This is a genomic window from Ideonella azotifigens, assembly GCF_021043325.1.
Classification (GTDB): Bacteria; Pseudomonadota; Gammaproteobacteria; order Burkholderiales; family Burkholderiaceae_C; genus Ideonella; species Ideonella azotifigens.
Genome location: NZ_JAJNKD010000007.1, coordinates 224,676 through 282,091, shown reverse-complemented (window position 1 = coordinate 282,091; position 57,416 = coordinate 224,676). Strand labels below are relative to the sequence as shown.

Below are 57,416 nucleotides of genomic sequence, written 5' to 3'. Positions count from 1 at the left end.
GCTGCTGCTGCCTGGCATCGTGGCCCCGGCCATGGCCGAAACCGCGCCCGAGCAGGGTGTCATCGCGATCAAGCAGCTGTCCTACCAGGACTGGCAGCCCGGCCTGCAGCGGGTGCATGTGAACGCGCCGTCGATCTACGCGCTGGCGCCGCTGGACGCGCACTGGTCGCTGGAAGGCTCGTTCGTGCGCGATGGCGTGTCCGGCGCCTCGCCGCGCCACCACAGCGCCATCTCCAGTGCCTCGCACATGGACGACCAGCGCCATGCCGGCGACCTGAAGCTCACGCACTACGACGACCGCCAGGCCTGGGCCATCGGCGGCGCCTGGTCCAACGAGCACGACTACAAGTCGCGCACGCTCTCGGCCGAATGGCGGCTCTCCAGCGAGGACAACAACCGCACCTGGAACATCGGCCTGGCACGCAGCAACGACAGCATCGGCTCCAGCGACGACGACACGCTGCACGAGCACCGCGGCACCTGGCAGTTGCTCGCCGGCGTCACGCAGGCCGTCTCGGCGCTGGACCTGGTGCAGCTCAACCTCGGTGCCAACTGGGGCCGGGGGTATTTCTCGGACCCGTACAAGTTCCCCGACATCCGGCCGCGCTCGCGCAACCAGTACACCGCGCTGCTGCGCTGGAACCACCACATCGAACCGCTGCAGGCCACGCTGCGCACCAGCTGGCGCTTCTACGACGACAGCTTCGGCGTGCGCGCCCACACGCTGGAAGCCGCCTGGGTGCAGCCGCTGGGCGAGCGCTGGAGCGTCACGCCCACGCTGCGCTACACCACGCAGAGTGCCGCCAGGTTCTACAAGGATCCGGTGTATGACCCGGTGCTCGGCGAGCCCTTCCCACCGGGCTTCGACGGCCAGCACCCCACCTCGGCCGACCAGCGGCTCTCGGCCTTCGGCGCGTTGACCGGCGGGCTGCGCGTGGACTGGCGCGTGGACGCGCAATGGAAGCTGGACCTCAACTACGAGCGCTACGAGCAGCGCTCTGGCTGGCGTGCCGGTGGCAATGGGTCGCCCGGCCTGGCGACCTTCTCGGCACGCTGGTGGCAGTTCGGCCTCTCGCGCAGTTTTTAAGCGACTGAGGCCCCCCATGCTGCAGACCTGGCACGAACCCGCCGACGGCTGGCACCTCGCCTTCGAGGCCATGGCCTCGCGTTGCGAGATCGTGCTGGGCGGCGCCGGCACACCCGCCGGGCCCTCGCTGCGCCAGGCCGGCGAGGCGGCGATGGCCGAGGTCCGGCGCATCGAGGCCAAGTATTCCCGCTACCGGGCCGACAGCGTGGTCTCGCGCATCAACGCCGCAGCCGGCAGCGGCCAGCCCGTGCCCATCGACGAAGAAACCGCCGGCCTGCTGGCCTTTGGCGACCAGTTGCACCGGCTGAGCGAAGGCCGCTTCGACCTCACCAGCGGCGTGCTGCGCCAGGCCTGGGACTTCCGCGCCGCACGCGAGCCCAGCGCGGCGCAACTGGCCGAGGTGCTGCCGCTGATCGGCTGGCCGCGCGTGCAATGGAACATGCGCGAGGTGCTGCTGCCGCAGGCCGGCATGCAGCTGGACTTCGGCGGCATCGGCAAGGAATACGCCGCGGACCGGGCGCAGGCCGTGCTCGCGCAGGCTGGGCTGCGGCACGGTTTCGTGAACCTGGGCGGCGACCTGCGCGTGCTGGGCCCGCGCTCCGACGGCCGGCCCTGGGCCTTCGGCATCCAGCATCCGCGCGAACCCGGCGCGGTCTGCGCCACGCTGCAGCTGCGCGACGGCGCGCTGGCCACCAGCGGCGACTACGAACGCTTCTTCGTCACCCCCGACGGCCGCCGCTGCTGCCATCTGCTGGACCCGCGCAGCGGCCAGCCGGTCACACATTGGCAGTCCATCAGCGTGGCCGCGCCGGTGTGCGCCGCCGCCGGTGCGCTCAGCACGCTGGCCATGCTGATGGGCGTTGCGGGCGCTGACTTCCTGCGCCAGCAAGGCGTGGCCTTCCTGGCCATCGACGCGCAAGGCCAGGCCCACGCACACGAGCCCGCCTGGCCACCTTCTTCCGATGCAGCGCCCGCGCTGCCGGCCGAACCCCCTTCGCTCTTCCACTTCACCGCACCTCCCACACCATGAGCCTCCTCCCCTCCTTCCGGCCCTGGCGGGCTTTTGTTGCCGCCCTGGCTGCAGTGGCCCTGGCCGCTGCAGCCGGCCTGCCTGCGGCCCAGGCCGCAGGTGCCGAACCCGCAGCCTCATCAGCCCCTGCAGGCGACAGCTTCCTCGACCCCGCCGACGCCTTCCGTCCGCAGGTCGCGGTGGACGGCCAGGCGGTGCAGGTGACCCTGCAGGTCGCCCCTGGCTACCACCTCTACCGCGAGCGCTTCTCGCTGCAGGCCGAGGGCGGGGCGGCGCTGCCGGCGGCCACGCTGCCGCCCGGCCGCTCGTACTTCGACACCAATTTCAACCAGACCATGACGCTGTGGGAAGGCACGGTGCAGGTCCGCCAGCCGCTGCCGGCCGGCGAGCTGCCGCCTGCGCTGGCGATGAGCTACCAGGGCTGCGCCGACCGCGGCCTGTGCTACCCGCCGCAGCAGGGCACGGTGCACCTCTCGCGGGACGCGGGCGGTGCGCTGCAGGCCCGTTGGGAGCCGGCGGCCGACCTGTTCGGTACGCCACCGGCCGGTGACGCTGCGAAGGAAGCAGCACCAGCCGTGGCCACCGCAGCTGCAGCCGCACCAGCGGCGGACGACGCCGGCAACACGCTGGCGCTGTCCTCGGGCAGCCTGCTGAAGGTGGTGCCACTGTTCCTGCTGGGCGGACTGCTGCTGTCCTTCACGCCCTGCGTGCTGCCCATGGTGCCCATCCTCTCGTCCATCATCGTCGGCCAGGGCGCGCCGGTCTCGCGCTCGCGCGGCTTCACGCTGGCGCTGGCCTATTCGCTGGGCATGGCGCTGGTCTACACCGCCGCTGGCGTGGCCGCCGGCCTGCTCGGCTCCGGCTTTGCCGCAGCGTTGCAGAACCCCTGGGTGCTGGGCAGCTTCGCGCTGTTGCTGTCCGGGCTGTCGCTGTCGATGTTCGGCATGTTCGAGCTGCAGATGCCGTCCTTCATCCAGGCACGGGTGAACAATGCTTCCAACCAGCTGGGCGGCGGTCGCCACCTGGCGGTGTTCGGCATGGGCGGGCTCTCAGCGCTGTTGGTCGGGCCCTGCGTGGCCGCACCGCTGGCAGGGGCGCTGGTCTACATCAGCCAGACGCGTGACGTGCTGCTGGGCGGCGCAGCGCTGTTCGCGCTGGCCACGGGCATGAGCGTGCCGCTGCTGCTGCTGGGCCTGTCGGCCGGCAGCCTGCTGCCGCGCGCCGGCCGCTGGATGGAGCAGGTCAAGACCTTCTTCGGCCTGATGCTGCTGGCCACCGCGCTGTGGCTGGTCTCGCCGGTGCTGCCGGCCGGCGTGACGATGTTCGTGCTGGGCGCGGGCGTGATGGTCGCACTGATGGCGCTGGGCACCTTCAACACCGGCCGCTGGCCGCTGTGGCGCGGCATTGGCGGCGTGGCGGCGCTGTGGAGCATCGCGCTGATGGCCGGCGCGCTGTCCGGCGGCGAGAGCGTGCTGCAGCCATTGCGCCACCTGGCGCGCAACGGCGCCGGCGTGGCCGGGGCCACCACCACAGCCGTGGCGGACACGCCCAGCTTCCGCCGCATCACCTCGCTGCAGCAGCTGGACGACGCACTGCGCACGGCCGGCAAACCGGTGATGGTGGACGTGTACGCGGACTGGTGCGTCTCCTGCAAGGAAATGGAGCACCTGACCTTCCGCCACGCCAGCATCCAGCCACGGCTGTCGCGTGCACTGCTGCTGCAGGCCGACGTGACGGACAACACACCCGAGGCCAAGGCGCTGATGAAGCGCTTCAGCCTGTTCGGCCCGCCGGCCGTGCTGTTCTTCGACCCGCGCGGCACCGAGCTGGCCAGCGCCCGCACCATCGGCTTCGAGCCGGCCGAGGCCTTCGCCCGCCGGCTGGATGCCGCCCAGCTGTGACCCCGTGTCGGTTGCACACCAAGAGCACCCGATGAACACCCCATGAGCATCCAATGAGCATTCCCACCACCCACGCCCAGGTCCTGATTCTTGGCTCCGGCCCAGCCGGCTACTCGGCTGCGATCTACGCTGCGCGCGCCAACCTCAAGCCGCTGCTGGTCACCGGCATGGCCCAGGGCGGTCAGCTGATGACCACCACCGAGGTCGACAACTGGCCGGCCGACGTGATGGGCGTGCAGGGCCCCGAGCTGATGCAGCGCTTCCTCGAACACGCCGAGCGCTTCCAGACGCAGATCGTGTTCGACCACATCCACACCGTCGACTTCAGCGAACGGCCTTTCAAGCTCAAGGGCGACTCCGGCAACTACACCTGCGACGCGCTGGTGATCGCCACCGGCGCCTCGGCCAAGTACCTGGGCCTGGATTCGGAGAAGGCCTTCATGGGCCGCGGCGTGAGCGGCTGCGCCACTTGCGACGGTTTCTTCTACCGCAATGACGAAGTGGCCGTGGTCGGCGGCGGCAACACCGCGGTCGAGGAGGCGCTGTACCTGAGCAACATCGCCAGCACGGTGCACCTGGTGCACCGGCGCGACAAGTTCCGCGCCGAGGCCATCATGATCGACAAGCTGCACGAGAAGGTCGCGCAGGGCAAGATCAAGCTGCACCTGCACCAGACGCTGGACGAAGTGCTGGGCGACCAGAGCGGCGTGACCGGCGTGCGCCTGAAGAAGGTGGACGGCAGCGCGACGCAGGACATCGCGCTCAAGGGCTGCTTCATCGCCATCGGCCACCATCCGAACACCGACATCTTCCAGGGCCAGCTGGAGATGAAGGACGGCTACATCGTCACCAAGAGCGGCCAGAACGGCTTTGCGACCATGACCAGCGTGCCGGGCGTGTTCGCCGCCGGCGACGTGCAGGACCACGTCTACCGCCAGGCCATCACCTCGGCGGGCACCGGCTGCATGGCTGCGCTGGATGCGCAGCGTTTCCTGGAGCAGCAGGCCTCCTGACGCGGGCCGACGCGCCCGCCCTCCTGGGCAGAGGCGTTCGGACGGCTTGCTAGCGTTTGCCTAACGGTGGCCCGCGACGATGCGCCAGCTCGTCGCCAACGGCCCTGCCCGGGACTCCTTTCGCGGCGGCGAGCAGCTGTTCTGCTCGTTCATCCCTGGAGGAATTCCCATGTCCAAGACCCTGCGCGCACCCACTGCACACGCCGCCCTCGCCCTCACGCTGGCCCTGATCGCCGGAGGGGCCCATGCCCAGGTCGCCGGCACCTATGCCGGCACCACGTCCGACGGGCTCAGCATTGAAATCACGCTGGTCAACAGCGAGACCGACGGCCTCGTCTTCACCGGCAGCTCCACCCAGTGGAACGAGACCTGCAAGACCGGTGACGTCAAGTTCGCCTGGTGGGGCATTGGCGCCTACCTGCCGGTGACCGCCAAGAAGCTGTCCAGCGAGTACAAAGGCCAGTCGCTTTACCAGACGCTGACGATGAAGTTCGACGTCTCCGGCACCACGGTCACCGGCACGGTCAAGGCCGGCGAGGCCACCTACGTGGACGTCAACAGCTCGATCAAGCAGACGGAGCCCTGCAACTCAGGCCTGGTGACCTACACCGCCACGCTGCAGAGCCCGCTGATGGCCGCGCGCCACCACGGCATGCCGGCAGGCAGCGTGCAAGCGTTCACGCGCTGACACCCGCCGCCGGCAGCCGGCCTCGCGGCGAGCGACAGTTCAGCCCCTCGCGGGGCGGCTTTCCGCCGGGACCAGGTGCAGGAACAGCGACTCTGCACCACGCAGCACGCGCACCACGCAAACCTTGCCAATGCGCGAGCCGTCCAGCAGGCGTTGGAGATCGTCCACGGTGGCAGCCGGCAGGCCGTCGATCCCCAGCAGCAGGTCATCTGGCTTGACGCCACCGGCCTCAGCCGGCGAGTCGGGCTGCACCTCCGACACGCGCACCGCGCTCGCGTGGGCCACACCCAGGTAACGCGCCACGCGCCTGGACAGCGGCTCGGTGGTGCCGGACAGGCCGATGTAGGCCCTGCGCACGCGACCCTGCGCCAGCAGCTGCGGCACGACCCACTTGGCCGAATTCACCGCCACCGCGAAGCTGAGCGACTGCGCGCCCCGGATGATCGCGGTGTTGACGCCGATCACGCGGCCGTGCGAATCCAGCAACGGCCCGCCGGAGTTGCCGGGATTCAACGCAGCGTCGGTCTGCACGATGTTGTCCATCATCCGGCCGGTGGCCGAGCGCAGCGTTCGCCCGAGCGCGGAGACGATGCCGCTGGTCACGCTGTGCGTGAAGCCCAGCGGGCTGCCAATGGCGATCGCCACCTGCCCGACACGCAACTTCGAAGAGTCCCCCAGCTCAAGGTGAGGCAGGAAACGACTGGAGCCGATGCGCAGCACCGCGAGGTCCGAATCCGGATCGTCGCCCACCAGTTCGGCCTGGCCGCGCGTGCCGTCGGGCCGTGACACCTCCAGCGCCACGGCACCCCGCACCACGTGGCTGTTGGTCAGCACGTAGCCGTCCGGCGTGAACACGAAGCCGGAGCCGCTGCCTTGCTGCTGCCGGCCTGACACGGCCACGAACACGACCGCGTCGCGCGCGCGTTCGACGGTGGCAGCCACCGTTTCCGAATACGCATCCAGGATGTCGCCATCAGGACGTCCGTCCCAGGCCTCGGTCATCTGCTCTCTCGCACCCATCGCAGCTCTCCAACAAGCCCTGCAGATGGCGCCACTGCCGAAGAACTCAAGCCCCGGCGGTGCCCTGGAAATCAGCGCTCGGGCTTGCAGTCGAAAGCCAGCGTGCGCGTCGTCTGGCCCAGTTCCTGGTTCAGCATGCCTTCGGTTCCCTGGGTCTGCCAGATCAGGCCGGCAGAGGGCGAACCCGCCGGCGCCCCCGGCAGCGCGGCATAGCGCACGCCAGAGCCGCCCGGGCCGGCACGCAACACCTCCTGCCGACCTTGCCAGGACAGCACCGCGAACGACTCGCCGCCACGCAGGTTCAGGTACGCGGCAGACAGGCGCTTGCCGGTGGCGCAGCGGTAGTTGACGCTGCTGGTGCTGAACGGCGGCGTGAAGGCACGTTCGACGATCAGCCTGCGCACGGCCTCACCCGCGGGCAGGCCGGGCTGCAGCGGGTCGTAGTGGCCCACGCCGGGCAATGACAGCAACTCGACCTCGTCGCCCAGCGCGCGAGCCCTGGCCTGGTAGGCCTGCGCGGCTTCCGGCAAGAGCACCGCGGCAGACACCAGGTACTGCGGCACGCGCAACGGCAGCAGCGACTGTGGCGAGGCCTGGCGGTAGCGCTGGGGCTGGACGTCGGGCAGGCCGCCCATCAGCGGCGCCACGGCCGGTTCGCCGCAGGCCTGCTGGTCCGGCCCGATGAAGCTGGCCAGGTCAGCCGGGCCGTCGATGTCCACCGCAGCCAGCAGCGGCAGCGGATCGGCGCCGCGGATCTCGCTGTCGGCCGGCAACTGCGCCCGGCCGGCCAGCCACAACGCAGCGTGGCCACCTGCCGAGTGGCCGACCGCAACCACGCGGCTCAGGTCCAGCGGGTGCACGTATTGCAGCTGGCGCAACTGATCCAGCGCCGCGGCCCAGTCACGGTAGGTGCCGGGCCAACCGCCACCGGCGTCGCCACGCTGGCGGTATTCGATGTTCCAGCTGGCGATGCCAAAGCGTGTCAACTCGCTGGCCAGCGCGGCGGTGCTGCGCAGCGTCGCGAAACCGCTGGTCCAACAGCCGCCATGGATCAACACCGCGACCGGGAACGGCCCGTCACCCGGCGGCAACCGGAGTTCGCCGAACTGCAGCGGGCCGCTGCCGTAGGCAATGACGGCCTTGGGCGGCAGCACCGGCCCGGCAGGCGGCGGCGCGGCGGGTTTGGCCGTCACGGCAACAGGCGCCGAGGCCGTTGCGGCGGCCACCGGCGCGGCCACCTGAGTGACACGAACCGGCTTGGTGGCTGGCGCAGGCGACGCCAGCAAGTCAGGCAGGTTCAGCTCGGCACAACCGGCCAGCGCCACGGCCAATATCGCGGGCACCGGCCTGGTTTGCAAGCGCCACCGACAAGAAAGTCCACGCATCCAATCCACACATCGCTCCACGCATTGTTTGCGCCATTCTCGCGTGCGGCGACAGCGATCAGGCTGCCGTGAGGCGCTCCTGGGTGAGCATCGCGCGGTCCTGCAACCAGGGCTGGGCAGCGAAATGGCGCGCAGCAAAGGCTTCGATCTGCGTGGCGTGGGCCAGCGTGGCACCCACCATGTCCAGGCCCTGCAGCAGCATGCGCTGGTGGCGCGGCGACAGCGCGAACGGCGCCTCGATGGTGCCGCAGCGCACCTGCAGCGCGGGCAGGTCGATCTGCAGCGGCAACGGGCCCTCGCCTGCCACTGCGCAGGCCAGCGCCTGGTCCAGCAAGGCCTGGCCGTGCGCCGGCGAGACCATCACCGGCAGCAGGCGGTTGTTGACCGCGTTGGAATAGAAGATCTCGCCGAAGCTGGGCGCGATGACTGCGCGCACGCCGTACTGCAGCAAGCCCCACACCGCATGTTCGCGGCTGGAGCCGCAGCCGAAGTTCGGCCCGCCGATCAAGGCGTCCACGTCGGCGAACGCAGGCTGGTTCAGCACGCATTCGGGCCTGGGCTGGCCGTGGGCGTCGAAGCGCAGGTCGTACAGCAGGCCTCGGGCGAGGCCTGCCTTGTCGATGCCGCGCAGGAACTGCTTGGGCATGATCTGGTCGGTGTCGAGGTTGGCCAGAGGCAGCGGGGCGGCGCGGGTAATCCACGCGGTCGTTGAGGTCTCAGGCATGTCGCGTCTCCTGTGGGGCCAGGGGTGGCCACTGCAGCGGATCGGCCAGGTTGGTGATGCGGCCAGTGATGGCGGCGGCGGCAGCCATGGCCGGGCTCATCAGGTGGGTGATGGCGCCGCGGCCCTGGCGGCCCTCGAAATTGCGGTTGGTGGTGCTGGCGCAGCGCACGCCGTCGGCCAGCACGTCGTCGTTCATCGCCAGGCACATCGAGCAGCCGGGCTGGCGCCACTCGAAGCCGGCCGCCAGCAGCTGCGCGGCAATGCCTTCGGCCTCGGCCTGCGCGCGCACCGCGCCGGAGCCCGGCACGACCATGGCACGCACGCCGGGCGCCACATGATGCGAGCCGACCGTGGCTGCGACCTCGCGCAAGTCCTCGATGCGGCCGTTGGTGCAGGAGCCGATGAACACGTGCTGCACCGGCGTACCGGCGAGCGGCGCACCCGCGGACAGCCGGGTGTAGCGCAAGGCCTGCTCGGCACTGCTGCGCGCCACGGGGTCATCGAAGTCTTGCGGGCTGGGCACGGCGGCGTGCACCGGCAAGGCCTGGTCCGGGCTGGTGCCCCAGGTCACAAAGGGCGACAGCTGGGTTGCGTCGAAGCGATGCTCGACATCGAACACCGCGTCGGCGTCGCTGCGCAGCGTGGCCCAATGCGCCAGCGCGGCTTCGCGCCACGGGCCGTCTTCGGCGAGATCCGGCGCGTGCGCCAGCACGTAGTCCAGCGCTTTCTGGTCCGGCGCGACCAGCGCACCCCGAGCGCCGGCCTCGACCGCCATGTTGCACAGCGTGAAGCGGGCCTCGATCGACAGCGCATCGATGGCTTCGCCGCAGAACTCGACCACGTAGCCGCGCGCCCCTTGCGCGCCGATGCGGGCGATGATCGCCAGCACCAGGTCCTTGGCGCCGGTGCCCCGGGGCAGCCGGCCGTCGACCGTGATGCGCATGTCGCCCGCCAGCCGGTAGACCAGGGTCTGCGTGGCCAGCACATGCTCGACCTCGCTGGTGCCAATGCCAAAACCCAGTGCACCGAGCGCGCCATAGGTCGTCGTGTGGCTGTCGCCGCACAGCACCACCATGCCGGGCAGGATCAACCCATGCTCGGGTGCCACCACGTGTTCGATGCCTTGCAAAGGGTCCTGCGTGTCGAACAGTGCGATGCGGTGCTGCTCGCAGTTGCGGCGCAGGTTGCGCGCCTGCAGTGCCGACGGTGGATCCAGGATCACGCGTTGAGCCACTGGCGCAGCATGCGTCGGGATGATGTGACTGACCACCGCCACATGCTGACCCGGCATCGGGACCGGGCGCCCCTGCGCATGCAAGCCGGCAAAGGCCTGCGGGCTGGTGTACTCGTTCATCAGGTGCAGGTCGCAGAACAGCAGCACATTCTGCTCGTCGAGCAGGTCCACGGTGTGGCTGTCCACCAGCTTGCGGTAGAGCGTGCGGCCGGTCATGCGGCCCTGCCCTGCAGGAACGGCAGGGCTGCGGCCAGCAGCGATTCAGGCGCCTCTTCTGCGATGTAGTGGCCACAGGGGAGTGCGTGGCCACGCACGTCGGTTGCCACGCGCTGCCATTCGGCCAGCGGGTAGAAGCAACGCTGGACCACGCCTTCGGCGCCCCACAAGGCGAGCAACGGCTGGGTCAGGCGACGGCCGGCATCGCGGTCGGCGCGGTCGTGCAAGAGGTCGATGCCAGCGGAAGCGCGGTAGTCTTCGCACAGGCCGTGGGCAGTGCCAGGCAGCGCCGCGGTACGCACGTACTCGGCCAGCGCGCGCGGGTCGAATGGCGCCAGGCCGGCGCTGCGGCGGCCCATCACATCGCGGATGTAGGCGGCAGGGTCGGCGGTGATCAGGCGCTCGGGCAGCGGCGCGGGCTGGATCAGGAAGAACCAGTGCCAATAGGCACGGGCGAACAGCTCGCTGGTCTGCTCGTACATGGCGAGTGTGGGGGCAATGTCCAGCAGCACCAGGCGACTGACCGCATCTTCATGATCGGCTGCCAGCCGGTGCGCGACCCGCGCGCCGCGGTCATGTGCCAGCACCGCGAAGCGCTCGTGGCCCAGGGACTGCATCAACCGGCGCATGTCGCGCGCCATCGTGCGCTTGCTGTAGTTGGCGTGGTCGGCCTCGCCCGCGGGCTTGGACGAGTCGCCATAGCCGCGCAGGTCGGCCAGCACCAATGTGAAGTGACGCGCCAGCACCGGCGCCACGCGGTGCCAGATCGCGTGGGTCTGCGGGTGGCCATGCAGCAGCAGCAAGGGCGGGCCTTCGCCGCCGCTGCGGGCGCGGATGCTCACGCCCACATCGGTCTCGATGAAGTGGGACGCAAAGCCGGGGAACAGCACTTCACCCGGGTCGGCAGACGGTGACAGATTGGCAGGCATGGGGCGCATCGTAGGCTGCCCGCCAGGGAAAGTGTGATCGCAGAGCGCACATCATTGATGCCTGTGGCGACAGAATGGCAGGCATGGATGCCATCTCCGACCTCGGCTTTTTTGTGCTGCTGGCCCGCCAGGGCAGCCTCAGCGCCACCGCGCGCGAACTGGGCGTGACGCCGCCCACGATCAGCAAGCGGCTGGCAGCGCTGGAGCGGCGGCTGGGCGCGCGGCTGCTGCAGCGCACGACGCGCCGGGTCAGCCTGACCGCCGAAGGCGAGGCCTACCTGGCCGAGGGTTCGCGGCTGCTGGGCGAGCTGCAGACGCTGGAACAGACGGTGGGCGGCAGCCGGGCCACGCCTCGCGGGCTGCTGCGCGTGCATGCCACGCTGGGCTTCGGCCGGCGCCAGCTCGCGCCGGCCTTGTCGGCCTTTGCGCGGGCGCATCCGGAGGTCGAACTGCAACTTACGTTGAGCGACCGCCAGGTGAACCTGGTCGAACAGGGCCTGGACCTGGCGCTGCAGATCGGGCCCTTGCCGGATGCGCGCCTCAGCGCACGCCGGATCGCCGCGAATCACCGGGTGCTGTGCGCCTCGCCAAAGCTGCTGCGCACGCTGGGCGAGCCCGGCCGGCCGGCGGACCTGGCTCGCTGGCCGTGCATCCTGCTGCGCGAGAACGAGGAGGCGTTCAACACCTGGCAGTTCACGCCACGCGGCGATGGCCAGGGCAGCCGAACAGCGCCCCGGCAGGAAAGCGTGAAGGTGCGTGGCCGCATGTCGACCAACGACGGCGACACCGCCTTGCAATGGGCGCTGGACGGCCACGGCGCGCTGCTGCGCTCGGTGTGGGACGCCGCGCCTTACCTGCGTTCAGGCCGGCTGCGGGCGATGCTGCCCGACTGGCAACTGCCGCCGGCCGACGTGATGGCGCTGTACCCGACGCGCGAGCATCTTTCGGCCCGTACGCGGGCGGCGGTGGATTTCCTGGTGACCTGGTTTGAGCAGCATCCGCTGCCGAACTGGCCCTGAAGACCCGCAGCGCCGCGGGTCACATGGATCGTTCGACGACGGGAGTCGTCAGCCTTGCAGGCGACGGCGGCGGAACATCAGGCCCAGCGCACCCAGGCCTGCCAGCACCATGGCCGAGCCCGAAGGCTCGGGCACCTTGGCGGCGAACTGCAGGCCGTCGACCAGCAGCCGGGAACCCATGCTGCTGCGCAAGCTGTCATTCAACAGCGGCGTGCCAGCCATGAACGAGACTTTCGGCACCGTGCCGGTGGCGACAAGGCCGCTGCCGGCCACAGTGCCGAAACTCTGGCGCGACACGTTGCCATGGGTCACCATGACCAGGCTGCTTGCATCGGGCGCGGTGCGGCCCACGCCATCACCCAGGACCAGGCTTTCGAAACTGGCGTTCGGCAGGTTTTGGGCCGTGGCACCCGCGGAACCCAGCCCCAGGACGGAAGCCGCGAGCACAGAAGCGACGATTGATTTGTTCATGTTTCCTCCGCAAAGAAAGGGCCGGACCCAAACTGCACCCGGAGAGGCGCCCGATCCCGCAACAGAGAGATCAGCGCACGGGATAACCCTGAGCAAGATCCACGCCCGTTTACGGGTTTTCACGGTTGCACTTCACTGCCAGACGAAACGGCCGTAACAGCCCACCACAGTGGCGTCGTAAGGCGTGGTCAACTCCGCGCTGCCAGAGGTTTGGCGACGTTCCGGGGTGGCCTGGCAACCCAACGCCAAGCCGCGACTGGGCCGCCAATCCACCTTCAAGGTGATGCGGCGCTGCCTGTCCTTGGCGCTCAGCGCATCCGGCGTGCCCTGACCACGTTGCAAATCGCGCAGGCTCTGTTGATAGTTCAACGAGAACTGCAGCTTTTCCGACGCCTGCCAGCGGGAGGCGATGGAGAACTCGGTGCCGAGTTGAACGTCTCGGCTGGCCTGCCCCTCGCTGAGCGGCAGATTGCCGGTGTCGCTGTCGCGCAGAACCTGGGTGTCGAAGCTCAGCTTGCCGGTGGGCTGCCACTTCCAACTGAGCGAGCCCGACCACAGCTGCGCTCGCTGCAGTTCGCCCTGGTGATGATGCTCGTTGGAGTGTGCCAGCCGCAGGACCAGCGAACTGGCTCCGCTGGGGCGCAACTGCAGCGAGGCCTCCAGGTCGCGCCTGTCGTACCTGTCGGCCTCCCCATCGGCTTCGCCGTGGGGATATCGCCCATCGGTGTAGCGCAGCAAGGTCCGGAAGCTGAAGTCCGGGTGGGGCCGATATCGCACCCCCAGTTCGACAGCACGCCTGTCCAGTTCGCTGCTGGCGGAGGCATCAGCGGAATAGCGGCGCTGGAATGCAGTCAAGGCGCCTTCCACGGTCCAGGCCGTGACCAGCCCCAGATTGGCGCGGAAGAAGCCTTCGTCAATGCGCTCCAGGTTCTTCAGCAACTCGCTGCTGCCGTCTTCGGTCTCCCCCAGGAAATTGCGATAGAGCGACTGCTGGTGAAGCAGGCCGAGCTGGCCCTGCCAGCGCTCGGCCGTCGACCAATCCAGCTGTGCACGCAAGATCGGGCTCAGGTTGTTGAAAGCCTGGCTGTCCCGAAATCGCTGGTACTGCAGGTCCGCGCTGACATCCAGGCGCTGCCGCCCCAACCACTGGTCAAGCCCCAGCCGCAGATCCGTGTTGCTGACGATGTCGCTCACGACCCGTCCGGCAGGTGCATGCAGCACGTTGCTGTCGTGCTGCAGCGATTCGCTGATGGAAATCGAGTAGGGATTGGCTTCAATGCCGTCGGCAACGCCGTTGCCGCTGCCAACTTCCCCGGTCCCCGCCCCACTGCCCGCGCCGCCAGCCTCCTGCGCAACCGCCAGCGCAGTGGCGCCGCAAATCAGCACACCCACCACCCAGCGCGCAGGTGGCAGCTGCGCACCAGGCCCCTTCTTGCCAACCCGCTGCATTCAGTACGCGCCGCGATCAAAAAACATCATCTTGGCCGTGCGGAAGATGATGCTCAGGTCCAGACCCAGCGACCAGTGCCGCAGGTATTCCAGGTCGTACTCGACCCGGCGTGCCATTTTCTCGACCGTATCGGTCTCTCCACGCAAGCCGTTGACCTGGGCCCAGCCGGTGATGCCGGGCTTGACCTTGTGGCGGGCCATGTAGGCCTTGACGATCTTGCGGTACTGCTCGTTGTGGGCGACCGCGTGAGGCCGCGGCCCGACGATGCTCATGCGGCCCTGCAGCACGTTGATGAACTGCGGCAACTCGTCCAGCGATGTGCGGCGGATGAAGGCACCGAACGGCGTGATGCGCGGGTCGCCGCGCGTGGCCTGAACGACCACCGGGCCGTTGTCCTCGGTGGTCATCGAGCGGAATTTGTAGACCTCGATGATCTCGCCGTCCAGCCCGGTGCGGCGCTGCTTGAAGATCACAGGCCCCGGCGAACTGCGCTTCACGCCGATCGCCAGCAGGACCAGGATGGGCGAGATCGCCAGCAGGATCAGCGAGGACAGCAGCAGGTCGCTGGTGCGCTTGAGCAGCCAATTCACGCCGGTGAACGGCGAGCCCAGCAGGCCGACCACCGGCACGCCACCCATGTCCTCCAGCCGGCCCTGGATGATGCTGAAACCGTGCACGTCCGGCACGAAGTGAAGCGACGCCGTCGTGTTCTGCAGCGACTCCATCAGCCCCAGGATGCGCGGCTGCGAGGTCAGCGGCAGCGTGATGAAGACGTCTTTCACGCCATGTGCGTCGATATAGGCCGGCAACTCGGCCAGCGTGCCGCGTAAGGCCACGTGCGGCGGCAGGTCCACGCGGGTGTGCTCCCGGTCATCGAACACACCCAGCAGCTCGCGGCCCTGGTCGCGCCGCAGCGACAGCATGTCGGCCACGCGCAGGCTCATGCCATTGGCACCGACGATCACCGCCGGCCGCTGCGCCTGCGGCTGCGCAGCGTGGCGACGCATCCACTGCCCGCCCGCAGCCACGCAGGCCCACTGCACCAGCGGCACCGCCACGGCCCAGGCCGACAGCATGCGGCGGTCAAATTCGCGCAAGCTGTCGGTGGCGTAGCCCAGCAATGCCAGCACCGCAAGGATGCCGCTCCAGGTCAGCACGATGTCAAGCCCGACGCCGATGCCCCGCCGCCCGAAGCGATTCACGCCAGGGAACATCATCACCAGCAACAGCAACACCAAAGCCTTGGCCGGGCCGTCAAAAGGCTCGGCGAAAACGTCATGCGCAATCACCAGGCCCAGCGCGGCGATGCCGGGCTCCAGCACGGCGGCGATCAGCGCCGAAACCGACGGCGGCGAGTTCAGGAACAGCCGCGTGGCACTGCGGTCGTCCATCATGTCGACCGTCCTCCGTGCCAACCCAAGAAAACAGAAAAACTGACTCGTGTCATCGAGATGTCCTCCCGCGACATTCGGCGCCTTGCGGGCCGCTGTCGCTGTTGTCCGCCATCCAATGAGCCCAGGATCCACCTGAACACCGAGGGCCGCCCCACAGGCGCGCGACCCTCTCCCAACGCACTCTTATGATGGCTTTCAGGCCATGGCGAGATCCGCGGTCATGCCGCCGCTCGGCAGGTCCTGCGCCTGGCCGTTGGCAGCTTCGGACTTGCGACGCCCCGCCCATCCGAGCACCCCCAGGCCCAGGCCCAGCAACACCAAGGGCGTGGGTTCCGGTACCGGCGCTGCTGCAGCGATCAGCGCATAGCTGCCACCAAACAAGCCGGTGCCAGTGCCCGTGACATTCAGGTAGTAGTTCTGGCCAGCCGTCAGGCCCACGTTGCTGAGGTGGGTGGAACCTCCTGTGACATAGCCACTGCCGATGGCGGTGTAGACGCCCAGCGACAGGCCGGCGATGTCAAAAAGCGTTCCACCCAGGGTGATGGACGTGGTGGCGAACGAGGCGAAGCTGGTGCTTGTGGGCAGGCTGAACGACCACCAGTCGCTGAAGGAGCCGGGAGAAACGACGGCGCCCGCGATCGCCGGCTTGGCCGGCGCTATTGGCAGGACGCCCAATGAATAGGTTGTCGCTTGGCTGGCCAGGCTCGCGCCCGCCAAAGCCAGCGACGCGAGCAGCGGTTTCAGTTTCATGTGAAATCCTCGGTTGAATATTGGAAAGGAAAAGACTCGTACTGCACTTCTGAACTGAAGACGTTCTGAGGCCTTCTATGCTTCCGTCGCCCGAGGTTTGATCCCCGTCCCAACTGGCTTCTCACCTGAGACCAGACCCACCGCGGCAATGCAAAAGACAACAAGCATGCGAATGCGGCGGGGCGGCACAGTCTGAGTTGCGCCAGCGCGCCTGACCGCGCGCCGGTGCACCAATGGCGACACATGAGCGGCAAAGCTGTTGGGTTTCACACACCACATCGAACATGCCGGCCTCTGAACAACCCATGCCGCTGGAACTGCGGGAAAACCATGCAAGAGTCAGACCCGCCCAGACCACAGCCCGCGTGTGGTGAAGCCTTGATCGCAACTGCATCCGCAAGCATGAGGACGCCCTCGCATGGCATGTCGTTTGCTCGTCTCAGAGGCAGGAGATGCAGGGCCATGGCACCGCCTGGGCTTGTCCAGACACCGAGGCCGAGGCAATCAACTGCACGTTTGCTCACACTTCCAGATCCACGGGGCGGATATCAGCGAACCACGACACCGAAGACGCGACGTGCTTGCCAGCTTGGGCGGAGCAGGCTTGGGCGCGCTGATCGGCGTGCAGAGTCCACAGGCAAATGCTCAGGCCCAAGCCAAAGCAGCCGATCCGCTGTGGGCGCCGGAAGCGCTGGGTGAGCGCGTGTGGCTGGACTGGCGGGCGGAAGATCTGGCCGAAGGTCCGGTGGCCGAATGGAAAGACCGTGTGGCCGGGCTGGCAGCCACCCAAAGCGACGCTGCCCAGCAACCGCTGCGCACCCCGGATGGCGTGCTGTTCAAAAGCGGCGGAAGGCGGCTGACGCTTGCCGCACTCTCCAGGGCGTACATCGCCCACCGCGCGATGCTGATGATCTTCCGCGCGGATTTCGCGGACGCTGCCTCCGCAAGCGGCAGTTTTGTGTCGTTCAACGGTTACGACGAGGCCCCCACCTCCCGGCAGCCAGGCGTGTTTTACGCAGCCAGCGGCAGCACCCGTTCCGTGCTGCCACAGTGGCGGGATCCGCGCGGGCACTGGGCGGGCAACCACGCGTTGACCAGTGATGCCTCCCGTTGGCACGTGGTGCTGACCCGACGCGTCAACGGCACGGCTTACAGCTCGCTCGATGGCGGCCCGGAGCAGACCTCGGCCGGAGGGATGTTGTGCCTGCCGCGCGGGGTGACCGGCACACCCGGCCTGATCGGCGACCACGGCAACCAGGGCCCGAGCTGGATGCTGGACTGCCTCCTGGTGCTGCAGGACGAACTTTCGGAAGCAGACGCCCAGCGCCTGATCGCCTGGGGCATGTGGCGCAAGGGTGTTCAGACATCCCTGCCCGCAGACCACCGCTACGCCGACGCGGCGCCCAAGCTCTCGCAGTTCACGCCGGAGCCCGCCTTTCGAGAGACCAGCAACAGCGACTGGCTGACCATGAAGGCCTACTGGGAGCACAAGAATCCGGCTCAGACGCTGGAACAAGCTTACCGATCCGAACTGGATCTGTCTGGCCACCGGCTGGTGTTCGAGGACCACTTCACCCGGCTGAGCATCACGGACGAAGTCAGCGGGGCCGGGCCCTGGTGGTCGCCGGTGCATCCCGCCGCCACCGGGAAGGCCAGAACCGCCCGGGTTGCCGAGCAACCAGCGACCTTTGTGCAGTCCGGCAGCGAGCTGACAATCCGCATGCAGTCCGGCCCCAAAGGGTGGCGTTCGGGCGTCTTCACCTCGGTCAACCTGAACGGCCATGGCAATGCCTGGAAGTTCGGCTATTTCGAGTTCAGGGCCAAGGTCAGCCGGGGCAATGGCTTCGGCGCCTGGCCAGCGTTCTGGCTCAAGTCTGTCAACGAGTTCTTCAGGCTCACCGAGTCCAGACTGGAACTGGACCTCTACGAAGGCTATTGCTCAGACCCCAAAGGGCACCACCAAGCCATGCACCAATGGCCCGCGGCCCGCTTGGTGGAAGGACGCATCAGCAAACGCCGCAGCGTCGGCAACTACACCGGCCTGAAGGCTTCGCGGTGGGGCGAACACACCGTCGACCTGTTCGACGACGCCTACCACCTGTACGGCATGATGCTCGATGAGCAGTGGACCCGCTTCTACTTCGACGGCCTGGAACTGGCGCGCTTTCCAACGCCCATTGAAGCCAAGCAGCCACTCTTCATACTTGTTGACCTTGCGCTGCTGCCGCAGCAGGCAGACAAAGCCAGCGGCAGCTACGAGCTGACACTCGACTACATCCGGGTCTATCAATCGAGCAAACCGGGCTGAATCGCAGCGAGAGGGCCAGGCGCGCAAGCACTGGCAGCCGGGCCCAGGGCACAGGCGATGCGCTCGCTCAGGCTGCGTGCCACAAGCTCACTGCCTGCGGCAGTCAGATGCCCATCATCCCAATACAGGCTCTGCCCGTTGACGGCAATCCGGCACTGCTCGCCCACGCACAACCGGTCGCGCACCGAAAACCAACTCGCCAGGCGCGCGGCAGCCGTGTGACGAAGGACCGGCTCAGCCTTGAAGTCAGATGCGGGGCGGAAGAAATCGTCCGGCAACCCTCGCACGCGCAAGATGTCCCGGATCACCGGCACCTCTGCGCTGTACGTCGGGCTCTCGCCCAGCACCAGCACCGGTATTCCCAGCCGCGCAAGCTCCGTCAACGAACGCCGCAAGGAGCCCTCGAGCGAGGCCATGTCGCGGTAGCGGTTCCAACGCGCACCGATCAGCACCAGATCAGGCTTCAGCTCGGCAATCCGAGCCAGCGCAAACTGGTTGAAAGCCGCGCAGTCCTTCCTGTCTCCAACAGGCGCAGGCATCAAGGGCCCGCAGCCCGCGTAGGTCACCTGCGTCAACCGGAAGGTCGTCAACCGCAATGCCTCCAACCCCGGCACATAGTGGGCTGCGTAGCTGTCTCCCCAGATCAGCACGCGCTTGGCCGCCGGCGAAGCCTGGCCGAACGTGCATGCCCGCTCAGACCAGTTGCCCGCCACAAAGCCACTGACGAAAAAACAAGTCTCGGGGTGATAGAGCGCCTCCCCCGGGAACGTTTCGCCGCGCGCCTCGAACCTTTCGGGCAAGCCCTTGCTCCAGTGCAATCCGTAGCCTGCACCGAACACCAGCATCAATCCCGTCATGGCGGCCGCCGAAACCCGGAGGCCGCTCAACCGCGCATGGCGGGCAGGCTGCTCGACGAAGCGATACGACAAGACGGCCAGGCCCAGCGCACCTGCACCGAGAAACCCCCTGGCAAGCCCATCCGGCGGCTGCAGAAAATGCAACTCGTAGAACACGATCAAAGGCCAGTGCCACAGGTACAGCGAATAGGACCAGCGGCCCAGCGTCACGGGCACGCGGGAGGCGAGCACACGGCTGACCCAGATCCCCTCCGTCAGCCCGGACTGCAGCACGAGCACCGCACCGGCCACCGGCATCAAGGCGGCGTATCCGGGAAAGCGTGTCTCGGCTGAAAACCGGCAGGCGGAAAACAGGATCAGCGCGAGACCCAAGGCCGAACCGGGCCCCGCCCACCTGGCCGGCAAAGTGCGCCGCGAAGTGGCCGCCAGCGCGCCGGCCAACAGTTCCCAAGCTCTGAATGGCAACAGGAAATAACCTGCGTCAGGCCAGCGGTACGCCGCGACCACGCATGCGGCGAATGACGCCAACGCGAGCCCCGCAATCATCCAGAAGGGTCGCCAGCGGGCCTTCGCGCAAACCAGCCAAAGCAATGCTGGATACAGCAAATAAAACTGTTCTTCCACGGACAGCGACCAAGTGTGCAGCAAAGGCCGGTGGTGCGCATTGGCCGCGAAATAGCCCGCATCCAGCCAAAAGAACAGATTCGAAGACATCAGCGCCAACCCCGCGAGGCTGCGCCCCAAATCGCGCAAGTCTTTAGGGAAAAGCAAGCACGTGCCCGCAGCCACGACAGCCAAAACGACCACCAGCAGAGCGGGCAGAATTCGACGCATTCTGCGCACATAAAAAGCGCCGAGCGCAATGCCGCCGGTCTTCAATTCGGCCAGCAGCAGCGAGGTGATCAGGAAGCCGGAAATGACAAAGAAGACATCAACCCCAATGAACCCGCCCGGGAAACCTGGCACCTCCAAATGGTAAAGAAGAACAACCAATACTGCGACGGCTCGCAAGCCGTCAATATCGCCACGATATCTATTATTCACACCACAGTCCAATCGAAAGTCTGCCTCAAAATACGGACAGTCACCGCTCCCAATCTCACTGTGTCTTTATTGCGGCGTGGCCAGCGTCAGAGCGCAAGTCCAAAACGCGTTACATGGTGCAACATTCGGGCCAGCGAGCGCAGTGCGCATTCGCTTCTTGTGCGAACGCACGCAGCCGCGACCTCATGCCCATATGCCCATGGTCACGGGCGCGTACCCACCTGCCCGAGCCGGCTCGCGGCTCACCATGGTCACGCCGAACCCCATGCGAGCGAGGAACTGCCTAGCAAACAGCAAGTTGCTGCATTTCCAACAGCAAAGTGCGCTTATCCGCCCACCCATTGCCACGCATTCGACAGGTTTCGAAACCTCATCATCAATGGCCATGTTTTTGAAAGGCCGAATAGGTCATTAAAACGGACTCCTCAATCGAGATGATCGAGTGCCTGAGGCAGCTAAAGTTCCTACAGGCCGGACTCGCGAATTTCACGATGCTGGTGCGTGTACGCACCATTTTTGGCCATATCCTTTGAGGATCGTTGTCCTTCAAAAGTTGTAATTCATCGGCGAATTTCTCTGGAGAATGAAATGACGAGCAGGCAACACCGGCGGCGTGATGTACTGACCACCCTGGGCGGCCTCGGCCTAGGGGGAATTGGTGAGCTATGTACGGCACATGCCAATGCTCGGAACGTCGCGAATGTTGCGAATGTCGCCCAGGCGGCATGGACCCCCGCCGCCCTGGGAGAGCGCGTATGGCTGGACTGGCGGGCTGAGGATTTGGTGGACGGACCGGTTTCCCAGTGGAAGGACCGGGTCGTCGGCATGCTGGCGAGCCAAGGCGACACGACGCGGCAGCCGGTACACACATCAGACGGCGTGCTGTTCCAGAGCGGCGCCAGAAGACTGCTGATCCCCGCGCAGGCTCAAGCCTTCCTGGCCCACCGCGCCGTGCTGATGATCTTCAAAGTGGACTTCACGGGCAGCACCAGCGCCGATGGCAGTTTTGCAGCCTTCAACGGCTACGACGGTTCGACCACGTCCAGGCAACCGGCCATGCTCTACAAGAACGATGGCGCCACCCGCACGCTGTCCGCGCAATGGCGCGACCCGCGCGGCTACTACTCTCAGCCCTTGACCATCAGCAATGACACGGCCCAATGGCATTGCGCGATCACGCGCCGTGTCGGTGGCACGGCATACAGCTCAATCGACGGCTCGCCCGAGTTCGCAACCGGCGCGGGCGCCATCTGTTTGCCGCGCAGCACTTCGGCCACCGGGCTGATCGGTGATTACAGAGACAACGGCCCCAAGTGGACACTGGACTGCCTGATCGTGCTTCAGGACGAGCTCTCACTCGCCGATGCGCAGCGACTGGCCGGCTGGGCCATGTGGCGCAAAGGTGCGCAGGCGCAGTTGCCCAGCACCCATCCATACCGCAACAGCGCCCCCTTGATCAGCGTCACTGATAGCCAGGCGGTCTATGCCGAAACGACGCCAGACCAATGGACGACGCTGAAGGCCTATTGGGATTCCACGGACATCACTCTGCAACTGGAGCAGTCATTTCGCAAGCCGTTGAATCTCGTGAACTATCAATTGGTGTTCCAGGACACTTTCGACACCTTCAGCGTCACCGATGAAGTGACCGGCGCAGGCCCCTGGTACAGCCCCGTTCATCCAGACGCGACCGGCGCGGCAAAAACAGCCAAGCTCACCACCTCACCCCCACCTTTCGTGCAACAGAGCGGCGAAATGATCGTACGCATGCAGCAGGGTGCAAGTGGCTGGCAAAGCGGCGTCTTCACATCGGTGAACCTCAACGGGCAGGGGCGCAGCTGGCAGTATGGCTACTTCGAGATGCGTGCGCGGGCCAAGTCCGGCAACGGTTACGGCAGCTGGCCTGCGTTCTGGCTGAAAACCACCAACGAGTTCTTCCGGCTGACCGAGACCCGGGTGGAGATTGATGCCTACGAGGGCTATGCCTCCGATGCCAAAGGTCACCACCAGAGCTTTCACAACTGGCCGGCGGCGAGGCTGTTGGCTGGCCGCCTGACCACCCACCGCTATCTGTCCAACTACGTCGGGCTCACTGCCTCCCAATGGGGTACCGATGTGAATCTGTTCGACAACGCGTACCACACCTACGGCGTGCTGGTGACGCCCGACTGGATCATCTACTACTTCGACCGCCTGGAACTGGCCCGTTTCCCCACGCCGGTCGAAGCCAAGAAGCCATTGTTCCTGCTGGTTGACCTGGCGATGAGTTCTTCCGAAGTTGCCAAGGCCAGTGGTACCAGCGAGCTGGGAGTGGACTACATCCAGGTCTACCAGAAGAAGTGAGCCGGCGACCGCGGCGGATCCGGTCGCCCGCGCGCCAGCATCGACTCAGCTTGTACAGGAGCGCCGCAACACCCGGGCCGGAACGCCGGCGGCCGTGCAGGCCTCGGGCAGGTCTCTGAGCACAACGGCGTTTGCGCCGATGGTGGTGCGGGCGCCGACGTTCACCTTTCCCACGACGGCAGCGCCCGCGAACACGGTCACGTCGTCGCCCAGCACGGGATATCGGTCACTCCCGCCGTCCCCGCGCCGCCCGCCGCCAAGCGTGACGTGCTGGTAAATCACCGCCCGTGCGCCGACCACCACGCCTTCACCGATGACGATGCCCACCGGATGCGGAAACTTGACCCCGGGCGCGATGCGCGCGCTTGGGCTGATGTAGCAGCCATACCGCCGCTCCATCAGCAGCCCCAGCCAGTTGCCGGCACGCATCCAGCCGCGCCCCCGCACGTAGCCGCGGGTGCGCAGCAAGCACATCAGGCCCTTGCTGCCCCGGCCGGTCAGCAAGGCCCTGCCCAACCGCAGCCAGAAGCCCCAGCGACCACCGGGCACGTGCCAGCCGTCCTCGGCCAGATCCGCGCGCAGTTGGTCGTACGCCAATGCGCTCACGTCGCCTCGCGTGGGGAGCGGTGGAACGCGCGGTACAGGCGTCTGCGGCATGCACCCTGCACTTGCCCCGCCAGGGTGGCGCCGTCCCGCCCCAGCAGGGCGGCGCGCGGCCAAGCCACCAGCAGGCCGGCCAGCAGAGCCAATGCCGCGCCAGCGGCCAGCAGAACGGCTGGGGCCGGCACCTCCAGGCGATGCAGGCCATATCGCAGGCTCCATAGGGCAACGCCCAACACCGCACCCAGCAGCAGGCCATGGCCATGCGCCGCCAGAAAAGCGCCCACCGACACACCCACCGCACGGCAGGCCTGCACTGTGATCAGCACGAACCACAGCACGATGGCCAGGCCAACCGCCATGCCCACGGCCACCAGCCCGTGGCGCACCGCGTACAGCGAGCCACCTATGGTCAGCACCGCATAGAAGGCCTGGGAAATGACCAGCTCACGCACCGCGCCCTTGGCCCTCAGCAGCGAGCCGCTGACCCGCGCACCCAGGCGGAAGTAGGTGCCGATGGCCAGCACCGAGAACACCGGCACCACCGCCGTCCACTGCGGGCCCAGCAGCACCGCCACCAAGTCCGGCGCCAGCAGGAACACTGCGGCGGTGAGCGGCAGGCCCATCAGCGCCGTGAGCTGCACGCCGCGCAGGTAGGCTGTGCGCAGCCGCTCCGGTTCGTCCTGCACGCGGGCCATGGCGGGGAAGACCACGCGATCGGCCACTTTGGCGTACAGGTCGGTGGGCATGCTCATCAGCTTGTAAGCACGGGAATACAGGCCCAGGCTGGCGGCGTCCAGATGGCGGCCGACGATCGTCACGTCGGCCCGCAACGCGATGAAATTCAGCACCCGCGAGGCGGTGAAGCCGCCGCCGGTGCCCAGCAGTCGGCGCGCGCATTCGCGATCCAGCAGCGGGGTAAGTTCCGGCTTGGCCAGCCAGATCAGCGCCACCGCACGCAGCAGTGCCTCGGCCAGCATCGCGCCCACCAGCGCCCAGTAGCCCGCGCCCGCCAGGGCCAGGCCGATGCCGACGCCCGTGTAGGCCAGCATCTTCGCGCCCAACTCGGCCTTCATCACCCGCGAGACCTGCAATCGGCGCAGCAGCAGGCCCTCGGCGACTGTGGAAAAAGCCTGGATGACGATGATGAGCGAGAGAAAGCGCAGCGCGCCCTCGGCCGCAGGCAGGTGCATGAAGTCTGCGAATGCACGCGCGCAGGCCTGTGCCACGCCGAACAACAGAACCGCGCTCATCAGCACCAGCGTCATACCGGTACGCTGGTCGCGCTTGGAGAGCTGCTGCAACTGCACCACGGTGGCGCCAATGCCCACCTCGCGCAGCAGATTGCACAGCGCAAGGAACAGCATCGCCGCCGCCACGATGCCGTAGTCCGCAGGGGTGAGCAGGCGTGAGAGCAGCGCGGTGAGCAGCAGGTCAAAGCCCATGCCGGCGCCGTGGAAGACACTGGTGGAGGCAACCGCGCTGGTCACCTTGCGGCTGAGGTGGCGTCCGGCAGGCGCGTCCGGCCCGGCTGGGGGCAGCGCCGGCTCGCTGGGATGCGGGGGAGTAGTCTTCTCTGTCATGCGCTGAGTGCTAGGAGAGCGGGAGCCGGGCTGGGCATCAGCCCCGTGCGGTGTTCAGGCCCGGGCGCACCTGGGCCCACTGCCGCTTCACCCCACGCACCAGGGCACGGGCTTGCACCAGGCCGGGCAGGTGCACCATGACCTGGGCCATACGCACCTTGGCGCCACCGTGTTCGCGCAACGCGGCGGCCACCAGCAACGCTGCGTCTGTGCGCTCGCCACGTAGGGCGCGGCGCTGAGCGGCATAGGCCAGGTCTTCGGCCAACGCGCGGGACCGCGGTCGCATCAGCGCGGCCACCGGGCCACCGGCCTGCAGAGGATCGGGCCGACCGGCCAGGCGCTCGCGCGCGCAGTACACCGCGAAGTCCCGGCAAGTCATCGCCACGATGAGCTTGCGCACGTCTTCGGAGACCGACTGCTTGAGCTTGTAGCAGCGGTACAGCACCTCCGGCAGCACGGCGAGGCGGGCGTGGTCGCTGATGCGCAGCCACAAGTCCAGGTCTTGCCGGTAGGTGAAGAAGGCGCGGTAGCCGCCGGCCTGCTCGTAAGCCGAGCGCCGCATCATCACGTCGCCATGGATGAAGGGGTTGCCATGGAATAGCTGCTGCTTCACGTCGGCCTGCACCTCGGGCCGCCAGTGCTCAGTGGCGCCGCCGCTCTCGAAAACGATCTCGCTGTGGCAACCCACCACGCCCACGTCGGGATGAGCATCCAGATAGGCTACCTGCTTCGCCAGCCGCTCCGGCAGGCATTCATCGCCGGAGCCCAGCACCGCGATGTACTCGCTGTCGGTCCTGGCAATGGCGGAAATCATGGTGTTCACGAAGCCCATGTTGGGCTGCGTGTGAACCAGCAGCTTCTGCGAAGCGTGCTTGAGCAGCTCGCCGAGGGTGCCGTCCTTGGAGGCGTCGTCGATCAGGTGGGCCTCGAAGTCGGCAAAGGTCTGTCGCTGGAGTCCGGCCACGGTGCGCTCGACCACGGCTGCGCGGTTGTAGAAGGCCGATATCAAGGTTACCTTGGGCATGGAACTCTCATGTGCAGAGGGGTCAGCGCGTATTCAAAGCGCTTCGGCCGGAATGTGAGCGGGAGTCAGATGGCCGTTGCTGGAGACATGCCGAACCTCGCAGTCCAGCCAGAAGCGCGTTCGCTCGTAAACCGCCTTGCGCACCAGGCCGATCAGGGCGAGCACATCTGCACTGCGCGCCGCGCCCAGATTGACGATGAAATTGCCATGCTCGGGCGCGATCTGGGCGTCGCCGATGCGGGTGCCGCGCAAGCCGGCTTCCTCGATGGCCTTGCCCGGCGGGCCGACGGTGTCGTACATGGCCGGGTTGCTGAGAAACACCGAACCACAGTTGGGCAGACGCAGCGGAAATTTCTTGCGCCGCGCGGCCATGATCTTGATCATCTCGCGGCGAATCTCGCGGGCCTCACCCGGGGCAAATTCAAACTCAGCTTCCACCACGATCAGCTCGCGCGTTTGCAGCACCGAGGTGCGGTAGGCAAATCCGCACTCATCGTGGCTCAGCACCCGTGTTTCGCCGTCATGGTCCAGGCAAGTGACCGACACCAGGTTCTCGCCAATGCCCTTGCGCAGGCTGCCACCGTTCATCACCACCAGCCCGCCCAGCGTGCCGGGGATGCCCACGGCGTGCTCTGCGCCGGACAGGCCGGCGCAGCCCACACGGCGGGCAAAGATCGGCGTCCAGATGCCGGCCTGCGCCACCACGCGCCGGCCCTCGATGCGCATGCTCGACATCGCTCGGCCGATGTGCAGCACCACGCCATCAAAGCCCTCGTCGTCAAACAGCAGGTTCGAGCCATCGCCTATCACCAGCAGCGGTGCACCATGCGCCTTGATGAGGCGCAAGGCCTGGGCCGTGGCCGCCACGCTCAGCGGCTCCGCCACCACGCGTGCCGGCCCGCCGATCTGCCAACGACTCAGGCTGCGCAGCGGCACGCCCTGCCTCAGCCGAAGCTCGGGCAGTTGCGCCAAGGCGGCCACCAGGCCAGCGAAGTCGAGGAGACGGGGGGCGTCGATCACGTGCATCACCAACCCGGCGTGACCTGGCCGCCCAGCGCCTGCATCTTGTCGATGAACCGGTCGTAGCCACGCTCGACCTGCCAGGCATCGCGGATCACGGTTTCGCCTTCCGCGACCAGGCCTGCCAGCGTCAGCGCAATGCCGGCGCGCAGGTCACGTGCAGTCACCTCGGCGCCACGCAGCTGATTGCCACCCTTGATGCGCAGCAGGTTGCCTTCGACGCGCGTGTCCACGCCCATCAGCGCCATTTCCTCTGCGTAGAGGTAGCGGCCCGGGAAGCGCAGGTCGATGATCTTGCTTTCGCCGCGCGACATCGCACCGAAGACCGCGAACAGCGGCTGCATGTCAGAGTTGATGCCCGGGTAGGCGCCGGTGCTGATCTCCACCGGATAGCAGGTGCCGCCGCGCACGATGACGCTCTTGGGCCCGGTGAAGAAGCAGGCACCGCTTTCCTTCAAGTGGATCAGCGGCACTTCAAGGTCCACGATGGGGAAGCCATGGATCTCCACGTCGCCCTTGGTCAGGCAGGCACCGACAAGCCAGGTCAGCGCTTCCATGTTGTCGGCGATCACCCTGTGGCGGGTGCCGAACAGGCCTTCCGAACCCCGGATCTCAATGCGCTCCTGGCCGAAGACGTTGATGGTCGCGCCCATTGAGCGCAGCATCGCGATCAGGTCCAGGATCTCCGGTCGGATGTGCGGGTTCCACACCGTCGTGACACCACGCGCCAGGGTGCCGCACATGATCGCGTTCTCGGTCGCGCCGGTGCTGCGGATCGGCAGGTGGATGTCCGCGCCTTTCAAGCCGTTGGGCGCATGGGCCTGGAGGTGGGTGTCGGTCTCGGTGACCTCGGCTCCCAGCGCCTCCAGCAGCATCACGTGCAGGTCATGCTTGCGATCACCCAGCTTGCAACCACCTGGCAAGGGCACGGAGCCAGAACCGGTGCGCGCGGTCAGCGCGCCCAGGATCAGCAAGGTGTTGCGGATCGAGCGGCCAGGCCAGACCAGCTCGGAAGGCGGCTTGCTCGCTTCATCGATGATCACCGTGTCGCCGCTGACCTCGCAGCGCTTGCCAAGCGCCCGCAGCATGTCCAGGTGGATCTGGGCGTCCAGCAGCGTGGCGGGGTAGTTGGAGATCTGCAGTTGCTCACCGGTCAGCAGGGAAGCTGCCAGCAGGCGCAGCACGCTGTTCTTGGCCCCGCTGACATGCACCTCGCCTTCAAGGCGCGAGGCCTGGACCCGATAGGTGGAAACTGGGGTGTCGTTTGCGCGTGGACGGGTCATGACATGACTCCTTGGTTAGCGTTGAGCGTAGTAGCTGCGATACCAGGCCGCGAACTTGCCGATGCCTTCGCGCAGGCTGGTCTTGGGCGACACGCCGGTCCAGGCCTTCAACGCGGTCACGTCGGCATAGGTTGCGACCACGTCGCCAGGCTGCATCGGCAGCATCTGCTTGATCGCATCCTTGCCCAGCGCCGCTTCGATGGTGGCGATGAACTCGCCCAGTTGCACCGGATCCTGGTTGCCGATGTTGAAGACGCGGTACGGCGCACGCGAGCGGCCGGGATGCGGCTTCAGGCCATCGAAGCCGTTGTCGGGTTCGGCCGGGCGGTCCAGCGTGGCGACCACGCCGTCGACGATGTCGTCGATGTAGGTGAAGTCGCGCTTCATCCGGCCCTCGTTGAAGACCTGGATCGGCTTGCCTTCGAGGATGGCCTTGGTGAAGCTGAAGTAGGCCATGTCCGGCCGGCCCCAGGGCCCGTAGACCGTGAAGAAGCGCAGCCCCGTGGTGGGAATGCGGTAGAGGTGGCTGTAGGTGTGCGCCATGACCTCGTTGGCCTTCTTGGTCGCGGCGTACAGGCTCACCGGGTGGTCCACCGCGTCGGCTTCCGAGAACGGCATCTTCTCGTTGCCGCCGTAGACGCTGGAACTGCTGGCATAGACCAGGTGCCTGACCTTGGCCTGGCGTGCGCACTCGAGCACGTTCAGGAAGCCGGTCAGGTTGGCTTCGCCGTAGGCGTGCGGATGGGTGATCGAGTAGCGCACGCCGGCTTGCGCGGCCAGGTGCACAATGCGGTCTATCTGGTGCTGGCTGAACAGCGCCTCCAGCCCGCTGCGGTTGGCCACGTCCAGTTGCTGGAAGCGAAAGCCTGGCGAGCCTTCGAGCAGCGCCAGCCGGTCGCGTTTCAGCGTCGGGTCGTAGTAGTCGTTCAGGCTGTCGATGCCCAGCACCTGCTCGCCCCGCGCAAGCAGGCGCTGGCAGGTGTGCAGGCCGATGAAACCGGCAGCGCCGGTGACAAGCACGGTCATGGCTGGCTCCTGGTCGGTCGCGTTCAGGCCAGTGCCGCCTGGGCACGCACCGAACGGCCGATGGCGTGGTACTCGATGCCAAAGTCGCGCATCAGCGCCGGCTCGTAGAGGTTGCGGCCGTCGAACACCACCGGCTGCTTCAGCGCGGTCTTCAGGCGATCGAAGTCAGGGCTGCGGAATTCCTTCCACTCGGTGATGATCAGCAGCGCCTCGGCACCTTCCAGCGCCTCCATCGGCCCCTGGGCGTAGGTGATGCGCGGCTCGTCGCCGAAGATGCGCTTGGCCTCTTCGGTGGCCACCGGGTCATAGGCGGTCACGGTCGCGCCGCGTGCCAGCAACTCGTCGATCACCACGCGGCTGGTGGCTTCACGCATGTCGTCGGTGTTGGGCTTGAAGGCCAGGCCCCACAGCGCGAAGCGCCGGCCGCTCAGGTCCTGACCGAAGCGGGCCAGCACCTTGCGCGTCAGCACGGTCTTCTGGTGGTCGTTGGCATCTTCGACGGCCTGCAGCACCTTCAGGTCCTGGCCCTGGTCAGACGCGGTGCGGATCAGCGCCTTCACGTCCTTCGGGAAGCAGGAGCCACCGTAGCCGCAGCCGGCGTAAAGGAAGTGGTAGCCGATGCGCGGATCGGAGCCAATGCCCTGGCGCACCAGTTCGATGTCGGCCCCCATCTTCTCGGCCAGCAGCGCCAGCTCGTTCATGAACGAGATGCGCGTGGCCAGCATCGCGTTGGCAGCGTACTTGGTCAGCTCGGCCGAGCGCAGGTCCATCACCACCAGCTTGTCGCGGGTGCGCTGGAATGGCGCGTAGATCGCACGCAACAGGTTCGCCGCACGCTCATCCGACACACCGACGACGATGCGGTCCGGCCGCATGAAGTCCTCGACCGCCGCGCCTTCCTTCAGGAATTCGGGGTTGGACGCCACAGAGAACGCCAGGTCCAGGCCGCGCTTGCCCAGCTCGTCGTCAATCGCCGCCTGCACCTTGTCGGCGGTGCCCACCGGCACGGTGCTCTTGTCGATGACCAGCTTGTAGTCGGTGGCCAGGCGGCCGATGTTGCGGGCTGCGGCCAGCACGTATTGCAGGTCGGCCGAACCGTCTTCGTCCGGCGGCGTGCCGACCGCGATGAACTGCAGCGTGCCGTGGGCCACCGAGGCCGCCACATCGGTGGTGAACTGCAGGCGGCCAGCTGCCACGTTGCGCTTGACCACCACGTCCAGTCCCGGTTCGTGGATGGGGATGCCGCCCTCGTTGAGCACGCGGATCTTGCGTTCATCCACATCCAGGCAGACCACGTGGTTGCCCATGTCTGCCAGGCAAGCGCCGGTGACAAGGCCAACATATCCAGTGCCAACGACGGTAATTTTCATTGCAGTGCTCCTGAGGGTGAAAGAGAAACGGGAGAAGAAAAGGCGGCGGACGCTCGGCAACTCGCCTGTGCGTCGGCCGTGGGTCGGCGGTTGAAGGCCAGCCCGATGAAGGTGGGCAGCAGGGCCATCACAGTCACTGCCTGGCCATCGGAAATGAAGAACACCGCGAACAGCATGTAGACGCTGAACAAGCCAGCTTCGAGCGGTGAATCCGACAGCCGCATCGCACGACGCAGGCCCGTGAAGATCGCAGCAAAAAACAAGCCACCACCGAGCAGGCCGTACTTGATCAGGTTGTCGAGGAAGAAGTTGTGCGTGCTGTTGGACAGGCGCGAGTCACTGAAGTAAACGCCCATCTGCTCGCGCAGGCTGTCGGCGCCGCTGCCGAACCAGGGCTGCTTCTGCACGATGTCCACGCCGTTCAACAACAGCGCAGTGCGGTGGGTATTGGAGTCCCACAGTGCTTCGCTCTGGTCGACGAAGTAGTTGTTCTTTTCGGCCAGCGCGAGGGCGTCGATCAAGGCGTCGTGCTCCAGACTGAACATCGCCAAGCCCAGCAGCACGGCCAGCAGCAAGGCAATCCACGCACTGACACGAAAACTGCGCAGCAACCCCGCCAAGGCAAGCCCGAGCGCAATCAAGATGACGCCCAACAGGCCCTTGCGTTCCATGCTGGCCACCAAGGGCGGCAAGCTCATCAGGAACAGCCAGCCGCAGGCGCCCCGCCAACCAGCCTGGCGCCAGGCCAGCAACAGCACTGCGCTGACCACGCCGAAGATGTAGCGCGCGTCGCCAGCAAGCTTGTAGCGCACGTAGTTGCCGCCCGCAATGTGGATGGCAACGGTGTGCAGCATCGCAACCACCCCGACGCCAATGAACCACTTCAGGAAGCGCGTCGGATCGCGTTCGGCATGCCAGCCCACGGTGGTGACCACGACCAGCACGAAGGCCAGTTGGATCGCCTCCTTGAGCGAGACCTTGACCCGGTTCATCAGCATGCCCTGGATCAGCACGCCCAGCACCAGCGCCATCAGCATCAGGCAGTGCGGCCGCTGGAACGCGCGGCCGATGGCCGGCTGGGTCCAGAAGGTGCCAATGATGAGCGCCAGCGCCAGCAGGTCCGCCAGCCTCACCAGCACACCACCGCCACCAAAGCGGAACATCGACAGGTACAGCGGCACAACAGCGGCGGCCATGATGACCAACAGCACGTCACTGCGTGCCGCAGATGGCAGGACGCCTTGCGCGGCAAGCGAGGGTGCCGCTGCATCGGCCGTGAAGTGCTTGCTCATGCCGCCCCTCTCGGCTGGGCCGCGCCAGGCGGCGCCGAGGGCGTTGGCGCGGCATACAGGCGCTCCAGCTCTGCGGCCAGGGTCTCCACGCTGTAGCGCGCCGCCGTCTCCTGGCCAACCGCCAGCAAGTGCGCGTGACGGGCCGGGTTGCTGCGGCAGTCCTGCACCATCGCGGCCAGTTGGTCGGCATCGCCTTGCTTGAACAGCAGTGAACTGTCGTTGGCCAACTGGCTCAGGCCCGGCACATCGGCGCACAGCACCGGCAGGCCGCAGGCCATGGCCTCGATGGCGGCCAGCCCAAAGCCTTCCCATTTGGAGGATTGCACATACAGGTCCATGCCAGCCAGCCAAGCCGGCACGTCGGCCACCACGCCGTGGAACACCACCTGCCCGGCCACGCCTTCGGCCCGCGCCAGCGCCAGCAGCGCCTCGCGCTCCGGGCCATCGCCAGCCAGGTGCAGCGACGCCGGTTGGCCCCCCTGCGCCGGCAGCCTGGCCAGCGCTCGGATCAAGGTGGCCTGGTCCTTCTTCGGCGTCATGCTGCCGACCATGGCCAGCCTGTAGCCACGCACTGCGGCACCTTCTTTGGTCGCCAACCCCTGCCGCGCGGCCTGGGCCTGGGCGGCCAGCGCGGGCTGGTTCACGCCGTTGTAGATCACGCAGCTGTTGTCGTCTGCACCCGTGCCCAGAAAGCCGCGCAAGGCTTGCTGCACCTCCGGGCTGATGCAGGTCACATGGCGATAGCGCCGGTACATGAAGCGCTCGGCCGGCTGCAGCCAGGCGCGCTTGCGGCGGTTGTTGGTGGTGTTGTGTTCGGTGTAGACGCTGCCGGGCTTCATCAGGCCCACCAGGTACAGCGCGGGGAACAGGTGGGCATGCACCGCGTCGGCCCGCCTCAGCAGGCCGGCCAGCCGCAGCCATTGCCAGCGCGCCACATGGTGCACAGGCACGCCAGCGGCACGCAGCGCGTCGGCATAGTCCAGCCCCGGCTCGCGGTGGAACACCACGACCTCTGGCTGCTGGCCACGCCGCAATCCGGCCAGCGCCAGGTCATGCACCAGCCGCTGCACGCCACCGTTGCGCGACAGGTCCCGCAGCACATGCAAGACCCGCATCAGAGACTCCCCACCTGCTGGCCACCGCCGGAAGCCAAGGGGCTGCCCACAATGCGCTGGCAGACCCACAGCCAGGCCATGGCGCGCCAGCCCGCGCGCTCGGTGCGCAACGCGCCCGCCAGTTGCTGCAGCGGCGCGTGGCAGGCGGCGAGGAAGGCGCGGCGCTCGTCGGCCGGCTTGATGCGCAAGCCCTTGAGCAGCACCCGCACGCAGCGCCGCGCCAGCAGGTGCAGCAGGCGCTGCTGTTGCCGGTGATGGCTGAGGCCGGCCAATACGCCGCCGACGAGGTTGCGCAAATGGTCGGCATAGCGCCGGTCGCGCGTCGCGGTGATCGAATTCGGATGGCGGCGGTAGTGCAGCAGCACGTCGCTGGTGCGAACGCTGCGGGTGCTGCGCGCAAAGGCTTCGGCCACGAAATGCACGTCTTCGTAGACCGTGCCCCGCGGATAGCGCACGGCCGCCAGCAACGGTGTCGCGTACACGCGGCTCCAGGAGAAGAAGCCGGTTTCGAAGGGATTGAGCTGCGACGACGGCAGCAGGCGTCCGCTGGGCGGCGCGCCCGGTCCGCTGAGCAGCGCTGGCTTGGCGGCACTGAATTCACGGAAGCCGAACTCGATGATGTCCCAGCGGCGCTGCAGCATCAGCGGGCGCAGCACCGTGAGGTAGGCCGGATCCAGCAGGTCATCCGAGTCGACCATGCCCACATACGGCGTGCTGACCCGGTCCAGCGCCATGTTGCGCGCTGCAGCCACGCCCTGGTTGACCGGCTGCAGGCACCATTCGACGCCAAAGCGGACCACGCCGGCACGTTCGGCCAACCGCGCCTGGGCGCGGGCCACCGAGTCGTCCGGGCTGGCATCGTCAACGAAGATCAGCTTGACCTGCTCGCTGTTGACGGCGGAGATCAGGCTGTCGATCAGCGCAACAATGTGTTCTCCAGCCTTGTAGACCGGGCAGATCAGCGTCAGCAATGCCGCCATCTCAAGCCCCCTGCTTGGCCTGGCTGACCGGGCTGGCGGCCGGCAGCGGCGCGCCCAGGTACTCGGCGCAATAACGGCTCAGCATCACGTCCAGCGTGTAGTCGGCCTGGTATTTGCGGCGGCTGTGTTCACCATGCGCGCGGCACAGCGCAGGCTGCTCGATGTAGCGCCGCATCGCGCTGGCGAACGCGCCGGCGTCGCCCTGCCCGATCAGTTCGCCGTTGCGGCCGGACTCGATCAGCTCCGAGACACCGCCCACGTCGCTGGCAATCACCGGACGGCCGCAGGCCATGGCTTCGATGATGCTGCGCGGCAGCCCTTCCCAGTGGCTGCAAAGCACGAACACGTCATGCTCGGTCAGCTGCGCGGCAAAGTTGTCGACCACGCCACGGAAGTGGATCGTGCCGTCGGGCAGCCCGGCCATCAGCTGCCGCACCTGGGCCTCCTGCGAGCCATTGCCGAAGATGTGCAGCTCGAAACGCAGGCCGGCATCGGTCAGCCGTCGGCAGGCGGCGGCCAGCGTCACGTAGTCCTTCTGGGTCTCGAAACGCGCGGCAGTCACGAAGCGCAGCGGGCGGCTCCCACTGGCCGCGTCCGACAGCGCGCCGCTGGTGTCAATGCCGTTCATGCCATTCGGGATGGTCATCAGCTTGTCGGCACCGACACCGATGCGCCGGTACTCGTTGAAGTCGAAGCGGCAGACGCAGATGATGCGCGCCGGCAACCAGGCCAGCAGCCGCTCCAGCCGCTCGTAGAGCTTGTAGCCGCTGTTCTGCGGGGTGTTGACGAAGGGCACGCCGTGGGCGACGTAGTAGGCCCGGCGCAGCGTCAGCATGGCCGCCACGCGGCCCAGCGCGCCGATCTTCGCGGTGTGCCAGGAGGTGACCTGCGGGCGCTCCTTGACCAGCAGCCACATCAGCTGCAGCAGCACCAGCACATCGCGCAGCGGGCGCAGCTCGCGGTGCAGCTGTGGCAACTCGTGGACCTTGAAGCCGGCCTGGCGCAGCCGCTCGTTGGCGGGGCCCTGGCCGCCCAGCACATAGACCACCTCGGCGCCACGGGCACGGAAGGCCTCGCCGGTCTGGCAGATGTGGGTGAAGGACCCGGACAGCGTGGTGTCCGAGCGTGTCATGCCGATCAGCACTTTCATTGTGTTTTCTCCCTGTCGTGCGTGAATGAGGCTTCAGGACCAACCGGCGGCGCCGGCTGCACCGGCACTGCCCGCGGCCTCGACCAGCCGCGGGTACAGCGCCTCGTAGCGCTGCACCACCCGCGGCATGGCAAACACTTCGTCGACCAGCCGGGCCGAGGCCGCCTGGGCCCGAACCAGACCTTCGGCGTCCAGCAGCGGCAGCGCACGGCGCATGGCCGCGGCCAACGCAGCTGCGTCGAAAGCAGTGGCCAGCTGGCCATTGACGCCGTCGACGATGGCCTCGGCCGCGCCGCTGACCGGCGTGGAGACCATCGGCTTGCCCAGCACCAGGGCCTCCAGCAGGGAGTTGGAAAAGCCCTCGGCCCGCGAAGCGTTGACGAACACATCGAAGCGCTGCACAAAGGCCACGGCCTGCGGCAGTGCACCATGGAACACCACTCGCGCGGCCAGGGGCCCCAGCGCCGCGGCGGCAGCGCGCGCGGCCGGCAGGCCAGCGCCATCCCCGACGATGTGCAGCTTGCTGCCAGGCGGCAGCTCGGGCACCAGTGCGGCAAACGCAGCGATCAGCACGTCCACGCGTTTGATCTCTTCGATGCGGCCGTGATAGAAAAACTGCGGCCCATCTGACAACGCACCCGCAGCACCGGACTCTGGCGCTGGCTGCGCCAGGCTGACCGGCACCCCATTCGGAATGCGCAGCACGTCCTGGCAGCCGAACTCGCGCAGGTTGCGCTCGATGACAGCCGAGATCGCGACGAACAAGGGCCGCTGGCGCAGCACGAAGCGCGTCATCGGCTTGCCGACCAGCGCCTTGCGCTGCAGGCAGCGCAGGTCCATCTCGTCTTCGGAGTTGCCGATCTTGATCAGCACCGGCTTGCCCAGCAGCCGGCCCAGGCAGGTGCCGACAAAGGCGCCGAACTTGCCCTGGTGGCAATGCACCACGTCGATGCTGCGGCGGTGCCGCCAGCCCCAGGCCATCACGGCCAGCCACCACCACAGCGAGAACAACAGCCAGCGACCGAGCAGATCCGGCGCCGCCGGCACCCACAGCCGGTGCACCGCGACGGCGGCCTCCTGGCTCAGGCCACGCGCGGCCCACTGCTGGGTCGAGGTCAGCACCTGCACCTGCTGGCCGTGGGCCGCCAGGCCAGTGGCCACGCGTTGGCATTGCTTCTCGGCGCCACCAAACACATCGGGCATGTACTGGCAGGTCAGCATCAGCACCTGGGTCATGCGGGTTCCTCCCGACCAGCCAGCCGGCTGCGCACCGGTTCGGGCAGGGTCGCCAGCAGCTCGGCAATGAACCGCGCTTGCAGCGCAAATTCCTGTGCGCTGTCGCGGCCAACGGTTGAGACACGCACGATCATGCCGTCGGCAATCAGCCCCTGAAGGCCATAGTGATAGAGCGCCAGCTTGCGTTCCAGCGCACCCACCACCCGGCGCCGGCCGATCACGATCCAGTAGCTGAGCGGCTCGAAGCGCTGTGCGTTGAGCACGGTCTCAAGCCGCTGAACCGGCAACACCGCGGATGACCGTGCGCCATCCATCCACCGCACTTCACCCTGTGATCGGCGCTGAATGCGAAAGCCCTGCGCGGGGTAGCAAATCTCCGGCTCGTGCAACGCGGAGCCGCGGCGCTGGTCCTCGCCGTAGGCCACCGAGAGCATCACGCGCTGTCCTGCCCCGTCCAGGTACACGCGGCTCAGCGTCTGGCTGTAGATCCGGTCAATGAAGGCCTGCTGCTCCGGGTTGACGACCAGCACCTCGCCCTGGGGATCCAGCTGCCACCCCGCGAAGCGTTCCGGCACGTCATGCGCCAGGTCCAGCCGACCGATGCGGCCGACCAGGGGCTGGCGCGGCGTGACTTGCGCCGCGACCCAGGCCGCGCCCGCCATCAAGCCGGCGGCCAGCACCGCGCGCCGCACCGGATCGGTCCGGCGCTCTGACAAGGGCGGCACCGGCGGCAGGCTGGTCACGCCGCTCATTGCTTGCCTCCGCGTGCCAGGGACAGCCGGCGCAGGCCGCTGTCCACGGCGATGATCAGCAGCAAGGCCGTGAGGAACAGCAGCAGCCCGGAGAACTGGTGCAGGAAGCCCTGCCCCACTGCATCGCCCAGGTGGTAAGTGATCAGGCACAGCGCCGCCACCCGCACCACGTTGGCCGTGAAGCTGACCGGCACCACCAGGATCGCCAACGCCACATTGCGCAGCGCCGAAGAATGCCGCACCACATTCAGGTACAGCAATCCCAGCGCTTCCAGCGTGAACAGCGACTGGATGCCGGCGCAGGCATCGGCCACCAGCAATTGGTACTGCCCGATCTGCAGGACCACGCCGGTGCGGGCAATTGGGTAGCCCAGGCTGCGCAGCAGCCATTCGGCGACGGCAGAAACGGCAGCCTTCATCGGCTGGGTCAGCAGGTCGACCCAGCTGTCGGGCAACGGCACGACGAACAGCAGGAAAAACAACGGGAAGGCCACGGTGCGCAGGCCAGCGCCACCCTGCTGCAGCAGCACGCAGGCCGCCACCATCGGAATCAGCGAACCGATCTCGAACACGTAGGTCGATTGCGATCGACCCAGCACGTAGAGCAGCAAGCCCGCGACCAGCAGCAGCCAACCGGCAACAAGGGCGGGCCGGCGCCCGTCCGCGGCATTCAGCGCCGGCCACTGGCGCCAGAACAACCAGCCGGCCACCAGCAGCACCAGCGGGCCATGGCCCTGCCGGTCGGTGCCCCACAGATCACGTGCCAGCGCCAGCAGGGCCGGCACATACATCACCGCCAGCCCCAGCGCCAGCCAGCCCCATGCCCACGCCGCCTGGCCGGAGCGCAGCGGTCGGGAGGGGCTCAGCACCGAGCTCATCAGGCTGTGCACCCGCTCAGCGGTCGTTCATCACCACGCCGGTCAGCGTGGTGTTGGCGGCACTCAGCAAGGCGCTCAGTTCCTGCAGCGTGGCCACCTGACTGGCATGCTTGCGCGCCAGCACCAGCGCCTGGCCACAGCGGGCGGAGACCACCAATGCATCCGCGCCGTATTCGGCAGCCGGCGTGTCGACGATGACATGGTCGAAGCGCTGCTGCAGCTCGTGCATCAGCAAACCGAAGGCCGGGCGCTCCAGCAGCTCCAGAGGATTCGGCGGGCGGGTGCCAGCCGGGCAGACAAACAGATCCGGCACACCGGGCACCGGCTTGATCACCGAGTCGCCATGGCGGCCGGACAGCAGGCCCGACAGGCCCAGGTCGTTGGGCACACCGAACACCTCGTGCAGCCGCGGGCCGCGAAGGTCGGCGTCGACCACCAGCGTGCGCTGGCCCAGCTGGCTCAGCGCCACCGCCAGGTTGGCGCAGAAATAGGTCTTGCCATCTTCGGAATTGGGGCTGACCACGGCCAGCGCGCGCCGGCGCGTGCGCACCGGCCCTTCGGCACCGCCCAGGCGCAGCTGCAGTTGCGAGCGGATCATGCGGAAGGCCTCGGCCTGGTGGCCAAACGGCTGGTTCAGCGCGACCAGCTCGGGGCTGAGGCGCTGGCTCTCGTCGCTGCCGTAGGCATAGTTGAACTGCAGCGACAGCGCACGCAGCACGTCGTCGTGCGACACCAGGCCGAGCTCGATGGCGGCCTCGCCAAAACGCAGGCCGTTCTCGCGCTGGTGGCTGCCCACTTTCTCGATCTGTTCGGGCGACAGCTGGCGCAGCTCGGCAAGGATCTCGCCCAGCGTGCGCGTGCCGTCCGCAGGGGTGTGCGATGGCGTGCCGTCTTCGGCATCCGACGGCATGGGCCTGGCCGCCTTCGGGCGGGGGGCGAGGATGTCCTGCAAATTCATCGAATCGCTCCTTGGCTTCAACGGCGGGCCGGGGTCAGCGCGCGGCCGGTGACCACGCGCTGCTTGAGTTGTTGGGCGTTCAGCTTGGGGTTGCGCGGTGTCGGCAACACGCCCAGCATCGGCAAGCCCAGCGCCTGCACCAGATCTCCTGGGCCACGCACCCTGCGGTCACGCAATTCGGCCACCAGTGCAGCGAGCGCGGCGAAGAACAGGCCGGCGAAAACCGAGGCCACCAGGTTGAGCAGGCGCTTGGGCGATGACGCACTGGCGGGCACCACGGCAGGGCTCAGCGGATTCACGTTGGATTGCTGCACATGGGTTTCAAGCGCCGTCTGGCTTTGTCGGCCCGCCAGAAGGTCGTAGACACGCTGCGCGTTATCCACGTCACGCTGCAGCACGCCCATGCTGTCTCTGACCTGCTTGAGCGACAGCAATTTGGTACGTTGCTGGTCCAACTGGGTGCGCAGATCACCCAAGCGCGCAGCATTGATGCTGGCACTCACGCCAACGCTGCCGGAGGCACGCGCCATTTCGCTGGCCAGCCGGTTACGCAACTCGGCGACCTGGGTCTGGGCCTGCTGGACCTGAGGGTGGTTGGCACCCAAACGCATGCCGAGTTCCTTGAGGTTGCCCTCGGCCCGCCCCAGGTCGAGCTTCAGGCTAGACACGACCGGGTTGGTCAGCGTTTCGGCGAGTTGATCGGAGTGGCCGCCACGGACCTGTGCCTGACGACTCTGGCTTTCGGACGACAGGGCCTGCAGTGTCACCAACTGGCTGCTGAGTTCATTGAGCCGCATGGTCTCCACGTCGATGCGCTCGTCGCTGCCGATCACGCCGTGCTCACGCTGAAAGGCGCTCAGCTTGGCCTGCGCGGCCTCCAGCGTGTTGCGTGCATCCTTGCTGCGCTGGTCGAAGAAGTCGCTGTACTGCCGGGCGGGGTCGACCCGCAATTCCAGCGTCGTCTGCATGTAGGCCTGCACATAGGCATTCGCCATCGTCGCGGCGAAGTCGGGATCGGCCGCTTCATAGCTGACGAACATCACGTTGCTCTCGCGGCTCGGACGCACGTCCAGCGAAACCGCAAGCACCCTGGCCAGCCAGTCTTCCACCGTGCCCACGCCGTTGGTCGCCGACAGCCAGGCGGCGCGCAACGCCGGGTTCTGATCCAGCTTCAGGTTCTGGATCACACGGCGCGTCACACGATCACTCTCGACGATGTCGACCTGCGTGGCCATCAGCGTTGCATTGACGCCGCCGCCAGCCACCATGCCGGTCAGCGGGTCAGGCTTGACGTCCATCACCACACTGGCCGAGGCGGTGTACTTCTTGGTCATCAACAGCGTCACGGCCATCGCCAGCAGCACGGTGGTCGCGAGCACCGCGAGCGCCAGCTTCCAGCGGCCTTGCAACACGGCAATGAATTGGGGCAGTGAGAGGGTCATGATGGCTTGCGTCTCCGCTCAGAACAGGCTTTCGCGCACGTAGATCACGTCGCCGTCGCGCAGCGCGTCGTCCATGCCGGGCTCGACGACCGCGGTATGGCCGTCCAGCATGCGGCGGTGCAGGCGAATGCCCTTGTCGGTCCCGCGCAGCGTCAAGCCGCCGCCGGCCGCCAGGCCTTGCAGCAGCGTCATGCCGCGCTCCAGGCGCAACATGCCGGGCTTTTGCACCTGGCCATAGATGAAGAACACCGGCGCGCGGTCGACGAAGATCACGTCGTTGCCCTGCAGCATGATGTCGTCGGGCCGCTGCTCACCGCTGAAGACCTGCGGCAGGTCGACCAGCTTGCGAAAGGCCTTGCCATCACGAATGCCGACCACGGTGATCTGGTCGCTGCCCAGCGAAGGCTGGATGCCGCCAGCCTGCGCCAGCACGTCACTGAGACGGGTCTGCGCGGTTTCGAGGGGATAGCGACCCGGCCGCTGCACCTGGCCGAGCACGCTGACCTGGCTGCTGCGCGCCGTCATCAACAGCACGCTGACCTGCGGGTTCTTGACGAAATCGCCCTTGCGCAACCCGTCAGCGATCACTCGCTCTGACTCGCCAACCGTCAAGCCGCCCAGTTTCAGCGCACCCAGCAGGGGATAGGAAATGAGCCCGTTGTCGGACAACCGGGTTTCCATCGTCAGGTCCGGGTTCTGGTAGACCAGCACGCGCACCAGGTCACCGCCACCCAGCCGGTATTCGGCCAGCGGCGCGGCTGGCGCGGTCGCCGCAGCGCTGGGCGAAACACCCACTGCGGCTGCCGCGCCCTGGGCCCAGCCGGAGGCAGGCGAGGTGGACATCAGCAAGGCTGCCGCGGCCATCGCGGCGGCAGCCTTGCAGCGGGTTCGCATGCGCTGCCATGCGGCCAGCAGCGCCGCACCACGGGGCAGCACGGCGGCAGCCATGTCACAAAAGGAAACAGGTACAACAATCATGGCAATCCCAGGCCTTTTTTCAGCTGCCCATCGTCAAGTGCGGTGCCGGAGGCGGCGGCTGCAGCGGGCTCCGCCTGGGCCACCGTCTTCACCGGACCGGCACCCGCAAACGGCCCCTGGTATTCCAGCTTCGCTGTGCCGCGCAGCCGCTTGACCTCGGCCAGCGCCGCCAGGCGCTTGTGTTCGTTGACCAGCGCCTGCTCGATCACCGGCCGGGCCTGGTCCAGTGCCACCGGCGAGGACTGGCGCGCCGTGACGAACCAGACATGCGCCCCGCCGTTGGCCGCCTGGACAGCGCCATGCCCGGCCGGCAGTGCGGCGAGTTGCGGCACGAGATCCAGTGGCAGGGTCTCTGCCGCCTGGGTCGACTGGGTGGATGCGTGCGCCAGCGACTGGCTGGCCGCCCAACTGGCGACGGCCTCCACGCCCTTGCCTTCCTGCGCCTTGGCCTGCAGCTCGGGCAGGCGGGCTTCTGGCAACGCAACGTCCATTTGCACCAGCGTGTAAATCTGGCGCTCGGCAAACAGCTCGGGATGAGCCCGGTAGTAGGCCTGGACCTCGGTGGCATTCGGCGCGCCAACACCGCCGATGATGCGTTCGATGTAGGCACGGGCGATCACGTCGCGCCTGGCGGCCTCGATGGCGGCCACCACGGTCGGCTCGCGGTCGACCTTCTGGTCCAGCGCCTGCTGCAGCGCCAGCTCCTGGTCGATCAGCCGCTCCAGCACCTCCCGGCTGGCAGCCTGGACCTGCTCGGGCCCCAACTGTCGGCTTTGGGCCAGTTGCTGATTGATCTGATGCACAGTGATGTCGCGTTCATTGACGCGCACGGCGACCTGGGTGGCGACCGAGGACTCACTGCTGCGGCCGCAACCCGCCAGCATTGCGGCGGCCGCGAGGCCGACCAGCAAGCCGGCCGCTGCCGGCCTGGTACTGCTTCTTGACATGACACTCCCATCTGGCGAGATCGCCGGTACGGGGTTTTGTCCAGGACCCGGACGCCGCGCTCTGCAGGCGCTTGACGAACCGGGGGCAAACCTGAACCTCACCCCACCACCAAGGGCGGGAGGCACGGCCGACCCCTGACAGTCGACCCCGCAACCCACACCACACACCATCGAACCCGCCCTGCGCAACATGCGCTGGCCGGACCCAAAGGGCGATTAACTCGGGGTAAGCCCTGAGCAAGAAGCATGCGCAGCTGTGGTGCAGACGTGAAAAAGGCCGCCCGGGCATGGCCCGGGCGGCCTCATGAGAAAACACGTTTTTCAGTGAATCGCCGGCTCGCTCACCTGCCGTGCGGCGCTGCGAACAAAGACCCTGCTGCCTTCACTGGCAGCCAGCGACGCTGCTGGCGTCGAAGCTGTAGGCATAGGCCTTCTGCACACCGTTCTTGGTGTACTGCATCAGCATTGGCGAGACGCCTGACGGCACCTTCGAAGGCGTCTCGATGCGCGGGTGGTCGAAGTTCAGGCCGTTGTCGGTGGTGGCCTGCGGATGGGTCATGCGGTCGGTGCAGACGAAGCTGCCCTTGGCACCGCGCGAGGCCGACTGGTAGAGCCGCGGCATCGAGCCGGCATTGACCACCAGCGCCACTTGCGAGCCGCCCATCCAGCTCATCTGCGGGTAGCCCGCGTTGATGCTGTCGCTGGTCAGCTGGGTGGCGGGCACGGACCAGGCCAGCACGTTGGCAGCAGCGTTGTAGCGCAGGTAGAACGGGAAGCCGGCATTGACGAAGGCCAGGTGCATGTAGCCCTGGTCGTCCGTGGCCAGGCTGAAGTGGCTGGCCATCGGGTCGGTGTCGACATTGTTCGGGTCGCCCGGGTCCAGCGTCTGCTGCGCCTGCCACGGATCCTGCGGCGTGCCGCCAGCCGGGCGTTGCTGCCAGAAGATGCCTTCGCGAACCGAATACACCACGCCAATGCCATTCGGCGTCAGCACCAGGCGGGCGCTGCGCTGTGGTGAATCCAGTGTCGACAACGCGTCCTGCGGGCCGAAGGTGACGCCGGTGTTGATCCAGGTGTTGCCACCGGCGACGCGGTAGTAGAGCACCAGCACCGAGGTGCCGGTGACGTTGTCCTGCTCGACGAAGGAGACCCAGAAGTTGCCGGCACGGTCCTGCACCAGGCTGGGATTGGTGGCACCGGCGGAGCCGCCGGGCGTCTTGGGTCGCACGGTCTGACCCGGGCCCTTCATCTGCCAGACCTGCGTCGTCGGGTCGTACTTCAGCGGGGCAAACAGGATCTCGTCGGACGAGCCGGAATAGACCACCGACAGGACGCCGTTGCTCAGCGAACCATCCGACGTGCTCTTGGCCCCGGTGCCCGCCAGCGAAAGTGCCGCCGTCCAGGTGATGCCATCGGTGCTGTTGTAGAGCTGCAGCGAGTCGCCGCTGGTCTGCGCACCGCGGTTGGCCAGCAGGTGGTAGACGCCGTCATCGGTGATCCACATGTGCTCCTGGTGGCGGTAGGAGATCAGGCGCTGGTTGGTGCCCGACAGCGAGCTCACCGTCGGCGAGATGACACCGGCCCAGGCCGGCGCCATGCTGGCCAGCGAGCCCAGCACGCCGGCCACCAGCGCAAATGCTGCCAGGCCGGCCACACGGCGCGAAAACGCCGACCACGGGTGCGAAAAACGGTACTGCATCACGAGCAACTTCCTCCTGGAGCAACAAAACTCTGCTGCGGCATGCGCCGCGGCCCACCGGATTTCTTTTGCCCAAGCCCTGAAGCCGGCTTCACTTTGCCGGCAGCACGCCGAACACGAGACAGCGCCAGGCTGCAAGCAAGTGAAGGGCCGGCACAACGAGCCTGACAGCGGCGTGACAGGCAGCAGGCCGCCCGGTGGATGCGCGGCCTGATCAGAGTTCGATGATGCCCCGCCGCAGCGCGATCGTCACGGCATGCGTGCGGTCAACTGCGCCCAATTTGGCAAGAATGCCCTTCATGTGGGCCTTGATCGTGTCTTCCGTCACGGTAAGCAAACTCGCCACCCGCTTGTTGGAGCCGCCCTGGGCGACCAGTCGCAGGACCTCGATCTCACGCGGACTGAGCGCCTCGTCCAGCAGATGCTCGGCCAGTTCGGCGGCGATTTCCGACGGCACCAGGCGCCGGCCGGCATGCACCTGGCGGATGCCCTCCACCAGCTCCTTGCGCAGCATGCTCTTGAGCAGGTAACCGCTCACGCCGGCCTGCAGGGCACGGCGGATCTGCACATCACCCTTGTAGGTCGTCAACGCGACAATGCGGGCATGCGGCCACTCGGCGCGGATCGCAAGCGTTGCCTCCACACCGCCCATCAGCGGCATCTGCAGGTCCATCAGCGTGACATCGGGCCGGTGCAGCCGGAAGGCCTCGACGGCCTCCCGGCCATTGCCCGCCTCGGCCACCACCTGCAGGTCCGGCTGCTGCGCCAGCATGCTGGCAATGCCCTCGCGCAGCAGCGCGTGGTCGTCCACCGTCAGCACCCGGATCGGGGGCGGCGGTTCGGCGGGGCGAGGCGCTTCGGTGGTCATGCGTGAGGGAGTCAGAGATCGGAAGTGTCGTCGGATCGGGTCGGTCCATCGCCAGCGGCATGCCACCAGCGCCGCAAATGCTGCCACGGCCCGGCGCTGCGGCGCTGCCATTCCAGGCGCAGCGTCGTGCCCTGGCCAGGCGCGCTCTGCAGCGACAGCCGTGCACCCAGCCGGGCCGCGCGCTCGCGCTGGCCAGCCAGGCCCCAATGGCCGGGCCGGCCGCCAGCGGCCAGCCATTCCGGCGGCAGGCCGCGGCCATCGTCCTGCACCTCCAGCAAAAGCTGTTGCGCGCCCTGCGCAAACGTCAGCTGCACGCGGCTGGCCGCGGCATGGTGGAAGGCATTCAGCAAGGCCTCGCGGGCGATCAGCCACAGCTCCTCCTGCTCGGCCGGCGCCAGCTGCACCGGCACGCCGCTGCGCCGCAATTCAAACGGCACGCCGTGCTCCTGCGCCAGTTGCTCGCCCAAGGCCTGCAGCCGCTGGTCCAGCGCCGGTCCGGGTTCGTCTGGCGAGCGCAGCGCACCGACCCGGTCCCGCCCTTCGACCAGCACCTGCTCGGCCAGGTCCAGCGCCCGTGTCAGGCCCGCGCGCTCACGGGTGTCTTCGGGCAAACGATCGGCCGCGGACTGGAAGCGCAGCAGCAGGCCCTGCACGCTTTGCAGCAGCGTGTCGTGCAGCTCGCGGGCAATGCGCTCGCGCTCCAGCAAGCGAGCCTGGTGGCGCTCGTTCAGGCGCCGCGTGAGGCTGCGCATGCGCAGCCGGAAAGCCCAGGCCAGCAGGCCCAGCACCACCGGCACGCACATCAGCGGAAACCACCAGGTCTGGTAGAAGGCCGGCAGGATGCGCATCGACAGCGCCGCCCCCTGCGGGCTCCACACGCCGTCTTCATTGGCCGCCAGCACCTCGAAGCGGTAGCGGCCAGGGCCGAGGTTGGTGTAGTAGGCCGCGCGGCGCGTGCCGCCGTCCTGCCAGTCGCTGTCCACGCCTTGCAGCCGATAGCGAAAGCGCACCCGCTCCGGCATCGACAGACTCAGGCCCGCGTAGTGAATCTCCAGGCTGCGCGTGCCCACCGCCAGCTGCAGGCCGTCCTGCAGCGGCTGCGGCTGGCCGTCGGCCACCAGTGCCTGCAAACGGACCGGCGGCGGCAGCGGATTGCGTGCAATGCGCCTGGGGTCCAGCCAGACCACGCTGTTGGTGGTCGCGAACCACAAGCGCCCGTCGCTGCCTTTCACCGCCGAGGGAATCGGCCGCAGCTGCGAGGGCGCACCGTCCAGCCCGTCGTGGTAGTCGAAGCGCTCGAAGGTGACCGCATGCGCCGGCTGCTGCAGCGCCGCGGCCAGCTCGGCCGGCGCAATGTGCAGGATGCCGGACGCGCTGTTCAACCACAGGCCACCATCGCCACCCAGCACCAGGCCGGAGACCCCCATCAGCGCCTCGCCAGCCAGCTGCAGCGCGTGGAAGCGCTGGCCGTCGAACCAGGCCACGCCCTGCTCGCCGGCAATCCACAGGCGCTCGCTGCTGCCGTCCAGCGCCAGCGGCGAGCCCAGGCTCAGCCCGTCGGCCTCGGTGAAATGCCGCGCCTCGCGCGGCTCGCCGGGCGACAGCCGGACCAGGTGGTTGGCATTGAAGGCCAGCCATTGCGCGCCCTGGCGGTCCAGCCCGATGGCCAGCGGGTAGACAAAGTCGACACCAGCCGGCAACGGCTGGCGCGTCCAGCGTTCCGCACCAGCGGAGGCCTTGGCGTCGTTGCCACTCTCGCGGCGGAACATGCCCTCGCGCATCACGGAGAGCCACAGCCGCCCCTGGGCGTCCTCGCCAATTGCCTGCAGCGGATTGCCCGCCGCGGCCGGCGGCAAGGGCACCGGCTCGACCCGGCTGCCGCGCGCGCGCCACAGCCCGGTGGCCCCGCCCAGCCAGACCTCGCCATTGCGCGCCCGGTAGGCCGCGGTGATGCGCGGGCCCAGCGTCGGTTGCCGCACAAAGCCAGGGCTGGTGCCGCCGGTGGGCAGCAGCAGCGCCGAAGGGCCGGTCACGCTGCCGGCCCAGACCTTGCCGCCCTCGCCCGCGGCCAGGCTGAACCACAGCGACTGCGGCGGCAGCAGCACCCGCGTCAGCTTGTTGCGCCGGAAGCGGTCCAGCCCGCCGGTGGTCGCCACCCAGACCGTGCCCTCGCGGTCCTCCAGCATGCTCATCACCAGCTCGCCGCTCAGCCCCTGCGAGGGCTTGAACCATTGCGCGGTCTCCGCGTCCGGCAGGCCCAGGTAGCCGCCGACGGGCATCTGGAGCGGCGCGACCACCCGCGCCAGGCCGCTGCGCGCGCCCAGCCACAGCGTGCCGTCGCGGTCGAACATCAGCGTGCTCAGGTCGCCCGGGCCGGGTTCGATCGCCACGCGCGCCGGCAGCGAAGGCGACAGCGCAGGCGGCTGGCCTGGCGCCTGCGGCGCCGCAGTCAGCGGCCAGACGCCACGCGTGCCATTCGTCGCCCACACGGCGCCCTGCGGGCCCAGTGCCAGCTGGCCGTGGCCCTGCGAATCGCCGCAGCGGGCAAAGCGCGCCGCGCCTCGCGGCAGGCAATAGCCCGCGTCGTCCGCCAGCGCCCAGACGCCATCGGACCCGTCCACCACCACCGCATAGAACGGCAGGTCCGGCAGGCCCTGCGCCGCGCCCAGCGTCTGCCAGCGCTCGCCCAGCTGGCGCGCCAGCCCGTGGGCCGTGGCCACCCAGAGGCTGCCGTCCGCCTGCTGCGCCAGCCCGGTCACGGTGCCGGTCGGCAGGCCTTGCGCCGGGCCCACGTGCTGCAGGCGCCCGTCCTGCCAGTGGCTCAGCCCGCCGTAGCGGTAGCCTATCCACAAGCCACCATCGCGCTGCGCCAGCAGCGAGGCCACGCTTTGCGACACCAGGGCCTGGCCGGGGCCGGCCGCGAAGCGCTCGAAATGCACGCCGTCGAAACGGAACAGCCCGGTGGCCGAGCCCAGCCAGAGGTAGCCGTCGGCCGTCTGCGCCAGGCTGTTGACTTCGGACGGCGCGCCGTCGCGGGTCAGCCAGGCGCTATGGTGGAACTGGGCCAGGTCCAGCATGGCCGGCAGCGCCAGCACGCGGCCCGGCAGCCCGGCCAGCAAGGCCGCGACCAGCACCATCCATCGCCACGCCATGGCAGGCCTGCGCGCTCGCGCCATCATCGTGCTGCCATCCGCTCCAGGAAAGAAAAACCACCGGGCTGCGGGGCAGGCGGCCCGGGCACTGCTGCGGCCGATTGTGGCAGCAGGCCGCCATCCGGCCGGTCCGGCGTGTGCGGTCGGATTACACGAAAGGGTAGCCCCCGGGCTGCACGATCCGGGCTGGCCCCGTGGCGGCCGCGTTCCTAAACTGATTCCACACTCCCTCAACCCACGGAAACCGCCCATGCCCTCGAAGTTGTCCACCTCCCGGCTGCTGGCCGCCCTCGCCACGCTGCTGCCCGCACTGGCCCTGCCGCTGGCTTCGCAAGCCGCAGACGAAGGCCTGCGCGTGGCCACCTTCAGCAAGAACAGCTCGGGCTGGACCGGCCCCGGCGGCATTGGTGGCGCCAGCTTCATCAACAAGAAGTCCGGCAACGAAGCACCATCGCTGCAGACCAAGTTCGAGGACTTCGGCATCACCTTCAGCGAGCAGAAGGCCAGCTGGACCGGCGACCTGAAGACCGGCAAGGCCTTCGAGATCGGCCTGGACGTCAACGTGCACGACATCGTGTTCTTCCACGACTCGGTCACGCGCGACCTGGCCGTCGAGATCCGCGACTACGACAACCCGCCCGAAGGCTACCCCTACACCTCCGTCTGGTACATCGTCGGCACGCTGAGCCCGGCCAACAAGGGCTGGCAGCACTACTCGGTGACCGTGGCCGACCCGGCCGCCACCACGCTGCCGCAAGGCTGGGGCGGCTACGGCGCCGAAGACCCGGTGACCTACGAGCCCAAGCTGCCGCCAGGCCGCACCTTCGCCAACGTGATTGCCGGGGCCGACGAGATCGTCTTCACCACGCTGATCCCGGGCTGGGTCTACGGCTTCACCTATTTCAACGTCGGCGTGGACAACCTGTTCATCCGCCAGATCACGCCGCAGTGAACGGCACGGGCGGTCGGCGGACCGCCCCGCACAGGTAATGAGTCCGCTGGTTCATCTTCGCGATGAGCCTTGTGGTTGAGCCAGCCGGCGTGGGGCACACTCTGCCCTCCGCCGGGCTGGCTTTTTTTGTGCGCGGCGAAACTGCCTCCTTCGCCCCATGGACTTCAAGCAGCTCGAGTATTTCGTCGCCGTTGCCGAACACCGCAGCTTCAGCCGCGCCGCCGTGTCGCTGGACATCGCGCAGTCCGCGCTGAGCCGCCAGGTGCGGCTGCTGGAAGTGGAGCTGCGCGAAACCCTGCTCAGCCGCAACGGCCGCGGCGTGACCTTGACCGAAGCCGGCGAGCGCCTGTTCCAGCACAGCGTGGGCCTGCTGCAGCAGCTGGCCGCCGCGCGGGCCGACCTGGGCGCCCAGCGCGACGAGCCGGTGGGCCGCATCACCATCGCGCTGCCGCCCAGCATGGGCCGCCAGCTGACGCTGCCGCTGATCAACGCCTTCCAGCGCCAGCTGCCGCGCGCCCGGCTCGCCGTCGTCGAAGGACTGTCCAGCCACATCGCCGAATGGATCGTCTCCGGCCGGGTCGACCTCGGCCTGGTCTACAACCCCGAGCCGCAGCCCGAGCTCGAATTCGAGCCACTGCTCAGCGAGCCGCTGGGCCTGGTCTCGCCAGCCACTGGCCAGCCGCGCCGCAGCACGCCACGCAGCCTGCCGCTGGCCGAGCTGCCGCAGTTCCCGCTGGTGCTGCCCGAGCGTGCCCACGTCATCCGCCGCCTGCTCGAAACCCAGACCCTGCTGGCCGGCCTGAAGCTGCAGGTCGCCTGGGAAGTCTCCAGCGTCGCTGCCTTGATCGACCTGGTCTGCGCCGGCTACGGCCACGCCGTGCTCACGCCCAGCGCCGTGGTCGCCTCCGGCCGCGGCGACCTGCTCACCGTGCGCCCGCTCACGCCCTTGCTCAACAGCGTGCTGTGCCTCACCACCTCGGCCCACAAGCGCCCCAGCGCCCTGACCCGCCAGGCCCGCCAGGTGCTGGCCCAGCTCGTCAGCGGCCTGCCGCAGGCCGCGGCGGCCGGATCACTACCGGGTTGACCCGCTTTTCGGGTGATTGCCGGCTAAAGCCTTTGCGCGCATGGCCGAAGAACTGCCATGAACACGCGCAACCCGGCTTTTTCCCTGCCCATGGACGACCACCGCGGCAGCCGCCAGCACCGCTTCATGGAGTCAGCCGACCTGAACTCGGCTTTTCGTGAAGTGTTCACGCCGCTGCGCACCAACATCCGCCGCGGCATGACGCTGGATGGCCAGCTGTACGCGATCGAGATGGACGGCTGCATTCCCGGCCAGATGCTGGGCACCGAATGGATTCCCCCGGCCACGCGCGGCGTGGACGACGCGGCGATGCTGGCCGATGCGCCGGTACGCCGCGCGCTGTTCCGCAAGCTGCTGGCCGAACAGCGGCCGGAGAGCCTGTTCGTCTATGTCTGCGAGCATGGCGGCGGCAAGGCCAAGCCGACGCTGTACGTGGAGATCGCCTCGGAAGACGGCTGCTACGCAGCCGAGTACGCGATCATCGACGGCACCGGCTGGCACCGGCGCGAGTTGCTGCATGCGCCCTTCCGCAGGCTGTGCGCCGTACCCCAGTCCTGATTCAACGAGTCAACGGCTGATGGTGCCGCTGCTGATCAGCAGCCGGTGCTCGCCAAATCGCGCCAGGTCCTCCGGGTCGTGCGTGATCATCAGCATCGGCAGCTTGATGCGGTCCAGCAGCGCCTGCAGCTCGTCGCGCATGCGGCCGCGCAGCGCCGGGTCCAGCGCGGAAAAAGGCTCGTCCAGCAGCAAGACCTGCGGCTGATTGACCAGCGCGCGCGCCAGTGCAACGCGTTGGCGCTGGCCGCCCGAGAGCTGGTGCGGCCGCTGGCCGGCCATCTCACCCAACTCGAAGGCTTGCAGCCAATGCTGCACGGCCTCGCTGCCCCTGCGGGCGCCGGGATTGAGCCAACCCCTCTGCAGGCCGAAGCCAATGTTCTGTTGCACCGTGAGGTGCGGGAACAGCGCGTAATCCTGAAACAGGTATCCCAATCGGCGGCTGCGCGCGGGCTGGTTGACGCCGGCTGCGGCGTCAAACCAGGTCTGGCCACCAAAGCGGATGTGGCCGTGGTCGGGCTTCAGCAGGCCGGCAATGGCCTGCAGCGTCAGGCTCTTGCCGGCGCCCGACGGGCCGTAGAGCACGACGCGCTGCGCGTCGGACTGGAACGCCACGTTCAGCTCGAACTGCCGCCCGCCGCCGCTCAAGCGCTTGCGGATCGCCACGTCCCAACGGACTGCCAAACCTTCGCCGCCAGCGGCTTCGATGCGAGCCCCTTCGGGCGGCCGTGCGGGATTCATGTCGCGGCATTCCGCGCCGGCGCCAACCGCCCGGCCAGCAGCAGCGCCGCCACGCAGGTCACCGAGGTGATCAGCACCAGCAGGTTGGCGGTGTCGTCCTGGCCCGCCTGCACGGCCTCGTAGATCGCGACCGACAGCGTTTGCGTGCGGCCCGGGATGCTGCCGGCCACCATCAGCGTGGCGCCGAATTCGCCCAAGGCGCGTGCAAACGCCAGCAGCACCCCGGCCAGCACGCCGCGCCAGGCCAGCGGCAGCGTCACGCGGAAGAACACCGCCCATTCGCCCAGGCCCAGCACGCGGGCGGCCTGCTCCAGCTGCGGCTCCACGCCCTCGAAGGCGGCGCGGGCCGACTTCAACACCAGCGGAAAGGCCACCAGGCTGGCGGCCAGCACGGCGCCCTGCCAGGTGAAGATCAGCTGGATGCCGAAGTGCTGGTACAGCCAGCCGCCCAGCCAGCCACGCTTGCCCAGCAGCACCAGCAGGTAATAGCCCAGCACCGTGGGCGGCAACACCAGCGGCAGCGTCAGCAGCGCATCCACCAGTTCGCGGCCAGGAAAGCGCAGCCGCGCCAGCGCAAAACCCGCCGCCGTGCCCAGCACCAGGTTCAGCGCGGTGGCGCAGCCGGCCACCTTCAGTGACAGCGCGAGGGCGATCCAGGCTGCGTCCACTGCGGCCCTCGATCAAGGCTTCTGAAAACCGTGGCGCGCCAGCACGGCCTGGCCGGCCGGCGACAGCACGTGCGCCAGCCACTTGCGCGCGGCGTCGGCATTGGCGCTGCCTTCGATCACCGCAATGGGGTAGCTGATGGCGGTTTCGGTCGGCACGGTCAGCACCACCTTGACCTTGTCCTTCTGCACCGCGGCATCGGTCGCGTAGACAAAGCCGGCCTCGGTCTCGCCGCGGGCCACATAGTCCAGCGCCTGGCGCACGTTCTGCGCGTAGACCGCCTTGGGCTCGACCACTGGCCACAGCCTGGCCGCCTCCAGCGTGCCCTTGGCATAACGCCCGGCCGGCACGCCTTCGGGCTTGCCGAGTGCAATGCGTTTGACTTCAGACCTGCCCAGGTCGGCCAGTGACTGCAGCGGCAGGCCGCCCTCCAGCGGCGTGATCAGCACCAGGCTGTTGGCCGCGAAGTTGCGCCGGCTGCCCACTGCCAGCAGCTTCTGCTGCTCGGCCTTGTCCATGGTCTCCTGGTCGGCCGAGGCGAACACGTCCACCGGCGCGCCCTTGGCGATCTGGGCCAGCAAGGCGTCGGACGCTGCGAAATTGAACAACAGCCTGGTGCCGGGGTTCTGCGCCTCGAAGCTGGGCGCCAGGTCTTTGAAGGCGTTGCTGAGGCTGGCGGCGGCCGAGACGGTCAGCTCGGCCGCGTGCGTGGCCAGGCTGAGCAGGGCCAGCGCAGCGAACACGCCTTGGCGCAGGGGCTTCAAAGTCCAGGGGAAGGTCATGCTGTGCAGTCCGAGGAAGAAGGCAAGGAAGGCAGCGCAATATATCGCAGTGCACAACGCTCGCCCTGGCGTGGCTCAGCCGGCCATCAGCTTCATCAGCTTGCGGATGTCGGCCTGGCAAGCCTTCAGTGCCTGGGCCTCGATGCTGCGGTAAAGCGCAATCACCTCGCGGCCGGTGTCCGTCAGCTGGCTGCCGCCGCCGCGCTGGCCGCCCACCGCCGAGCTGACCGCCGGCTGCCGCAGCGCGCGGTTCAGCTCGTCGACCAACAGCCAGGCGCGACGGTAGGACATGTCCAGCGACTTGGCCGCCGCGGTGATGGAGCCGGTCTCGGCCAGCGCTTCCAGCAAGGCCACCTTGCCCGGGCCCACGCCCACCAGTTCACCCAGCGAAATTCGCATGCGCAGCTTCAGTTCGGGCTTGGACGCTGCGGCTTTGCCGGCTTTTTTCGAGGTGGGCATGGCGGTGGATCATGCAGTGAAAGCCGCTGCATTGGAGCACCGTTGTGCGGGTGCCGGCACCCGCACAGATGCGGCAAGACGCAGCGCCGTTGTGCCTGGGCAGCGACGACCCGGCCGCCTACGCTGCACAGCATGACGAACACCGACTGGATGCCCTTGCTGACCTACTGCCTGGTGATGTCCGGCACGCCCGGGCCGAACAACGTGATGCTGGCCATGCTGGGCGCCAACCAGGGCTACCGCAGCAGCCTGCCGTTCATCTTCGGCATCAACATGGGCCTGTTCCTGCAGACCGTCCTGTGCGGCCTGGGGCTGGGCAGCCTGCTGCTGGCGCACCCGCGGCTGCATGCGGTGCTGCGGCTGGTGGGCGTGGCCTACCTGCTGTGGCTGGCCTGGCAGATGGCGCGCACGCGCACCGGAACGCAGGCCCGCGCCGGCCGGCAGCCGGGCTTCTGGCAGGCGGCGGCGTTCCAGGCAGTCAACCCCAAGAGCTGGATCAAGGCGCTGACGCTGGGTGCCGTCTTCATGCCGGCCGGCATGCCGCCGCTGGCCGGTGCGCTGCTGATCGGGCTGGTCGGCTGGGCCATCGGCTTTCCGTGCAACTCGGTGTGGGTGATGTTCGGCGCGGGCATCCGCGGCTTCCTGGCCGACCCACGGCGCCAACGCGCCTTCAATGCGCTGATGGGGCTGACGCTCGCGGTGCTGGCCGTCTCGATGCTGCGCACCTAGACTGCCGCGATGTTCTCGATCGATCGCGACTCCCCCGTGGCCCTGGCCGACCAGATCGAGGCCGGCGTGCGGTCGCTGGTGGCCAGCGGCCAACTGCCGGCTGGCGCGCGGCTGCCGTCCATCCGCCAGCTCGCGCAGCAGCTCGGCGTGGGGCTGCAGACCGTGATCACCGCCTACGACAGGCTGGTGGCCGCAGGCTGCATCGACTCGCGCGGCACGGCCGGCTTTTTCGTCTGCGAACAGGCCGCCTCGCTGCCGGACGCCGCGGCGCTGGAGGCCGGTGAGGAGCAGGAACCGGTGTGGCTGGCGCAGCAGGCCAACGAGCAGCGCCCCGGCGTGCTGCTCGCCAGCAGCGGCGGCCTGCCGCCGAGCTGGCTGGAAGACGCGGTGCCGGCCGCCGTGGTGCAGCGCGGCCTGGCGCGCAGCAGCGCCGGCATGGCCTCGCGCTGCCCGCCGCAAGGGCTGCCCGAGCTGCGCGAGCGCATTGCGATGCTGCTGCGCAGCCAGGGCATGGCGGTGGACGCCGGGCGCGTGCTCACCACCTACGGCGGCACCCAGGCGATCGACCTGATCTGCCGCGCCTTCCTGCAGCCGGGCGACACGGTGCTGGTCGAGAACCCGGGCTATTTCCTGATGTTCGGCCGGCTGCGCGAAGCTGGCGTGCGCATCGTGCCCATCACGCGCCGGCCCGATGGCGTGGACCTGAACGAGCTGGAGGCCGCCTGCCGCGAACACCGGCCGCGGCTTTTCTTCATCCAGAGCACACTGCACAACCCCACCGGCTGGGGCAGCACGCCCGCCAACCTGCACCGCGTGCTGGTGCTGGCCCAGCAGCACGGCTGCCTGCTGGCCGAAGACGACGTGCACGGTCACTTCCACCCCGGCACGCCCACCCGCCTGGCCGCGCTCTCGGGGCTGGAGGGCGTGATCTACTACGCCAGCTTCAGCAAGGCGCTGAGCCCCGCCTTGCGCATGGGCTACATGGCCGCCGCGCCCGAGTTGCTGCGGCAATTGCTGCGCCAGAAGATCTACACCGTGCTGAGCAGCGCGGCGCTGAACGAATACGTGTTGCTGGAGCTGCTCTCGGCCGGGCGCTGGCGCAAGCACCTGGAGCGGCTGCAGCGCAAGCTGCTGGCCGCGCGCAACGCCTGCACCCGCCAGCTCACGCAAGCCGGCATCAGCTTCGGCACGCCTGGCGAAGGTGGGCTGTTCCTGTGGGGCCGGCTGCCGGCCGGGGTGGACGTGGACCTGCTGGTGCAGGACGCCTACCGCCAGCAGATCCTGCTGGCCCGCGGCGCAACCTTCCGGGCCGACACCGCGCCCGGCGCCGCCGCAGACCCGCACCTGCGCTTCAACGTCGTCTTCAGCCAGCAGGCCCGGCTGGCCGACTACCTGCAGAGCCGGCTGCAGGCGCTGGCCAGCGGCCGCACGGCGCTGAGCCGGGTGGCGGGCGACAGCCTCAGGCCGTGACGTTTACGGCACCTCCGGCCCATTCGAGGGCCTGAGCGTGCCGCCCGTCACGCTTGGCAACGCGGCGACAGCCGCCGCCGCCTTTGCGCTTCAGCAGCCCATGTACCAGCCGAAAAGCCGGGACACCCCATCCCAACGCCTTTTTTGGCAGGAGACATTCGATGCGCTTTTTCTCGCCCACGCGGCGCTTCGGCCTGACGGCCGTGGCCATGGCCTCTCTCGTGATGCTGGCCGCCTGCGGCGGCACTGACTCGGCCGATGCAGGCGGCGGCGGCGGATCACCGGTGGTGCCGGCCACCACCATTGCCGGCACCGTGGCCGTGGGCGCGCCCATCACCAACGGCAGGCTGCGCGTGCTGGACGCCAACGGCAACGTGGTCGTCAGCGACCTGGCGATTGCCGCGGACGGCACCTATGCCGACGTGACGCTGACCGGCCCGGCGCCGTACCGCATCGAAGCCTGCGGCTATGCCGGCCCGAACTACCTTTGCGTCTACTCGGTGACCAGCGCCGCCGGCACCGCCAATGTCACGCCGCTGACCAGCGCCATGGTGCTGCTGGCCTCGGGCCAGTCGCCCGACACGCTGATGAGCGGCAGCAACCCTGCCCTGACCACCGACAGCATCGCCTCCGCCCAGGACCAGCTGCGCACCAGCCTGTCCAGCGTGCTGGCGAGCGCCGGCATCACCGGCACCCTCGACTTTGTTTCCAGCCCGCTGGACGCCGGCTCGCGCACCGGCTATGACGGTGTGCTGGACGCGATCGGCGTCAGCACCGGCTCTGACGCCGGCACCGCCTTCGTGCAGATCACGCCGCGCATCGGCGAGGGCAACGTCTACATGACGCAGGGCGACACCTCCGGCACCGTGACGACCACCGCCAGCGCCAGCAGCCTGCAGCTGGGCGGCCTGGAAACCCTGTTCAACAACATGACGGCCTCGCTGGCCAGCGCCTCGGCCTGCAGCGAAACCAGCACCGGCATCCTGCGCTCGCTGGCACCGAACGCCCACATGCAGCTGGGCGACGGCAACGACGTCGCACGCGGTGCCACTGCGGTCGCGCAAGGCCTTTGCAGCTTCTTCGCCCAGGGTGACAACGGCACGCCGATGTGGGGCTCCCGGCTGATGAGCCCGACGCTGGGCCGCTGCGACACCAGCGCCACGCCGACCTGCCGCGTCTCGTTTGTGCTGCAGGACACCGACGGCAACGTCAAGCCTGTGGGCGACGGCATGGCCGTGACCCAGGTCGACGGCCAGTGGAAATTCCTCGGCGACCTGTTGCCGATCAGCCTGCACGCCGCCGCCAAGGCCCAGCGCACCCGCCGCATCGACAGCACCGAGCCGGTGTTCGACTACGACCGCGCGCTGGCCTTCGACGTGGGCGCGGTTTCGGGCCTGATGTGCGCCCAGATCTCGCAGCGCGACAGCAGCGGCGCCGCAACCACCATCGCCTACTTCAAGCGCTACGGCGAGAACGTGCAGCGCCTGTCGCTGTGGACCGTGGACGGCTGGGGCAACGGCGCCAGCACCGACCGCCTGGTCGGCCAGCTGCGCGGACCGGACGACACCTGGGTGGCCCTGCCGCAAGGCACCGATGGCGACGCCGTGGTGCGCAACTTCTACCGCGGCGGCCGCACCGTGACCTTCTCGTTCTTCAGCGACGGCGATTGCAGCGTGCCCATGGCCATCGAAGGCCAGACCAGCTACGACGTGGACGTCAACGGCGTGCCGCCGGTCTGGTCGGCGATGGAAAGCCTGCCCTG

49 protein-coding genes (1 of these 49 only partly in view) are annotated in these 57,416 nt (G+C 68.0%); 14 read left to right on the top strand and 35 right to left on the bottom strand.

From position 1 onward, the window contains the following. The first annotated feature begins 31 nt into the window (after nt 1-31). The 5 genes from LRH25_RS17165 (at nt 32) to LRH25_RS17145 (ending at nt 5,719) form a co-directional block, all read left to right on the top strand. Nucleotides 32-1,087: a DUF3570 domain-containing protein gene (locus LRH25_RS17165; protein ID WP_231011765.1), complete on the top strand. Its 1,056-nt coding sequence runs from the start codon at nt 32-34 to the stop codon at nt 1,085-1,087. A 16-nt stretch (nt 1,088-1,103) separates the two neighbouring features. Continuing rightward, nucleotides 1,104-2,117 carry an FAD:protein FMN transferase gene (locus tag LRH25_RS17160; protein WP_231011764.1) on the top strand — a complete coding sequence of 338 codons (1,014 nt, stop codon included), beginning with the start codon at nt 1,104-1,106 and terminating at the stop codon, nt 2,115-2,117. Continuing rightward, nucleotides 2,114-4,018, top strand: a complete 1,905-nt coding sequence (dsbD, locus tag LRH25_RS17155) for a protein-disulfide reductase DsbD (RefSeq protein WP_231011762.1) — start codon at nt 2,114-2,116, stop codon at nt 4,016-4,018. The genes LRH25_RS17160 and dsbD overlap by 4 nt, the downstream gene beginning before the upstream one ends. 53 nt (nt 4,019-4,071) lie before the next feature. Next, complete coding sequence (gene trxB, locus LRH25_RS17150; RefSeq protein WP_231011759.1) at nt 4,072-5,031, top strand: thioredoxin-disulfide reductase; 960 nt, start codon at nt 4,072-4,074, stop codon at nt 5,029-5,031. 169 nt (nt 5,032-5,200) lie between these two features. Next, nucleotides 5,201-5,719 (top strand): hypothetical protein, encoded by a 519-nt coding sequence (locus LRH25_RS17145; protein WP_141290881.1) that lies wholly within the window; start codon nt 5,201-5,203, stop codon nt 5,717-5,719. 39 nt (nt 5,720-5,758) lie between these two features. On the opposite strand, the gene LRH25_RS17140 is transcribed toward LRH25_RS17145, so the two are convergent. From LRH25_RS17140 to LRH25_RS17120, 5 genes are all read right to left on the bottom strand, one after another. Then, nucleotides 5,759-6,739, bottom strand: a complete 981-nt coding sequence (locus LRH25_RS17140) for a S1C family serine protease (protein WP_141290883.1) — start codon at nt 6,737-6,739, stop codon at nt 5,759-5,761. A gap of 71 nt (nt 6,740-6,810) precedes the next feature. Then, nucleotides 6,811-8,082, bottom strand: coding sequence for an MliC family protein (locus LRH25_RS17135; RefSeq protein WP_231011757.1), 1,272 nt, complete (start codon nt 8,080-8,082; stop codon nt 6,811-6,813). 100 nt (nt 8,083-8,182) lie between these two features. Next, nucleotides 8,183-8,848, bottom strand: a complete 666-nt coding sequence (leuD, locus tag LRH25_RS17130; RefSeq protein WP_141292077.1) for a 3-isopropylmalate dehydratase small subunit — start codon at nt 8,846-8,848, stop codon at nt 8,183-8,185. Next, complete coding sequence (leuC, locus tag LRH25_RS17125; RefSeq protein ID WP_231011755.1) at nt 8,841-10,298, bottom strand: 3-isopropylmalate dehydratase large subunit; 1,458 nt, start codon at nt 10,296-10,298, stop codon at nt 8,841-8,843. The genes leuD and leuC overlap by 8 nt, the downstream gene beginning before the upstream one ends. Continuing rightward, nucleotides 10,295-11,227, bottom strand: coding sequence for an alpha/beta fold hydrolase (locus LRH25_RS17120; protein WP_141291320.1), 933 nt, complete (start codon nt 11,225-11,227; stop codon nt 10,295-10,297). Before LRH25_RS17120 ends, leuC begins: the two co-directional genes overlap by 4 nt. Nucleotides 11,228-11,310: 83 nt before the next feature. On the opposite strand from LRH25_RS17120, the gene LRH25_RS17115 reads away from it, so the two are divergent. Continuing rightward, on the top strand, nt 11,311-12,246 hold the full coding sequence (locus LRH25_RS17115) for a LysR family transcriptional regulator (protein ID WP_231011754.1): 936 nt from the start codon (nt 11,311-11,313) through the stop codon (nt 12,244-12,246). A 48-nt stretch (nt 12,247-12,294) separates the two neighbouring features. On the opposite strand, the gene LRH25_RS17110 is transcribed toward LRH25_RS17115, so the two are convergent. The 4 genes from LRH25_RS17110 to LRH25_RS17095 form a co-directional block, all read right to left on the bottom strand. Further along, nucleotides 12,295-12,717 (bottom strand): PEP-CTERM sorting domain-containing protein, encoded by a 423-nt coding sequence (locus LRH25_RS17110; protein WP_141286723.1) that lies wholly within the window; start codon nt 12,715-12,717, stop codon nt 12,295-12,297. 132 nt (nt 12,718-12,849) lie between these two features. Further along, nucleotides 12,850-14,166: a porin family protein gene (locus tag LRH25_RS17105; RefSeq protein ID WP_141286725.1), complete on the bottom strand. Its 1,317-nt coding sequence runs from the start codon at nt 14,164-14,166 to the stop codon at nt 12,850-12,852. After that, a complete protein-coding gene (locus tag LRH25_RS17100) occupies nt 14,167-15,561 on the bottom strand; it encodes an undecaprenyl-phosphate glucose phosphotransferase (protein ID WP_141286727.1) in 1,395 nt (464 codons plus the stop codon). Between the two features lie 195 nt (nt 15,562-15,756). Next, entirely contained in the window at nt 15,757-16,311 is a 555-nt protein-coding gene (locus LRH25_RS17095) for an FxDxF family PEP-CTERM protein (RefSeq protein WP_141286729.1), read from the bottom strand. A gap of 604 nt (nt 16,312-16,915) precedes the next feature. Between LRH25_RS17095 and LRH25_RS17090 the strand changes: the two genes are divergently transcribed. Next, on the top strand, nt 16,916-18,619 hold the full coding sequence (locus tag LRH25_RS17090; protein WP_231011753.1) for a LamG domain-containing protein: 1,704 nt from the start codon (nt 16,916-16,918) through the stop codon (nt 18,617-18,619). On the opposite strand, the gene LRH25_RS17085 is transcribed toward LRH25_RS17090, so the two are convergent. Further along, the gene (locus tag LRH25_RS17085; protein WP_170200799.1) at nt 18,598-20,520 is read right to left on the bottom strand and encodes an acyltransferase family protein; all 1,923 of its coding nucleotides are present in this window, start codon (nt 20,518-20,520) and stop codon (nt 18,598-18,600) included. The genes LRH25_RS17090 and LRH25_RS17085 overlap by 22 nt on opposite strands. 588 nt (nt 20,521-21,108) lie before the next feature. Between LRH25_RS17085 and LRH25_RS17080 the strand changes: the two genes are divergently transcribed. After that, on the top strand, nt 21,109-22,863 hold the full coding sequence (locus LRH25_RS17080) for a glycoside hydrolase family 16 protein (RefSeq protein WP_141286735.1): 1,755 nt from the start codon (nt 21,109-21,111) through the stop codon (nt 22,861-22,863). Nucleotides 22,864-22,908: 45 nt separating this feature from the next. Here LRH25_RS17080 and LRH25_RS17075 read toward each other — a convergent pair whose 3' ends face one another. From LRH25_RS17075 to LRH25_RS16975, 21 genes are all read right to left on the bottom strand, one after another. Beyond that, on the bottom strand, nt 22,909-23,460 hold the full coding sequence (locus tag LRH25_RS17075) for a serine O-acetyltransferase (RefSeq protein ID WP_231011752.1): 552 nt from the start codon (nt 23,458-23,460) through the stop codon (nt 22,909-22,911). A gap of 5 nt (nt 23,461-23,465) precedes the next feature. Further along, complete coding sequence (locus LRH25_RS17070) at nt 23,466-25,046, bottom strand: lipopolysaccharide biosynthesis protein (protein WP_141286739.1); 1,581 nt, start codon at nt 25,044-25,046, stop codon at nt 23,466-23,468. A gap of 37 nt (nt 25,047-25,083) precedes the next feature. Further along, complete coding sequence (locus LRH25_RS17065; protein ID WP_231011751.1) at nt 25,084-26,070, bottom strand: glycosyltransferase; 987 nt, start codon at nt 26,068-26,070, stop codon at nt 25,084-25,086. A 33-nt stretch (nt 26,071-26,103) separates the two neighbouring features. Beyond that, complete coding sequence (gene murB, locus LRH25_RS17060) at nt 26,104-27,090, bottom strand: UDP-N-acetylmuramate dehydrogenase (RefSeq protein WP_211361424.1); 987 nt, start codon at nt 27,088-27,090, stop codon at nt 26,104-26,106. A 5-nt stretch (nt 27,091-27,095) separates the two neighbouring features. Continuing rightward, nucleotides 27,096-28,373 carry a UDP-N-acetylglucosamine 1-carboxyvinyltransferase gene (locus LRH25_RS17055; protein ID WP_141288479.1) on the bottom strand — a complete coding sequence of 426 codons (1,278 nt, stop codon included), beginning with the start codon at nt 28,371-28,373 and terminating at the stop codon, nt 27,096-27,098. Between the two features lie 15 nt (nt 28,374-28,388). Further along, on the bottom strand, nt 28,389-29,399 hold the full coding sequence (locus LRH25_RS17050) for an NAD-dependent epimerase (protein WP_141288478.1): 1,011 nt from the start codon (nt 29,397-29,399) through the stop codon (nt 28,389-28,391). 23 nt (nt 29,400-29,422) lie between these two features. Continuing rightward, nucleotides 29,423-30,769, bottom strand: a complete 1,347-nt coding sequence (locus LRH25_RS17045) for a UDP-glucose dehydrogenase family protein (RefSeq protein WP_141288477.1) — start codon at nt 30,767-30,769, stop codon at nt 29,423-29,425. Next, entirely contained in the window at nt 30,766-32,061 is a 1,296-nt protein-coding gene (locus tag LRH25_RS17040; protein ID WP_141288476.1) for an O-antigen ligase family protein, read from the bottom strand. The genes LRH25_RS17045 and LRH25_RS17040 overlap by 4 nt, the downstream gene beginning before the upstream one ends. After that, on the bottom strand, nt 32,058-33,176 hold the full coding sequence (locus LRH25_RS17035; protein WP_231011750.1) for a glycosyltransferase: 1,119 nt from the start codon (nt 33,174-33,176) through the stop codon (nt 32,058-32,060). Before LRH25_RS17035 ends, LRH25_RS17040 begins: the two co-directional genes overlap by 4 nt. Next, complete coding sequence (locus LRH25_RS17030; protein WP_231011749.1) at nt 33,176-34,156, bottom strand: glycosyltransferase family 2 protein; 981 nt, start codon at nt 34,154-34,156, stop codon at nt 33,176-33,178. Before LRH25_RS17030 ends, LRH25_RS17035 begins: the two co-directional genes overlap by 1 nt. 1 nt (nt 34,157) lies before the next feature. Further along, nucleotides 34,158-35,306: a glycosyltransferase gene (locus tag LRH25_RS17025; RefSeq protein ID WP_141291170.1), complete on the bottom strand. Its 1,149-nt coding sequence runs from the start codon at nt 35,304-35,306 to the stop codon at nt 34,158-34,160. A 33-nt stretch (nt 35,307-35,339) separates the two neighbouring features. Continuing rightward, nucleotides 35,340-36,542 (bottom strand): glycosyltransferase family 4 protein, encoded by a 1,203-nt coding sequence (locus LRH25_RS17020; protein ID WP_231011748.1) that lies wholly within the window; start codon nt 36,540-36,542, stop codon nt 35,340-35,342. Further along, the gene (gene epsI, locus LRH25_RS17015; protein ID WP_231011746.1) at nt 36,539-37,294 is read right to left on the bottom strand and encodes an exosortase-associated protein EpsI, B-type; all 756 of its coding nucleotides are present in this window, start codon (nt 37,292-37,294) and stop codon (nt 36,539-36,541) included. The genes LRH25_RS17020 and epsI overlap by 4 nt, the downstream gene beginning before the upstream one ends. Continuing rightward, entirely contained in the window at nt 37,291-38,172 is an 882-nt protein-coding gene (gene xrtB, locus LRH25_RS17010; protein ID WP_141288241.1) for an exosortase B, read from the bottom strand. The genes epsI and xrtB overlap by 4 nt, the downstream gene beginning before the upstream one ends. A gap of 16 nt (nt 38,173-38,188) precedes the next feature. Then, the gene (locus tag LRH25_RS17005; RefSeq protein WP_141288242.1) at nt 38,189-39,130 is read right to left on the bottom strand and encodes a polysaccharide biosynthesis tyrosine autokinase; all 942 of its coding nucleotides are present in this window, start codon (nt 39,128-39,130) and stop codon (nt 38,189-38,191) included. A gap of 17 nt (nt 39,131-39,147) precedes the next feature. Beyond that, the gene (gene epsF / locus LRH25_RS17000; RefSeq protein ID WP_141288243.1) at nt 39,148-40,572 is read right to left on the bottom strand and encodes a chain length determinant protein EpsF; all 1,425 of its coding nucleotides are present in this window, start codon (nt 40,570-40,572) and stop codon (nt 39,148-39,150) included. 18 nt (nt 40,573-40,590) lie between these two features. Continuing rightward, the gene (gene epsE, locus LRH25_RS16995; RefSeq protein ID WP_231011744.1) at nt 40,591-41,520 is read right to left on the bottom strand and encodes a polysaccharide export protein EpsE; all 930 of its coding nucleotides are present in this window, start codon (nt 41,518-41,520) and stop codon (nt 40,591-40,593) included. 26 nt (nt 41,521-41,546) lie between these two features. Further along, nucleotides 41,547-42,497, bottom strand: coding sequence for an EpsD family peptidyl-prolyl cis-trans isomerase (locus LRH25_RS16990; RefSeq protein ID WP_170200912.1), 951 nt, complete (start codon nt 42,495-42,497; stop codon nt 41,547-41,549). A gap of 382 nt (nt 42,498-42,879) precedes the next feature. Continuing rightward, nucleotides 42,880-44,199: a hypothetical protein gene (locus LRH25_RS16985; protein ID WP_141288245.1), complete on the bottom strand. Its 1,320-nt coding sequence runs from the start codon at nt 44,197-44,199 to the stop codon at nt 42,880-42,882. A gap of 211 nt (nt 44,200-44,410) precedes the next feature. After that, nucleotides 44,411-45,064 (bottom strand): response regulator transcription factor, encoded by a 654-nt coding sequence (locus LRH25_RS16980; RefSeq protein ID WP_141288246.1) that lies wholly within the window; start codon nt 45,062-45,064, stop codon nt 44,411-44,413. An 11-nt stretch (nt 45,065-45,075) separates the two neighbouring features. Beyond that, the gene (locus LRH25_RS16975) at nt 45,076-48,216 is read right to left on the bottom strand and encodes a sensor histidine kinase (RefSeq protein ID WP_231011740.1); all 3,141 of its coding nucleotides are present in this window, start codon (nt 48,214-48,216) and stop codon (nt 45,076-45,078) included. A gap of 250 nt (nt 48,217-48,466) precedes the next feature. Here LRH25_RS16975 and LRH25_RS16970 point away from each other — a divergent pair, with 250 nt between their 5' ends. The 3 genes from LRH25_RS16970 to LRH25_RS16960 all read left to right on the top strand — a co-directional run bounded on the left by LRH25_RS16970 (nt 48,467) and on the right by LRH25_RS16960 (nt 50,810). Next, complete coding sequence (locus LRH25_RS16970; protein ID WP_141291842.1) at nt 48,467-49,168, top strand: PEP-CTERM sorting domain-containing protein; 702 nt, start codon at nt 48,467-48,469, stop codon at nt 49,166-49,168. 157 nt (nt 49,169-49,325) lie between these two features. Then, complete coding sequence (locus LRH25_RS16965; protein ID WP_231011739.1) at nt 49,326-50,252, top strand: LysR family transcriptional regulator; 927 nt, start codon at nt 49,326-49,328, stop codon at nt 50,250-50,252. Nucleotides 50,253-50,309: 57 nt separating this feature from the next. Then, complete coding sequence (locus LRH25_RS16960) at nt 50,310-50,810, top strand: hypothetical protein (RefSeq protein ID WP_141289744.1); 501 nt, start codon at nt 50,310-50,312, stop codon at nt 50,808-50,810. Nucleotides 50,811-50,819: 9 nt separating this feature from the next. On the opposite strand, the gene LRH25_RS16955 is transcribed toward LRH25_RS16960, so the two are convergent. The 4 genes from LRH25_RS16955 to LRH25_RS16940 form a co-directional block, all read right to left on the bottom strand. Beyond that, nucleotides 50,820-51,548 (bottom strand): sulfate/molybdate ABC transporter ATP-binding protein, encoded by a 729-nt coding sequence (locus tag LRH25_RS16955; RefSeq protein WP_141289745.1) that lies wholly within the window; start codon nt 51,546-51,548, stop codon nt 50,820-50,822. Continuing rightward, entirely contained in the window at nt 51,545-52,216 is a 672-nt protein-coding gene (gene modB, locus LRH25_RS16950) for a molybdate ABC transporter permease subunit (RefSeq protein WP_141289746.1), read from the bottom strand. The genes LRH25_RS16955 and modB overlap by 4 nt, the downstream gene beginning before the upstream one ends. 12 nt (nt 52,217-52,228) lie before the next feature. Then, complete coding sequence (gene modA / locus LRH25_RS16945) at nt 52,229-52,996, bottom strand: molybdate ABC transporter substrate-binding protein (protein ID WP_141289747.1); 768 nt, start codon at nt 52,994-52,996, stop codon at nt 52,229-52,231. 75 nt (nt 52,997-53,071) lie between these two features. Next, entirely contained in the window at nt 53,072-53,455 is a 384-nt protein-coding gene (locus LRH25_RS16940) for a winged helix-turn-helix domain-containing protein (protein WP_141289748.1), read from the bottom strand. A 132-nt stretch (nt 53,456-53,587) separates the two neighbouring features. Between LRH25_RS16940 and LRH25_RS16935 the strand changes: the two genes are divergently transcribed. The 3 genes from LRH25_RS16935 to LRH25_RS16925 form a co-directional block, all read left to right on the top strand. Then, nucleotides 53,588-54,184 (top strand): LysE family translocator, encoded by a 597-nt coding sequence (locus tag LRH25_RS16935; protein WP_141289749.1) that lies wholly within the window; start codon nt 53,588-53,590, stop codon nt 54,182-54,184. 9 nt (nt 54,185-54,193) lie between these two features. Beyond that, nucleotides 54,194-55,654: an aminotransferase-like domain-containing protein gene (locus LRH25_RS16930; RefSeq protein ID WP_231011735.1), complete on the top strand. Its 1,461-nt coding sequence runs from the start codon at nt 54,194-54,196 to the stop codon at nt 55,652-55,654. Between the two features lie 161 nt (nt 55,655-55,815). Beyond that, on the top strand, nt 55,816-57,416 hold the 5' portion of the coding sequence (locus LRH25_RS16925; RefSeq protein ID WP_231011733.1) for a hypothetical protein. 355 nt of this gene lie beyond the right edge of the window; only the first 1,601 of its 1,956 coding nucleotides appear in the window; the start codon lies at nt 55,816-55,818; the stop codon falls past the right edge of the window.

Coding starts and splice junctions, on each gene's coding strand:
- LRH25_RS17165 (WP_231011765.1), top strand. CDS start 32: ATGGCCGAAACCGCGCCCGAGCAGGGTGTCATCGCGATCAAGCAGCTG.
- LRH25_RS17160 (WP_231011764.1), top strand. CDS start 1,104: ATGCTGCAGACCTGGCACGAACCCGCCGACGGCTGGCACCTCGCCTTC.
- dsbD (WP_231011762.1), top strand. CDS start 2,114: ATGAGCCTCCTCCCCTCCTTCCGGCCCTGGCGGGCTTTTGTTGCCGCC.
- trxB (WP_231011759.1), top strand. CDS start 4,072: ATGAGCATTCCCACCACCCACGCCCAGGTCCTGATTCTTGGCTCCGGC.
- LRH25_RS17145 (WP_141290881.1), top strand. CDS start 5,201: ATGTCCAAGACCCTGCGCGCACCCACTGCACACGCCGCCCTCGCCCTC.
- LRH25_RS17140 (WP_141290883.1), bottom strand. CDS start 6,739: ATGGGTGCGAGAGAGCAGATGACCGAGGCCTGGGACGGACGTCCTGAT.
- leuD (WP_141292077.1), bottom strand. CDS start 8,848: ATGCCTGAGACCTCAACGACCGCGTGGATTACCCGCGCCGCCCCGCTG.
- leuC (WP_231011755.1), bottom strand. CDS start 10,298: ATGACCGGCCGCACGCTCTACCGCAAGCTGGTGGACAGCCACACCGTG.
- LRH25_RS17120 (WP_141291320.1), bottom strand. CDS start 11,227: ATGCCTGCCAATCTGTCACCGTCTGCCGACCCGGGTGAAGTGCTGTTC.
- LRH25_RS17115 (WP_231011754.1), top strand. CDS start 11,311: ATGGATGCCATCTCCGACCTCGGCTTTTTTGTGCTGCTGGCCCGCCAG.
- LRH25_RS17110 (WP_141286723.1), bottom strand. CDS start 12,717: ATGAACAAATCAATCGTCGCTTCTGTGCTCGCGGCTTCCGTCCTGGGG.
- LRH25_RS17105 (WP_141286725.1), bottom strand. CDS start 14,166: ATGCAGCGGGTTGGCAAGAAGGGGCCTGGTGCGCAGCTGCCACCTGCG.
- LRH25_RS17100 (WP_141286727.1), bottom strand. CDS start 15,561: ATGATGGACGACCGCAGTGCCACGCGGCTGTTCCTGAACTCGCCGCCG.
- LRH25_RS17095 (WP_141286729.1), bottom strand. CDS start 16,311: ATGAAACTGAAACCGCTGCTCGCGTCGCTGGCTTTGGCGGGCGCGAGC.
- LRH25_RS17080 (WP_141286735.1), top strand. CDS start 21,109: ATGACGAGCAGGCAACACCGGCGGCGTGATGTACTGACCACCCTGGGC.
- LRH25_RS17070 (WP_141286739.1), bottom strand. CDS start 25,046: ATGACAGAGAAGACTACTCCCCCGCATCCCAGCGAGCCGGCGCTGCCC.
- LRH25_RS17065 (WP_231011751.1), bottom strand. CDS start 26,070: ATGCCCAAGGTAACCTTGATATCGGCCTTCTACAACCGCGCAGCCGTG.
- LRH25_RS17055 (WP_141288479.1), bottom strand. CDS start 28,373: ATGACCCGTCCACGCGCAAACGACACCCCAGTTTCCACCTATCGGGTC.
- LRH25_RS17050 (WP_141288478.1), bottom strand. CDS start 29,399: ATGACCGTGCTTGTCACCGGCGCTGCCGGTTTCATCGGCCTGCACACC.
- LRH25_RS17045 (WP_141288477.1), bottom strand. CDS start 30,769: ATGAAAATTACCGTCGTTGGCACTGGATATGTTGGCCTTGTCACCGGC.
- LRH25_RS17040 (WP_141288476.1), bottom strand. CDS start 32,061: ATGAGCAAGCACTTCACGGCCGATGCAGCGGCACCCTCGCTTGCCGCG.
- LRH25_RS17035 (WP_231011750.1), bottom strand. CDS start 33,176: ATGCGGGTCTTGCATGTGCTGCGGGACCTGTCGCGCAACGGTGGCGTG.
- LRH25_RS17030 (WP_231011749.1), bottom strand. CDS start 34,156: ATGGCGGCATTGCTGACGCTGATCTGCCCGGTCTACAAGGCTGGAGAA.
- LRH25_RS17025 (WP_141291170.1), bottom strand. CDS start 35,306: ATGAAAGTGCTGATCGGCATGACACGCTCGGACACCACGCTGTCCGGG.
- LRH25_RS17020 (WP_231011748.1), bottom strand. CDS start 36,542: ATGACCCAGGTGCTGATGCTGACCTGCCAGTACATGCCCGATGTGTTT.
- epsI (WP_231011746.1), bottom strand. CDS start 37,294: ATGAGCGGCGTGACCAGCCTGCCGCCGGTGCCGCCCTTGTCAGAGCGC.
- xrtB (WP_141288241.1), bottom strand. CDS start 38,172: ATGAGCTCGGTGCTGAGCCCCTCCCGACCGCTGCGCTCCGGCCAGGCG.
- LRH25_RS17005 (WP_141288242.1), bottom strand. CDS start 39,130: ATGAATTTGCAGGACATCCTCGCCCCCCGCCCGAAGGCGGCCAGGCCC.
- epsF (WP_141288243.1), bottom strand. CDS start 40,572: ATGACCCTCTCACTGCCCCAATTCATTGCCGTGTTGCAAGGCCGCTGG.
- epsE (WP_231011744.1), bottom strand. CDS start 41,520: ATGGCTGCCGCCGTGCTGCCCCGTGGTGCGGCGCTGCTGGCCGCATGG.
- LRH25_RS16990 (WP_170200912.1), bottom strand. CDS start 42,497: ATGTCAAGAAGCAGTACCAGGCCGGCAGCGGCCGGCTTGCTGGTCGGC.
- LRH25_RS16980 (WP_141288246.1), bottom strand. CDS start 45,064: ATGACCACCGAAGCGCCTCGCCCCGCCGAACCGCCGCCCCCGATCCGG.
- LRH25_RS16975 (WP_231011740.1), bottom strand. CDS start 48,216: ATGGCGTGGCGATGGATGGTGCTGGTCGCGGCCTTGCTGGCCGGGCTG.
- LRH25_RS16970 (WP_141291842.1), top strand. CDS start 48,467: ATGCCCTCGAAGTTGTCCACCTCCCGGCTGCTGGCCGCCCTCGCCACG.
- LRH25_RS16965 (WP_231011739.1), top strand. CDS start 49,326: ATGGACTTCAAGCAGCTCGAGTATTTCGTCGCCGTTGCCGAACACCGC.
- LRH25_RS16960 (WP_141289744.1), top strand. CDS start 50,310: ATGAACACGCGCAACCCGGCTTTTTCCCTGCCCATGGACGACCACCGC.
- LRH25_RS16955 (WP_141289745.1), bottom strand. CDS start 51,548: ATGAATCCCGCACGGCCGCCCGAAGGGGCTCGCATCGAAGCCGCTGGC.
- modA (WP_141289747.1), bottom strand. CDS start 52,996: ATGACCTTCCCCTGGACTTTGAAGCCCCTGCGCCAAGGCGTGTTCGCT.
- LRH25_RS16940 (WP_141289748.1), bottom strand. CDS start 53,455: ATGCCCACCTCGAAAAAAGCCGGCAAAGCCGCAGCGTCCAAGCCCGAA.
- LRH25_RS16935 (WP_141289749.1), top strand. CDS start 53,588: ATGACGAACACCGACTGGATGCCCTTGCTGACCTACTGCCTGGTGATG.
- LRH25_RS16930 (WP_231011735.1), top strand. CDS start 54,194: ATGTTCTCGATCGATCGCGACTCCCCCGTGGCCCTGGCCGACCAGATC.